Here is a 43,331-nt window from a genome sequence, read left to right as displayed (position 1 = left end):
ATGTCGCGCTCGAAGTAGGGCTCGACGATGTGGTGGGCGAGGAGGGACTCGAACCCTCACGGGGGTGAACCCAATAGATCCTAAGTCTATCTTGTCTACCAGTTCCAACACTCGCCCTTCGTGTCGATGCGGGAGACGGAAGGCGAGCAATGGACAGAGCCGTCTCCCCTGCGCGTTCTGCCCAGCATGGTAGCAAATCCCCGATGGCGGGACAACCGAATGTGCCGAAACCAGCCACGGTGCGGCTTTTCCGGGCTGATCGTCCCTCAGAACCGAACGCGCACCAGCGGCACGGAGACGCCCTCGCCCGTCGCCTGGCTCATCGCGAAGGCGGAGACAACGTCGCCCGGCGACGCGAACGTCACGCGCCGGTCGTTCGCCGACGCGGGCATGTCGCCGAGAGCTCTCGTGAACCCGAGCTCCGCCGCCGTTGGGAACGGAACCCACGGTCCGTCGGCGCGCGCGACCACGCGCTCCGCTGTCCGAGTCACGCGATGCACGATCGCGAACGCCGCCGCCCCGCCAGCCGTTGCCGCGAGCAGATAAGGACGACTGTCGTCACTCTCGGTGAGGACGTAGACCATCCCTGCCCCGAACAAGCCGCCGGCGACGGTCCCGGTCCAGAGCAGCGCCGCCCGCTGGAGGGAGTACTCCTCGCGGTCCGTCAACCGATACACGATGGCGAGTCCAGCCGGGAATCCCAGCAGGCTCGCCCACACATACGGCTTGCCGTTCTCGCGAACCGCGTCCCCGTCGGCGAGCCGTACGGCGGTGATGCCGCTGAACGCCCCCATCGCCCCGCCCAAGGCGAGCGACCACACCCTCCCCTGCGTGACCGACTCGTTCTGAGCGAGCCGATGCCCCAGCCATCCACCGACGGGGATCAACGCGGCACTGCTCGCGAGGTACATCCGCCGCTCTTTGTCGCCGGAGTTGTCGCTGGCTCCCGCGAGATAGGCTCCGGCAACCCCGTACGCCGCCCCGACGGCGCTCCCCAGCAACGTACCGTCGCCCTCGGCGCTCGTTACATCGCCGTCCTTGGTCAGGAAGTGCATCGCCGCTACGCCCGCCGGGAGTCCCACCATCATACCGACCGAGCGCGTCCGATCGGGACCCTCGGGGTCTTCGAGAAACTCCACGCCCTCCTCCGTCACCGACCGGATGCGTTCGTCCGTCCACAGCGACGGGATGAGTCCGTAGTAGAGCCCGATGTAAGAGCCGGTCGTCAGCATCGTGGCGTAGCCGTTGCCCCGGTCATACCCCTGCGTGCCGTACATCCCGCCCGCGAACCCAGCCCCGCTGCCGAGCATGAACAAGCCGATCCTCGTGCGCGTCTCGTCAACGCCCAGAAGCTCCGAAAGCTCTGTGCCGTAGACGAACAAGCCGTAGATCGTACTGTGGAGAACCAGGCTGAGACGACCATCGGAGCCGCCGACGCCCGACCGCGACTGCCCGGTCGTCACCAGGGCGCGGCGCATCCGCTCCAAGTCCTCCGATGCGATCCGCACGCGCTCCAGCCACCGCTGACCGGATCGCTCGTAGACGACGTTCAGGACGTAGCCGTCGGGCGACTGCGTGACGAACGCGCGAATGAACCCCTCGACGTCCTTGAACGCGTTGAACCGCAGCCGCTCTTCGGCATCCAGCTCGTGCCCGACGACGGGGTTGAGCGGGATGATCTCCTGAGCCTCCTGGCTCCAGAGCATGCTTTGCGCCGACACCCAACCCAACCACACGAGAGCGCAGATCACGCGTCGCATGGAACCACTCTCATTCCGGCGTTCGATTCGCCTTTGGTGTCGATCCGGTGCCATTCACCCACGTACGCAACTCGGCATGGCTCGGCTTGAGGGCGAGCGCGCTCCGAGCGAGCGCCTGCGCCTCCTCCGGGTAGCGCGGCGTCGCGCTGCGCGATGCCTGGAGTGCGCAGTCCTGAACGACTTGGATCGTCATCGGATCGTTCGGAGTCGATGCGACCATCTCGACGAAGCGAGAGACATCCGCCTTGCGCGGACGCTTCGCGATCTTCGCCGTAAGATCGTAGACCTCCGCGCGGAAGGCGGCGCGTTCCATCTCCGGCGACGGTCGCTCCTTCGCCGCCTTGTTGAGCCGCTTCACCGCGAGATCGAAGTTGCTCTGGGTCGAACGCTCATCGGCGTTCAGAAGCAACGCCTTTCCGAGCGTATCGACCGCCTGAACGGGTTTCTCCGTCGCAAGATACAGATAGCCGATCATCCCATAGACCGCACCGGTACGCGCACTGTCCGGGACCAGCTCGAACTGCTCCAGCGCCTTGGCGAACTGCCCCTTCTGGAGCGCTTCGTTACCCGCGGTCAGGTACAGGTTCACCAGAGCGCTCTGTGCCCAGGCGTCCGACGGATTGCGCTTGAGGACCTCCCCGTACGCTCGCGCGGCGTCGTCGGTTCGTTTGCCGCGCGCATAGGTCTGCCCGAGACTGCGGTAGAGGTCGAGGTGGTCCGCATCGAGAGCCAACCCCTTCTGGAACTGATCGACCGCTGCCGTGACGTTTCCCGTTTTATCCAGCTCGACACCGTACTGGTGATGCGTCACCAGCAGGTTCTTCCGAATGACCGCGTCGTCTGGGTCGATCTGTCGGGCGCGCCGGAACGCTTCGATGGCGGCTGGGTAGTCGCCTCGCCGCGAATGCAGCACGCCGATGCGTACTTCCGTCGCCGCTGAACGCTCCAGCCGCGCGTGCTTCTCCAACAGCGCCAGCGCGCGATTCGGGTCCGAGCCCTCCACGGCGTTCGCCCATTGGAGGATCGCCGCGCCGTAGTTCCTCTTGGCGGTCTCCAGAGCCGGGTCGTAGCGCAAGGCTGCCTCGAAGTGTCCGGCAGCCTGCTCCCATCGCTCGCGAGCCGCCTCCGAGACCCCCAGGTTGTTGTAGGTTCTTCCAAGTCCGGCTCGGACGTCTGCGTTTCCCGGCTGCTGAGCGAGCAGCGCCTCCAAGATGCGCACCGCCTCGGCGTCCTTGCCCAGGTGGTTCAGGACAACACTCAGCCGGAGCGTCGAGCCGACGTCGCGCGGATCGAGCTCGACGGCGCGGCGCAGCAGGGCTTCGGCGCCTGCGTACTCGCCGACCTCCGCCAATCGGTCCGATTCGGCAACGCACAGGCGGATCAGGTTCCTTCGAGCCACCTCGAACGTCGGGTCCAGCCGCAGCGACCGTTCCAGCGCAGAGATCGCCTCGTGGACCTCGCCGCGCTCGTAGAATACGCGCGCCGCGTTGTTGTAGGCTTCGGGCGACTGGACCCCCGCCTGCTCGACGCTCTGGATCGCCTCGTCGGCTCTGCCGGCATCCAGATAGGCACGAACCAGGCGCTCCGCGGCGTCCTGATGAGTGGCATCCAGCTCGAGTGTCTGCAGAAACTGGTCGATCGCCGCGTCGTGGTTGCCGCGATCCAGCAACAGGTTCCCCAGCAGGAAGTGCGTCTCGACATCCGCCGGTTCCCGCGCCAAACGGTCTTTCAGCACGCCGATCGCTGCGTCGTGAAGCGAAGAGCCCGGCGGCAGTGCGTAGAGACGGCGTAGCGTCTCGACATCGCGTCGAGTGGGCGCTTGCGCATCTGTGGACGGCGACATGACATCCTCGGGGGCTCCGCTGTGACCCCACAGCCCGAACGCATGTCCCAACTCATGCAGGCAGACGGAGAGCATCTTCTCGCGCGTGAGACGCCTGCCCGTGGAAGCGTCTGTGACGCCGATCTCCATCTCGACGCGGAACGTGTCCGCCGTGGGGCGGATGAGCGTCGTCTTGCCGAGATGGGCTTCCTGCGCGCGTCCCCGTATCCGCGTGACCCATGTGACCGGCAAATCCACGGATGTGCTGGAGTTGTCGACAAAGACGCATCGCACGAGCCCATCTGATTCCTTCGTCCAGAGCTCAACCGCCTGGCGGAATACGTCGTCATATCCGGAGTCGCGCAGTCCTTCGGGCAAGGTGGCGAGCCGGATGGCGACGGGCATCCGGTCGAAGCGCGTCACACGACCGTCCGAGTAGACGACGCTCACCGCGAGGTAGTCATCGGATGCCGACAGAGCCGCCGTCCCAAGGAACGCCCACAGCAACGCGGAGACCCCGATGGAGGCCCTGATCAGGCGCCGCAACGACGACATACTGTATCCTTTTGCACAAGCACAGACAGAAGAATCAGACGTCCGCGATACGCATCCTGGTGTGACAGAGCGTGACAGAGCCTGCTCGAACGCTGCTGTGAGCTGAACGCACGGGCAACGACGCTACCTGGTTCCATCACGTCGCTGCTTGGGCACGACTGTTGCGTTGCTTGGGCACGACTGTTGCGTATTGACAGTTACGTATGGTTGTGCACGTTCGCTGCGACAAGTTCGGTGGTATAGTATCGACGGTGCTGCGGCGCTATCAGCTTATGGAGCAACCCGAATATGGCTGAAGAGACCATCGACGGCATTACATACCTCAGCCTCAAGGACGTGGCTCGCGTCCTGAGCAAGCAAGAGGCAGCCCTCCGCGCGCGCATCAAGCGAGGCAGCCTCGCCGCGGTTCAGAGACCGATGGCGACAGGGCAAGGGAAGTCCAAGCGATTCCGCTACATGATTCCCTTCGAATCCGTCAAGGAAGAGCTCGCTTCCGACGTGCGGAAGGACCCCGTTCTCCAAAAGCCCCTCGCGGAAGGAGACGAGCCGAACCTCTACCAGATGCTGTGGGCGATTCTCGCTCAGCATCGGGATGGGCTCGCGATCAGCGAACTCCAGTGGCAGCTCGAGCGGTACCATGGACTGAGCTTCAGCGTGGAGAGCATCGGCGAGTTCCTCGCGGCGTTCGCAGAGTTCTCCGAAACCAACGGTCTGTGCCGCCTGCGCCATACCGCTTCCTACGACGCGGCGTCTGCGAAGCCGACGCCCATCGTCCGGGAGCATGTCCGAAGTTCTGACGCGTCTGAAGCCATGATTCGCCAGTTCGAGACACGCCTCAACACGCTCGAATCGAAGATCGAACTGCTCATCCAGTTGTTGAGCAAGCGTCTCACCTAGACCGCCGAAGCCCGCTGCGTTCCCCGAGCAGCTCCTGCGCGAGCAACTCCGCATCCGTGGACACGCGTAGGCAACTCTCCTGATCGATCAGGCTCCACAGCAGGGGGTCTCCCCGCAACAGTCGCGCGCTCCCCAGCAAGATGCACTTCGCTTTTGCGCGAGTCACGCTCACGTTCAGGCGGTTCGGGTTCGTCAGGAAGTCGGTCAGCCGATCCCTCCGCGCCGTCGACAGGATGATGACGGATTTCTCTCTCCCCTGGAACGCATCGACCGTCCCGCATTCGAACGTCGGCAGGTCGGCGAGCTCCCGCTGCAGCAGCGCCAACTGGTTCCGATACGGCGTGATACAGCCGACGCTCTCGATGCCGAGCTGCGACAGCCCTCGCGCCAGCACGGCGGCTACGCGAGCCTCTGCCGCTGACGCATTGGGAACCGAGTCCCCTCCCGACTCGACGTCCAAGAATACGAACGCGTAACGAGGGTCCAGGATCCTACGTAGTTGGTCCCATCCCGGCTGATCCTGCGCGCGACCCAGTTCCGGGAGCCCTGCGTAGGTCGTCGACGACGCGTCCAGGCGGTTGCCGTAGAACTGCTTGGACGCCCATGCGCCGATGTCGGGATGCATGCGGTACTGCTGTGTCAGCAGCGCGAGACAGTCATCGTCCCCGCGTTCGCGCAACAGCCGGTTCAGGCGCTCGAACAGGGACGTGCCCAGCCCCCCGACGCCCAACGCATGCAGCGGCTCCGGGATTTCCGCGTCAGTATCGGGCGCATCGGCGGCAATCGGGCTCAACTGCTTCTCGTCCCCGACTAGAATCCCCTTCCTGCCCAGCGTCAGCAGCGCCGCCGCGAACGGCTCCGTGAGCTGCGTCGCCTCGTCGATCAGCACGACGTCGAACAGGGGCTCGTCCGTCTCCTCGGCGATCCACGGCGAGCGCAGCAGCGAGTGCGCCGTCCCGACGAACACCGGAACCGATTCGACGTGCTCCCGCAGCGCTTCGATATCCGTGAACGCCTCTCCGAGCGTGTGCGCGAAGCAGCGTCGCGGGTCGAACCCGTGTCTGCGGATCGATTCAAACATCCGCTCGCACGCGCCCGGAGGGTTCCCCAGCCGGAGGAAGGGGATCATCGTGTCCGAGCCCTCTCCGATGAGGCGCTCGACGACGTTGTCGATGGCGTTGTTCGTGAATCCCGCCACCAACACGCGGCAGCCCTGCCGCACGAACGCATCGACAATGGCGTGGATGGTCGCTGTCTTGCCGGTTCCCGGAGGTCCCGTGATCGACAGGAATCCCGCGTCGTCGAACGCTGCCACCAGCGCGCGTGTCTGCTGGGCGTTCAGGCGATGACCCGCAGCCACTGGCTTGGGCTCGCCCGTCGGCTCCGCGAAGAGCCGTCCCTGGCGGCGAGGAATGGAACCCCCCAGCACGATCCCCTTCATCGCCCCGTTCTTGGAGCGAATGAACAGGTTCAGCGCCCGTTGCAGCGCGTCGGTGCTTCTCAGGCTAGGAAGCGGGTCGATGTGCCAGACCGTGCCGATCTGCTGAACCAGGTGCTTGCCGCGCGACCGGACGTTTCCTTCCACAACGATCTCGTCGCGGTTCATCTCGACGACCGAGCCGCGGACGATCTCGCTCACGCGCCGGATGTCGCCGTGATGGATCAGCACGTCGCTTCCCGCCGAGAACTCCGCGACGCTCGCCTCGAACCGGAAGCGGAGCACGTCGCCGTCCACGCTGCAGAGCTCGGCGTTCTCAATGCGATGTTCGGCTCGAATGCCGTACGCCGTCGCGTCGGCGCCCTCCTCGCGCAGCGCCGTCTCGAGCAGCGGCGCGAAGTACGCCTGCTGCATCGCCCGCTGCTCGCGCAAGATCATCCTCGTCCAGTGCTGGTAATACTGGGTTTCCAGCGAGGAGAGCGGTTCCCCTTCCAGGTCGCGGCGCTCGCCGTGCCGCGCGGTCGTCGTCCGACACTCCCCGTGGAGGTACGGCTCTGCCTGACGGCACTGGCGGCACTTGGCGGTCTGATACCCGAAGTAGGGGTACTCCTCCGGCAGGGGTTCGCCGGGGGCGCGCGGAGCGATCAGAGCATCCTTGAGTCGCAGCAGTTCGTTTCGGATGCTCGTCAGGTGGGCGTAGCCTGTGGCGGGGTCGGGTCGCTGGAACCTCCCCGTCGCGCCGACGATCAGTTGGGCGTCGATCTCGTCAGCCCCGACCTCGCCCTGAGCGCCGCGTCGCTCTTCGCTCAGGATGGCTGCGTAGGCTTGAAGCTGAAGCAGATCGCCGGGACGAACGTGACCCGTCTTCAGCTCGTACGCCGCCAGCCGATCGGACTCGGACGTGAAAAGCGCGTCCACCCTTCCGGAGAGCCCCAGCTCATACGACCAGCGCGAGGATTCCAGCTCCCGTCCCGGTCGTGACAGCATCCCTTCTCGCGCGACGGCGCGGCGGATCCGCTCGAAGGTCTTGCCGACATCGGCTCGGAACCCGTCATACTCCGCGTTTGTCGGCAGGAGGAAGGCGAACGACAGACAGGATTCGCGCCAGTGCCGCTCCCACAGCTCTTCGAACGACGTCTCCGGGTGAGCCAGGTGCTCGCCGAACAACTGGTGCAGAACGGTTCCACGGAGCATCGGAAGCGAGAGAACCCCCTGCGAGTAGACGATCCGGTGGAGATACGCCCGCGAGCAATGATGGCTGCTGCTCACGTGCGTCACGTCCACCAGCTCGAACGGACGCACGACCATGTAGCTGCGGAAATCCGCCTCGAACGACTGCGACCCGATGTCTCGCGCCAGCACGCCGTAGATGGACGCCATGGGAACCGCATCCAGCGACCGCAGCGAAGTCAATGACGAGAACATCGACCGGTTCGTCTTCTCGCCGACCCGCACATGGAAGGCGCTCTCCGTCGCCCCGACGAACGAAGCCACCGCGACGTTCTCCCGCCTCTCGGCGTCCCACGTTTCCGCGACCTCCAGCAGCCGCGCGTACTGCATCTGGTAGCGCGCCTCCGGTCCCGGCGCGTGGGCGAATCGGTACGGCATCAGTGTCCCGCGGCGACCGCGCTCGAAGGCGTTCCACAGATCGATGATTCCCTGCGCCGTCGGGCGGTGGGACGGTTCCGGCGACAGGCACATCCGCAGGAGCGCGGGAAGGAACGGCGGGAGGCGGAGCGACCGCCAGTCGCATCGCTCTAGCCACTCGTCCATGGCGCTGTGGACGCGTTCCAGCGCTTTCGGCGGGGCTTGCGTCTCGCTGAGCGATTCCAGGACGTTCTCAGTCAGGAGGCTGCGGACCGAACGCCCGGTCGCCGTCTCCAACAGGAGCACGCCGAACGCGTAGATGTCTGCTCGGTCGGTCAGCGGCTGGGAGCTCGCGCGGTACGCCTCGGGAGGGATGTACGGAACGGTTCCCTGGAACCGCCTCTCGCCGATCAGCGTCCGCAGACCGAAGTCGGCGAGCAGATACCGGACCGAATCCTCTTCCGCCTCGGTGACGAGGACGTTCTCCGGCTTCAGATCGCCGTGGACGAACCCGCCACGGTGCAGGTGATCCAGCCCGCGCGCCAGCGAGAAGACGATCTCGCGCAGTTCGGCTTCGGAAGGGATCGAGCCGTCGTAGAAGTCGCGCAGGTCTCCTTCGGTCGCCAGTTCGGTCACGAGGTAAGCGCCGCTCTCGTCGGCGAACGCATAGTAGAGCCGAAGAACGGCTTCGTGAACCAATCCGGCGAGTGCGCGCGCCTCTTCGACGATCCGCGAACGATCCGCTTCGTGGCGAACGGGAGGCAGGCACTTCACGGCGACGGTGCGCAGAGGCACGGCTTCGCGGTCCAGCCCGAAGAGCTCCGTCGCGCGCCACACCGTGCCGAACCCGCCCTTGCCCAGAGCGGCTTCCAGGCGCAGCCGTCCGCCGTCCAGAAGGTCTCCGACCTGGTGTTCCACGGCGTCACTCTCCGCGCCGAGGCGGCTCTAGTGCGAGCGGTCCCCGTCGCGGAGCCCGCAATGCGTGCACGCCACCGGCATCACGAGATCGCTCATGCAGCAAGGCACAAAGACGGCGACCACCAGCACCGCCACGAGTGCCGGCGCATGCGACCATCCGAACCACGCGATCGACGTGTGCGTCAGCAGGTACATCAGCGATGCAAAGGAGGAGACGAAGACGTGGAGGGAATGCGAGTAGATCGAAAGGTGACGCAGCCGAACGAACCCGACCAGCGATCCGCCGAGCGCCATGCCGAGCACGAGCAGGGGCGATTCGACCAGTTCCAGACCGAACGACACCGGCAACCCGAACAGGCGCCCGCCGAGGAACGGGAGCACGATGTCGCTCAGCGTGCAGAAGATCACGGAGCCCGCGGCGCCCGTCCCGACCGCCAGGAGCGCATTGCGCTGGTAACGCCAAAAGACCGCCGTCGTCGCGATGGCGCTGGCGAAGAGATGGACGTAGTGCAGGAACTCGAACCGCGATTCCTGCCACGGTTCCGTGCGCCCCTGGGACACCAAGCCGAGAACCAGAACGGTCGTCAGCACAGCCAGCGCCGTGAACGGCAGATGGTGTGCGAGCTCCTGCCGGATGGTCTTGGTGAGCCCGACGACCGGTCGCCCTTCTCGATCGTGGAAGCGCGTCATCGCTTCCCAGCGGCTGGTTCCGTGCACAGGGACCTGATCGCAGGAATCCCGGTGGCGATGGGCGTTCTGGGCGGCGGAACGGGTCCTCATGTGCGCCTCTCAGCAAACTTCCCAGACGTCTCGTGGAATCCGATGATACAATCTCGATGGCGGTTGAGCAAGGCATGGCGCGGGATTGCGGCGCCTCGCAGCAAACATGGCGTTCTAGGAGATGCCGTCGGATGAATGCGGTCCGTCTGGGTGTTGTGGGTGTGGGCGACGAGTACACGGGGCTGCATCGACCCGTGATCGATGCGCAGCCCGACCACTACCAGGCCGTCGCCATGTACGACCCGGACCCGTCCCGAATGCTGAACGCCGCCACGCGCACGAATGCCGCCGCCTACGAGAGCCTCGACGACCTGCTGAAGAACCCGCAGGTCGAAGCCGTACTCATCACGACATCCGTTTCCAGCCGATTCGATATGGCGCAACGCGCCCTCAACGCCGGCAAGCACACGATCGTCGAACGTCCGATGGCGGGTTCTGCAGTCCAATGCGACCAGCTTCTAGCGCTGGCGCGACGGCGCGGGCTCTTGCTGACATCGACGCACTTCCGCCGTTGGGACCATCTGTTCGTACACGCTCGCACTCGGATTCAGGGCGGCGAAGTCGGCGACCCGGTTCTCATCAAGCTGGCGGCGGCGGTGCCCGCCGGTACCGACGCGCTCTTCGGAGACGGGTTCGACCTGCTCGACTACGCTTTGATCCTCAACGACAGTCCCCTGATCGAGGTCTCGGCTGTGCCGAACCTGAGCCGATCCGGCGCGACCGACACGCTTGCGGCGGTCTGCCGATTCGAGAAGAACCCCGCCGTCGAGATCACCTTCGCGGTCGCGGCGCCGAACGCGCTGTTCCCGCTGCCTCGCCTCGTCGTGATTGGGACTCGATCCGCCTTCGCGGATACTTCGATGCTCAACAATCCCGACCCGCAGCCGTTCTACGACGGTCTGTGGCGAGCGATCCGAGAGCGCGGGGCTCCCCCGGTCGTCGCCGCCTCTTCGCGGAACACCGTCTACCTAGCGGAATCCCTTCTCGGCTCGATGCGTTCAGGCGGAGCCGTCCGCACGGAGCGCCTGCTGAAAGCCGTCGAGTAGCCGCTTCGCGCGGCATCTCCCCTTGCCGTTCCCATATTTAGGCAGTAGCATTCCAGTTGCCTCGACGGGACTTGCAGTGCTATCAAGACCTTACTGGAAGCAAGACGCGTTTTGCTTCGGCGCTCCTTGCGGTTCACGCGCCAATGAGAGGCAGAAATGCTTACGTTCGCAGAGTTCCTCGCCAAACGTCGCGCCGCGTTGGGCATGAGCATGACCGAGCTGGCGGGTCGCCTGTCCGTCACGCCCCAGTACATCAGCCTGCTCGAGGGTGGGCGATGCAACCCCTCGAGAAAACTCCAAGACCGCTGCGCGCGGTTCTTCGGTGAGGACCCGGAGTTCATCCGCTTCCTCTCCCAGTCGATGCCTCGCGTCCAGAAGGAAGTCCTGCTCAGAACGCCCTCGGCGCTTCCGTTCCGAGTGCGACAGGGCAGGGACCCGCAGGTGGAGTCGGAATCCAGTTGGGACTCGACGCAATCCGACAGCGAAGATCGCCTCCTCCAGGCGCTCTTCCAGCCCATTGAGGACGGTGAAGCCACGGGCGAACGGGAGGGGTTCTTCGGAGGGCTCATCCGCGAGATCCAGCAGCGACCGGATCGGTTCTCAGCCAAGGCGGTCGCATGGGCGGACTACTACGCGGCACGGTTGCTCGCTGAACGCAGCGGCATACGCGAGGCGGCATCCGGCTTCCAGTCGCTGGCGGATCGACTGGCGGCAGGCGACGATGCTCCCTACCCAGGTTCCCTGCGGATGCTCGTGAACGTGCGACTGGCAGATGCCCGACTGGAATCCGGCGAACTCGACGCGGCGGGATCGGCGTTCGAGCGAGCGGCGCAGGAGGCGCGCCGCATCGAGGACGGCGCGACGGTCCTGGACGCCTATGCAAAGGCGTCTGCGGCGTTTCGTCGCGTCGGCAAGCTGGACCGTATCCTGTCCATGCTCGACGAGGCGGTGTCCTCCGAGGCGATTCCCGCCGCTGCGAAGGCGAAGCTCTACGTGCAGCGGGCTCAGCTCGCCTATGACCTCGGAGACAGCCGAGGCGCGCTGGAACCCGTGACGCAGGCAGTTCGCATCTGGCGGCTTCGGTCGCTCGACATTCCCGACAAGACGGCGCGGCTGGTTTCGACCCAGATGCTGGGACTGCACCTGTTGGTCGATCTCGACGAATCGGACGAAGCCCGGCAGTGGTTGGGTAGAATCCGGTCGACGCTCGCCCGCGTTACCGAAGAGGATATGACCGCCGCGCAGCACGCGCGGTTCGTCGCCGAGAGCGACCTCGAGTCAGCCGCGCTGATGGTCGACCAGGGGCGCTGGAACCACGCGCGAAAGAACCTGACCGACGTCGCCCACCGCGAGGCGGCTGATGGACTCCACTTCGCCGATCAGGACGACCGGACGCTGTTTGCCGACCGTATCGTCGTCCTGCTGGCTCAGGTCGCCATCGCCCAAGAGCAGATCGGAGAAGCCGCCGAGCTTCTCAACGGCTTCCTCAAGAAGTCCCCCCTGACCGATCCGGTACGCGAGAAGGGACGTCGCAACTTGCTGCGCGACGCCGCCCTCTCGATGCTGGAGTCGATCACCGATGGGACCGAGATCGCCGAGACACGGCGCGCCATCGCCGAATCACTCGACCCCGAGAAGCAGAGCGACGAGGCGCTCCGGGCCCTGTGCGGTTCGGAGCCGATCCGCGCCATTCGGAGTCGCCTCGCTCGGTCCTAGAAGCGGGTCCGCGGGCGGGCAGTGGGCTCGCCCGCCCTCCCTGCGCGGCAGTCGCCTACATCCAGCTATAGACGCTCGTCCTCGTGAACAGACTCACGAGGGGCCACATCCCCCCGCCCAGAGCCTCGCCGAGGATGAGGCCCATGAAGAAGGGGATCGTCCGGCGGTAGGTCGCGAAGCCCGCCAGGCGGAGGATCGACCACTTGGCGACCAACGCGATGAGCAGAGGAAACCACAAGATGTCCGTCGTGCCCGGCGCGACGCCGATCACGTAGCCCGCCGGATGCAGCGGGCACCAGAAGAACCGACTCCGCATCCCGAAGATTCCCAGGTTCACGACGAACGTCAAGCTGAGAACCATCACGGCGAGCCAGTTGGGCGGACGCGGAGAGTGCAGCCAACCCGCCAGGAACGTGTAAGCCTCCCAGCCGCCCGCGTGGATCTGCTCGGCGGCTCCCGGAACGCCTTCCTTGTAGAGCAGCGTCGGATAGAGGATCAGGCTCCCGACGACGCCAGCCACGCCCGCCACCATCAGCGCGAACAGCATCGACCGGTTCCCAATCCTGCCTCGATCCGCCAGTTTGAACGCCTCCATCTGGTGCGGCATCGGGTGCGTGCGGAACGAGGCGTAAGACGCTCCGCTCAGCCAGTTGAGCATGGAGAGCATCGTCAGGTTCCCCGTTCCGAAGCGCCGCGTCCCGAACGCGGTGATGAGCAGATGCTGGGGCGTCGCGTAGCCGATGGCGTGGATCGGCGGGCCCAGCTCCGTCCGCATGCGCGTGAGCCCGGTGACGATGGAGAGATAGACGCCCAGGAAGAGCCACGCGCCCCAGATCGTCATGCCGGACGCTACGAAGATGACCGTCAGCGCCGCCACCGCAATGCCGAGCCCGACCACCGCCGTGCGGTAGGTGACCGCCTCTCGATGCGCCGCCTCCCGCAGCGGATGGCGTACCCGAATCAGGATGCGCGCCAGGTGACGTCTCCCTGACCACGACGACACGACGACCAGTGCCAGAAGCGCCCCAGCCCCTTGCTCGCCCAGGAACGGATAGCCGGGAACCGTCACGCCGAACGCGCTCCCGAAGACGTGCTGCAGCTTGCGGCAGGCGTAGAAGAACGCCACGGAGAACGACAGGTCCAGCGGCAGCAGGAACGCCAAGCCGATGAGCAGCGGATGGAGACGCATGGGTGTCGAGCCGATGGCGTTCCACGGGCGATCCGTCACGTACTGGATCAGGTCGTAGCGCTTGATCGGGATTTCCGGCAGCGCGGGACGGAAGTACTGGATGCCGTTCCACAGGTTGATGCCGAAGGCGATCCCGACGCCGACCCACAGGTTCGTGTGACGGAAGAGCGAGGCGTCGTCCGTCGTCAGCTCATACGACACCTGGATCAGCGGGTAAGCGAGCCGTTCCCGGTTCACCCACTGCTCGCGCAGCAGAACCGAGATACAGAGGAAGCAGACCATCAGGAGGAGCACGACGCACGTCCACGCCAGGAGCGGAGCCACCCACGCGCGGTAGTGCCCTTCCGAGAAGAACCGCGCTCCGCCCTTGTAGAACGCCTGGACTGCGTCCGTGTCCATGACGACGAGCCGCTTCGGCAGATCGCGGAAGAAGAGCCCCTCCCAGTCGTTCTCCGTCGTGGCGTAGCGCGCCGCGTGAGGGATCAGTCCCATCAGGCGGGGCATGAAGTCGTGCCCGGCGAAGGCGCTCCCCGTCGCCAGCATCGCGTAGACGACCAGCAGATCGCTCTGACCCAGCGCGAGCCGAGGCGCCGCGCTACGCACGACCGTGTTCGCCCAGGTGAGCACGATGAGCAGGAAGAGGACGTTCACCGGCACGGCGACGATGGTGAGATGAGCCGTGTGCCAGATCATCTCGACGTAGCCGAGCCAGTAGCTGTTCGCAAGGATCAGCAGAACGCCGATCAGGGCGGCGCGGATGCGTACCCGATGGAGTTGAGGTTCCACGGGCTCGGCTCCCTACCCGTGCGCTCTATGCAGGTCGCGGCGGCTTTCGTCGGAAGTCGGCGAAGCGATCATGGCTGGCGAGCTCGGCGAGGGCGACGCGCTCTCCGCCGAGATGATCCGAGACGTTCGCGCCAATGACCGCGTCGAGGCTGTTCATGCTCGCGGAGAACGGGCTCCGGAGTTGGTCGGGGTTCCGCGTCGAGACGGCGTGGAGGAACGCGCGATGGGCTCCCTCGGTGGCCTCGATACCTCGCGGGACGGGGACGACGTGCCGGACCGCGGCGCGGTCAGGCGTCTGCTCCGGCGGGTAGGGCCCGTCGTAGTAGTAGGCGGCGAGCTCAGCGCCCTCGAACCGCAGGTGACCGTGCGTCCACAGAACACTCTGATGGCCGTCACCGAAGTAGACGCGGCGCAGGCGCGAAAGGATCAAGCTCCCGACCGCCCCGTTGGCGAACCCGAACGTCGCCGCGTAGGCGTAGGGGTTGTCCGCGCCGTCCACGATGTCGTCAGCGTCTCGGTGGACGTACCGGGCGCTCACCCACTCGATATCGCCGCACCAGTAACGCATCAGATCGACCTGGTGGATGCCCGCCTCGACGACGGTGGAACCCGACCACTGCGCGTTCGCCGTCCAGACGCGGTTGCCGGGCCCGCCGAGCCGTTCCGTCGCCGTGTGTTTGACGGAATGGCTTTCCAGCGAACTGTGCGATGCCATCGTGAGCAGGACGATCCGCTTGTCCGCCAGGAAGCCACGAACCGCCTCGTTCCGGGCATCGTAGCGGTGCTGGAACCCCACCGCCGCGATGACGCCACTCTTGCGGATGGCGGCGTCCATCGGCGCCGCCTCGTCGAGATAGAGGCTGACGGGCTTCTCGATGAACAGGTGGACGCCGGCTTCCGCCCCGGCGATGACCTCTCCGCCGTGCAATCCCGGCGGCAGCGCGATGTAGAGGGCGTCCAGCGACGCGCCCAGTGCGTCGGCGAAGTCGGTCGAGAGCCGGATGCCGTCGACCCGGAACCCGGGCACGTAGGAGGCGATCTTGGCGGCGGCGAGGTTCTCAGGAAAGACGTCCACGAGCGCGGCGACGCGGACGAGCCCTTCGGACTGGAGCCGCCAGAGTACGCTCAGATGCTGGAGCCCACGCTGACCCAGCCCGACGACGCCGACTCGCAACGCCATGGCGACCCTCCACCTACCCGCATGATGGAGGCTGCCAGCCCGAAGCGCAAGCGCCACGCGCATCTAGGACGTGTGCGGAGCAGTCCAGTGAACGGAACGAGCCCTCAACCCAACCCTCTCTCTGAAGGGAGAAGGCAGTGGACAGCTCTGGTTCCTCTCCCGTCAGGGAGAGCTGAGCGGGGTAGGTTTTCTACGTCACATATCGTGCGCCGACCGTTGTGATGGGCTTCGGCGTCCTATCGGACCTATGCCCGTTGGTTAAGGTCATGTTCAGTTCTCCCAGACGGTTCAGTTCTCCCAGACGGACGACGCCATGCATCAACCACGCGATCACGACGGCGCGACCCCAACGGAACCCCAACGGACTCGATTCATGCGACGGCGTCCGTCCTGGGTCAAACGCGGCGCGTTGGGCAACTCCGGGCGCGACGCGACGGGCGTCGTGTCGCCCAGCGTCAGCGTCCACAGCGTCGCCAACGACAGAGCCATCCACAGCCTTTCGATACGAGCCGGGTCGGTCATGCGTGTCCGTTCGACGTTCCATTGCCCCGACTGGAGGACGCGGAAGCCCTCTTCGATCCACATTCGGCGACCCTACCATGCCGGATCGACCGCTCCGGGCGGCAAGTCGGTCAGCAGGAACCACGGCTCTTGGGCGTCTTCTTTCCAGTAGGCGATCAGCGTCGCCCGCACGCGAGCCGTGGCTTTCTTGAAAGCGTCTCCTTCTCCCTTCCATTGGCTCCCTTCCATTGGCAACCTGGTCGAAGTGCGAACGAGGCGATGGAACGCCATGTGTCGGTTTGGTGGAATCGGAACGGACCCGTCCGTTTGATGCGGATGAGCGGATGCCACCGATAGCGAACGATTTCGCGGAACAGCCATGCGCCCGTCAGTCCGCGATCCGCCAAGACGACGACAGGGATGTCGCACGCAAGTCCGTAAGCCACCGCTCCGATCAAGGTCTTCCAGTAGGGGTTCCACTCGCCCGGCACATTGCCCGACAACGCTTTCCACGCAACGGGGACCGCCGTGCCGCCGCAGAGGACGGAGATCACCAACACCGTCACACGGTTGCCCAAGGTGGTCGGGTCCATCGCCAAGAGGAGGGGGAGTGTCGCGACGCTGCGTCGCGCAGACGAATGACCCATCGGATCAGGTAGGGAAAACAGGGCAACACCTCGAATTCCCGCCGCTGTTTCCCGGCTTTGTCCGCGACCGACCACAGTCCTTCGCGAAGGCGTTGGCGCAAGGCGTCGAAGGAGCCACCCACATAGGGGAGCGATGCGGCGGCGACGGCAGTCTGCGCACATGAGGATGCCAACACGATGCCGAAACTCCAAAGAGCCAAGAGGACCGCTTGCGGTCGGCTCAGTCGCGGAAAGATGGTTGTGACGAGGTGCGTCCATTGCGACAATTCCGTTCGGCGAGACATGGCGACGATTCATTCCGGTTTGTTGGACACCGAGAGGATCGTCAAACCGAGAGGATCGTCAAGATGTCTCGCCATCGCAATCACTCACGTATACCCAAAAACCTACCCCTCTCAGCTTCAGGGAGAGGCTAGGTGAGGGCGCTGCCCTGCGGACGACCGGCTACTCCCGCCGGCGGAGCTTCCAGAAGAGGAATGACGACGGGCCCGACTTCCCGTCCTCGCGGCTGGGGTTGAAGCAATCCGACGCGATGTAGACGCCATCCGGCGACGCGAGCGAGCCCTGAAACGGATTCGGCGTGAAGACATACGCCGACGCTCGATAGCCCAGCGCGAGCAGGTCCGCGCCGACGAGGGGCGTCGGCGTCGCGCCGGGCGACTCCAGCACGTCCTCGCCCCAGACGTGGAGCTTGCCCATCGACGGGTTGTTGATGAACGCCGAGCTCCCATCCGCGAAGCGTACCCACTTCCCCGCGTTCGAGAAGCTGTACTCCGACGGGATGGATCGCAGCAGGCGCGTGGATCGGCGCTGGACGTCGTACTCCCAGAACTCGTGCGCGTTGTCCGAGTGGTCCTTCGACTGGCGGTTGTAGTAGATCACGAGGCGGTTCGGCTGATCCGGCGAGATGGGCTTCATATCGAACGAGAGGAACGTCCCGTCGGAACCGTGCGGCAGGTCCTCCTCGTGGAGCGCGTTCCCATCCCAGTCGATGTGGAGGATTCGCGTGATGGGGCGCTCGTAGTTGTCCCACACCTCGCCGACGAGGACGATGCCGTCGTCGAGCGCCGCGACCTGCGGGTAGAAGAATCCCATCGGACGCGCATAGACGACCGGCCTGCGGAACACGTAGTCCGCGCCTTGCCGCTCGCCGACGAACAGCACGGGCGTGTTGAACGGCACGCTGCCGTCCGGCGAGATGGCGAGGATGACGAGGACGATCCGGGAGCCGTCGGGGCTGATCGCCGCGTTCATGCGGAGGTGGAAGTCGACGAACGGCTCCAGCGGGATACGAGCCGTCTTGTCGACCAGCGTCGAAACGTCCTCCGGGCGTTCGCTGCGGTAGTAGTGGATGCGCCCGTAGTTGTACTTCGGGTCGTCGGTCGTGTACGTGACGCCGACGAAGATGTGAAGATGCCCGTCCGAGGCGCACACCATCTGCGGCTGGTTGTTGCCCTTGACGTTCGGCGCGGTGAACGCGAGCCGCGTCACGGCGGGAGTCGTCGAGGAGCCCGGCAGCGGATGCTGGCCCACGAGCGCTGTCGGAGGTCCACCGGGGCTGTGGAGCGTCGCCGCCCAGAAGAGCGCGTCGCGCCCCTGGACGAGATACCCGAACGTGTGCCCGCCCCACTGATCCGAGATGCTCCCGTGGAGAACCACGGGCCCCTCGGCGACGATCGGCGCAGCGGTCGTGTTCCCCATGGAAGTGGTCACCATCAAGAAGGACGCGATCCAGAGCGCTCGGCGAGCCCGGCTACAGGCTCCACCAGAACGTGAGTTTCGCCAGGGCGGTCGTCTCGATGACTTCGGTGCCGTCGGATGTGTCATAGGTTTGGTTTACGACGAAGTAGAGGTCGCTGCCCGGAGCGTAGATCCAGTTGAGGAGCAGGTTCGCCGCGAGGATGTCACGGTCGTCCGACCACTGCGTGAACAGCCGCGCGTACATCGTCGGCGAGTGGGAGTAGGTGATCCGCCCGATCAGCAGGTTCGCGGTGACATCGCCGTCCGGCAGCGAGATGCGGTTGTGCTCGAACATCGGCTCGAAGCCCAGCCGCGTGTTCGGACGGATGGAACCGCGCAGGCGCGCTCCGACGCGCGATCCGTTGTAGAAGTCGCCGAAATCGACGCCGAAGCCGCCCGTGACCGCATGCGCCGAGCTGGAATCGAACGTCACGCCGCCGGTCAGGCTGTCATAGGTGCCCTGGGGAATCGTCGCGCCGAACAGCGGGAAGTCCCTCTCGATGTTCTCCGTGACCGCGTTGGCTCGCATCCCGACGGAATGCCCCGACTCCAGTTCGACGCGCGCTCCGCCGCCGACCGAGCGCGACGAGACCGAGTTGTCGTCCCGCAGAAGCACCGTGTTCAGGCTGGGACCCACCGTGATCGTGCGGATGCCGTACTTCCGGGGCCATGGCGTGTAGTCGATGCCCGCGTTCACCTGGCGTATCCCCTTCCGCCAGACGAACCCCATGGAGGGATCGAACGCGTCGCCGATGTCGGCATACGAAGCGCGCGCGTTCAAGAGGGTCGTCCGCCATTCGCCTCCCGCATAGTAGGCGTCGCGCGAATCCTCCGTGTCGTCCATCTCGAATGTCCGCGCCCACAAGCCGCGCAGGTCGACGTTGCCGCGCGGCCGCAGGGCAAAGTTGACGCCCGCAGCGCGCTGGTACGTCTCCGCGTCCTGCTTGTTGACCGCGATCATGCCGACGGACGAGTTGCGCAAGACGTTTCGGCTCAAGCGGAGAACCGAGTAGCCGGTTCGTTCGACGTCGACTCCACCTTCGTGGAGCTCGTCGGTTGCGACGGCGAGCAGTCCGATGCCGTAGGGGCCCGCCTGGCCTGTGACCTTCCCTCCGGCAAGGATGGGAACCGCGCGGTCTCCGGCGAGACCGATACGGCGGCTGTAGAAGAGCAACATGGGCGGCGGGGCGTCGAAGCTGAACCGGGGCGTCCCGAACTCGAACTGCGCTGCGCCTTCCATAAAGAACGGGCGCTTCTCCGGGAAGAAGAGGCTGAACCGCGTCAGGTTCACCTGCTGCTGGTCCGCCTCGACCTGGGCGAAGTCCGTGTTGAACGTCAGGTCGGCGGTCAGGTTCGACGTGATCCCGTGCTTCAGGTCGAGTCCGGCTTCGAACACGCCGTCATTGACGTCCTTGACTCGGCTGAACCCCGGCGAGATGAACGGCAGCACCTCCAGATGGCGTGAGGGCGCGACGCCCCGGATGTCCGTCAGTTCGCCGAAGTAGGCGGGACGGTACTTGCCGAGGGGCCCGTAGCCGCCTGGCGCGGGGCTCCACGTTGATATCTCGCGCTTCCGCGTGATGTCCCGCCCGACGTTCATACCCCACGTCATCGAGTCGGCCTGGCGGAACCGAAGCTGGCTGAACGGAATGGCGAGCTCCGCCGTCCAGCGGTCCGACTCGATCTGCCCTGACGATTCCCAGACCGCGTCCCAGCTCTCGTTGAGCGTGTTGCCGCCGTCCGAGACGATCGTGTCTTCCATGCCGCCGACGGCGTTGAATCGGAAGAACGTCGCGCCGTTCCGGTCGTTGTAGGCGTCGAGGAACACGAATGCGTGGTCGCCCGACCGGACGCCGGGCGAGTCGCGGCGCATCTCCTTGATGACGGCTCTTGGCATCTCCGAGTCGTAGCAGGTGAAGCCGAAGTAGAGCTTGTCGTCGTCGTACAGGATGCGGACCTCGGTACGCTCGGAAGCGGGCTTGCCTGTGTCGGGGATCATCTGGACGAAGTCGCGGATCACGTTGGCGGTCTGCCACGCGGGTTCGTCCAGCCTGCCGTCGATGGCGATCTTCGCCTCGGTCCGCACCGGTGTTACCGAAATCCCGGCACGGGCCGCCAGTGGCATCACGAGTAGAAACACGAAAGCCGCACACCATGCCACAGGATACCGAATGGACATCGCTGAGCTCCTGAGAGGGTCACAGCGCCATGATGCTCCCTGACGCGGCCCGTTGCCGGGAGTTAAATGATTCTTATAAGGCGCTCGGAAGCGTCTGGCCATCCAAATGGGAGTAGCGATGACCACGCGCATCAAGATCCGTGCGGTCGGAGGTGCGGTCGGAGGCGCGCTCGGGGCGATCCTCCCCAAGAGCCTTCTCGAAGAGCTCCATGTCGGGGAGGGTGACGAGCTTCACGCCGTCCGGACCGCGGACGGAATCCTCCTGACCGCGTACGATCCTGAGTTCGCCAAGACGATGGAGTCGTTCGAAGTCATCCGCCGACAGTACGGCACTGCGCTCCGAGAGCTCGCCAAGTGACGGAGCCGGTCTGGCTGTCTCGCTAGTGCTCGTGCTCCTCGCCCTCCTCGTGCGTGTGCTCCCCGCCGCCCAGCGTGGCGTTGGCGGCCAGCGCCCACTCGCACAGCGCGTCGATGTCCGCTTGGGAGAGCTTAGCCTGCGGGTGCATGGGGAGGTAGGCGGGAAGCGGCATCTTGTGCTCGCGCACCTCCTCGCAGATCTCGTCGAGCAGCCCGGCGGCGTCCTCCTGGGAGTACTGCGCCCAGTCGGACATGTTGAGGTGCTTGCGCCCGAAATTTACGTGATTGCGGACCGACCACATCACCGGCGCGACGTCGGCGTACCAGGGCCACTTCGTGTCGTTCGAGTGGCAATCGCGGCACGCGCGGTCGAGGATCGCCGTGACATTCGGAGGAACCGTCATCTGAGCCTGGAGAGTGCGTGACGGGTCCGTCGGCGGGTTCGTCTTGAGGGGCCGGTAGAGCTGCGCCCCGAGCGCGAGAACGATCAGGCCCAGTACGACGCGCACCACGATCTTCATCGCGGACCCTCCCACTCGCGACGGGGACAGGCGCGCTGAGGCGCCTGTCCCCCGATGCCCGATGGGCTGTGGGATTCCTAGAACATCCCGTGCCAGTAAGCGGCTTCGGCGATGAGCGTCTTCACGTCGGCGCGGCTGTACCCCTCCGCCTCGATGAGCACGTCGCAGTCCACCGTGTTCTTGGCTTCGGGTCCCCGTCCGGCTTCCAGGATCGAGTTGGTCAGCCAGCTCGTGCGGATGCCGTTGATCCCCGACGTCCAGTTCTTCGAGTACTCGCCCTTGACGAGTCCGACGACCTGATCGACCTTGCCTGTCGGGTAGTTGTCCGGCTTGGAAGCGGGAACGTCCTGCGCCTGTCCGCCGTTGGGGATGAAGCGCATGCCGTCCTTGATCTCAAGGGTCCCCTCCGTGCCTTCGAGGATGACCCACTCCGCGAACCCGATCGTCGTGTTCCCGATGATCGTGATGGTTCCCTCGGCGCCGCCCTCCATGACGACATCCGAGTAGGAGTTGATCTCGACCTGCTTGGGAATCACCTTCCCGCCGTCCTCGAAGATCATGTCCGTCGTGCCGTAGACGGACTGAGGCAGGAAGCCGGTCATCCACATGAAGATGTCTTGCAGGTGGCTGCCGGAGTCGTTCGGCTGGCCCCCGCCGCTGAACCGTGGGTCGCCGCGCCACCCGCCCGCGCCCCATCGCTGCGCCAGGTAGACCTCGAAGCGCTTCAGCTCGCCGAGACCGCCGCCCTGGATGAACTGCCGCGCGTGGACGTAGCGGTCCTCGTAGTGCCGCTGGTAGCCGCCGACGAGGTGGAGTCCTCGCGCTACGGCGAGCTTGTGGATGTAGACCGCATCGCCGACGAGGTTCGCCATCGGCTTCTCGACGATCACCGAGCAGCCTCGGCGCAACGCGTACGCGACGTGAATGTGGTGGAGCGAGTGCGGCGAGAAGACGCCGACGATATCGAGGTCCTCTTTGTTGAGCATCTCGATGAACTCGTGCTCGCCCACGTACTGCTTGAGGGAGCCCGCCTTGTAGCCCTCGACGCGTTCCTGGAGCCCTTTCTCGAGCGCTTCCAGGCTTCCCGGCGCGACATCGGCCGCCGCCACGACGACGCAGTCCGACCGCGTCGCGAAGCCCATCGTGTTCCCGCGTCCCGCCCCTCCGGGCCCGATGACGCCAACTCGAAGCTTGTCCGCCATGATCCCATCTTCCGTGGTAGGTGTATCTGCGCGACCAAGCGGTACCATGCCGCAAACCGGGTCGAGTATAGGAAGGGCGCGGATTGGTGTCAACGAGCCGGGCCGTCCCATCGGCGATGGCCGCCGAGTGTGCATCCGAACCCGCGTCCATTCAGGGCGACCGTTTCGCGTACGGCTCCGCCCGGCTCCAACGACATGGGGAGGTACCCGATTGCCATACGCCCGTCCATCCGCCCGCCTGATCCCTGTCCTCCGCGAAGGCAGTTGCCGGTGAGGAAGTGGGACGCCCGGTTCGTCTACTTCCTCATCGTCGCCGTGTGGAGCTTCGCCGGCAGCCTCTGCTGGTCGGTCATGGGGGTCTACCGCATCCAGACGGTCGGCATGAGCCCCCTGACGCTCGTGCTCGCGGGAACCGCCCTCGAAGTCGCCTGCTTTCTGTTCGAGATCCCGACGGGCATCGTCGCCGACTCATACAGTCGCCGACTCTCGGTGATCATCGCGTTCGTGCTCCTGGGGGCGAGCATCCTCGTGCAGGGGCTCTTGCCGTACGTCGCCGTCGTGCTGGCGATGGAGGCGGTCTCCGGCATCGGTTACACGTTTGTCAGCGGCGCGTTCGACGCGTGGATTACGGACGAGACCGGCGAAGATCGCGTTGCCCGCCTGTTCCTGCGCGGCGGACAGGTCGACCACGTCGCCGACATCGCCGCGACGCTCTGCGGCGTCCTACTCGCCAGCGCGTTCGCGCTGAGCGTTCCCATCGTCGCGAGCGGCGCGATCCTCTTGATCCTGGCAGGTCTGCTGGCGCTGGCGATGCCGGAGCACGGGTTCACGTCCCTGCCGGCGTCGGAACGGAGCTCGTGGCGCGCGATGGCGGCGACGTGGCGCGAGGCATTCCGCTTCGTGCGGGCGCGTCACGCGGGTTGGGCGATCCTGGGCATTGGCGTCGTCTTTGGTCTCTACAGCGAGGGGGTCGATCGGCTGTGGGAAGCGCACTTCCTGAGCAACTTCACGTTCCCCGGACTCGGCGAGCTGGAACCGATCGTGTGGTTCGGGATACTGCGCGTGGGCGCGGCGATTCTGAGCATCGCTGCCGCCGAGGCGCTCGTCCGGCGGATCGAGGCGAAGCGTCGGCTCGCTCCGGTGCTCCTTGTTCTGACAGGGTTCCTAGCGTTCGGGCTGATCGCGTTCGCGGGGGCGAGCGGCTTCTGGTGGGCGGTTGCGGCGTACTGGCTCATCAGCGCGACGCGCTCGATGATGTACCCGCTCTACCGGGCATGGCTGAACCGCAGCGTGCCGTCGCCGGTGCGGGCGACGGTGCTGTCTGTCAGCAGCCAGATGGACGCGCTGGGGCAGTTCGCCGGGGGTCCCGCCATCGGGTTCGTCGGGAACCTGCGCGGTCTGCGCGCGGCGATCTACACGGCGGCAGCGCTTCTGTCGCCCGCGCTGCCGTTGTTCGGGTCGGTTCTGCGCAGGCGGGAACCGAGTCTCCCGCTCGCCGAACAAACCGCTGACGATTGACGCGCACAGGACGAATCGCCGGCGGAGCACAACAACCCGACGGCGATTTGCATCGCTCTTCGCGGAGTGATCCGATGGTCGGGTGCTCGATGCCGGTGGACTCGTGGTCCTTATTCATCGCCGTTGGCCGCGTGTTTGCCGAACGCCTGACGGATCAGAAACATCGCGTAATCCAACTGATTCAGCGTCGCCAAACCGACCTCGACATCGCCGTTTCCCCAGCGTCCGATGTCCGTGACGTCCCTGCACCACCCTTGCGGATCGTTGATCTCGTCGAACCGGAGATTCAGCGACAGGCGCAAACGGCTCTTCTGCGGCACGACATCGACGAAGTTCGTCGTCGTCTTATACGCGATATACAACTTCAGAATCTCCTCCGTGACCGCTGCGTCCAGATTCAGCACGCGCTGGCGCAACTGCTCGAAGAGCGTTCGCATGTCGCCCGTGAGGTACTGGAAATCGTCCAGAGAGTAGGTCCGCTCCTGTCCCCTTCGTTGTCGTCCGCGGTAGGCAGTGAGCGTTTCCTCTTCCAGTCGCGGTGCGGTCCACACAACGACCGCCTTGTTCGCCAGCGTTTCGGCTCGCGCATTGATCGCCTCGGCGTTCCAGCGCTCGACGTGTCGCAGGAAGTCGTTCAGGCGGAGCGGACTGTCGCGGAACCCGCCCGCCATCTCGCGCTTCTCCCCAAACGGACGGTCGCGGAGTTCCGGATTGTATCTCGTCAGCGTCAGATTGCCGAGCGTATGCAGATACCGCGCGTGAACCTGACGCCAGTCGTCGCCGAGTTCCGACCTCCATTCCGGCGACAGATTCTCGTTCTGCGGCATGACGTGTTCGATGGTGTACTCGTCGACGTTGACGCGCTCCCTGCGTTCGTGGTTCTCCAAGCGCCGGAGCCAGTAGTTGCGACTGCGGAAGTTGTAGAGGTCCTTCGCGGCGAGCTCCCGCTTGAACTCCTCGTCATCGGGGAATCGACGGTAGGAATCCTTCAACAACAGCGCCGCCTTGAAACTCTCGACGTATCGCTCCTTGTCGAGCTCCCGCGCGAGCGTCGCGAAGGTCTTGTTCAACGAGTTCGTCGGGATGCCGCAAACCGCGCGGCGGAACACATAACTCTCGGTAAGCCGCAGGATTTCGAGGACGCCATCCCGTTCGATCCGCCCTTGTTCCCAGTCGTCAAAGAGCTCAAGGAGAAACGGGTAGGCGACATCGACTTTGAGCGTGTTCACATCGTTGAGCGCCTCGAGGATCGCGCCGTCCGGTTCTCGTTCCAGGGCGAAACGCACGAAGAATTGCGAGAACCGGTAGATGTCCGCGACGATTTCGTGGATCGACGCGCTCGGCAGGCTTTGGACGTACGCCTTGAACTCCTCGTAGACGGCGCGGATGTTCGGGATCGTGCCGGTCTTCACGGTCAGGTAGTCGCGCATGAACCGGTCGAACTGCGCCGCGTAATCCGCGTGTCCGAAGCTCTGCTCCATGGGAAACCAGTAGTCCGAGTAGAGTTCGTTCTGCTCCTTCGGTTCCAGCCCCATCAGGACGTAGTTTCGGATTAGATCGGCTTGGCTCAGTTCCAGCCCGGTCGAGTTCAGGCTTTCGAAGATCAGTTGCGGGTTGTCGTGCCCGCGGTCGAGCGAGATGTCCACGACGATGAGTTTCGAGATGCCTTCGTACAGCGCGCGCAGGTCGACGCCGGACTTCGCGATCCGATCCGTGAAGAAGGCGTGATTCTCGACGATTCGTCGGGAATGCGGCTGCGGAAGGCTTTTGTGCGTCAGCAGGCGGCAGAGCGTCGGCTTGTCGTTCTGCGTCAGTAGCAGTTTGAAACGAAGATCGTCTTCCTCTTCTGCGTTGAACAGATAGTAGTTGCGGAGTCTGCGCGGATTGATGAGCGATTCCGTCCGTTGTTGTTCGATGGCGCGCGCGAGCGCCTCCAACAGCAGCGAAATCGTCGTCAGGCGTTGCTGACCGTCGATGACGAGCAGATGCGGCACGGAGGAAGTGTGATACAAGCCGCGTTCGATATAAACGATGGAGCCGATGAAGTGTCCCGGACTGAACGGGTCCTGCGTGCGGCGGATGTCGTTCCACAGTTGCTCGCATTGCTTCTGCGTCCAACTGTACGTGCGCTGATAGATCGGGATGATGAACTGCTTCGGACCTTGCAGAAAGTCGAGCAGTTTTGTTTCGGTGGCTTTCATAGGTCGTTCGTCTCTCCGTCGATGCCAAGTTCCGACACGTCAACCTCGTCAGAAACCAGTTTCGGGCGAAGCGGGGGCCCCCTCCAAACGAGCAAGACGGTAGAGCCTCCAACCGTCCCGTTTTCTGGCGAAGGCGATGATGTGCTCCGGCGGGAGCTCATAGAGGTTGCCGAACGTTTGACGCTCCTTGCACGACGATTCTCCGCCGGAGCACAGCAGCTCCGACGGCGATTCGGATCGCTCAGCGCAGCGTCAGCGCCTTGCCTTCATCTGGCTCCAGATCGCCGCGAGCTTGCCCTTGGGCGCGATGCCCTGCGCCATCGGCGGGGTCTTGTAGAGCTGCGCGACCTCGGCTTCCGACAGCGCTCGGTTGTAGACGGCGACTTCGTCGATGACGCCAACCCAGAAGCGTCCCGCCAGATTGTAGTTGTGTCCGATGCCCAGGTTCTCGCCCGGAGCGGGGTCGATCTTCGCAGGCTTGGCTCCGGCGGAACCGGCTCCATCGTCCAGCTTGCCGTCGTAGTAGATGTGGAGACCGTTCTTCAGGTCGCAGACAGCGACGATGTGGTGGAACTTCGCCTTCTCCAGCGGCTCGACGGTGCGAAGCCACACCCACGCGCCGGCGAGGTAGAGCCCGATCTCAGCGCACGAAGCCCCGCCGGTCCACTTGGCGCCGTTGATAGTGCCTTTGGCGTTGTTGCCCGACAGGTCGGCGGCGGTGTTGTCGGCTCCCTCATCGAACGGCAGGTAGAGAATCCGCCCGTCGGCGAGCGTAGCGTGCGATGTCGATGCCATGATCGCCAGCGCGAACGCTGCCAGGACTCCTACGAGCGTGCTCTTGTTTCGCATCCTCTCTCCTCCGTGTGCGGGCGGTTCGCGTGCTGTGTTGCCGGAAGTCACGGGCGAATCCCGACTGCTGTCTATCTATTGCCATATCGCGCCGCCTTGTCAATGCGCCGCCGCACAGATGGCTCTTCGGTTCTCAATGACGACCGCTCGAACCTGAGACAGGCGCTGTACAGGTCGGGGTGCCGAGGCAGAGCAGCCGTGCGGTTGGTTGAGGCGTTGCCGCGTCACGACGGCTGGGATAACCTTCGGGCGAGATCCGCTCACTGGCAGGCGCGCCGATGTTCGTCGACAACGACCTGGACAAGGACGATCTGTGTCGCAGGCTCAGCGATGCCTACGGAGTCGGGCTGACGACCCTCACCTTCATACCGGTCGGCGAGTCCGGATACAGCTACCTCGGCGAGTGCCCGCCCGACGCGCCGGTTTGGGTCAAGCTGCACCGACCGGAGCACTCCTCGGCACTCCGGCGGTGCATCGATCTCATCTGCGAGCTGCGAAGCGCTGAGGGATTCCAACATGCCTTGACCCCTCTTCCTGCGACGAACGGAGAGACGGTCTTCAACCTGCACGGCTTCCCGGCGTGCGTCTTTCCCTACGTGGACGGCGGCGACCTGTGCGACGACCCGGCGACGCTCCCGGAGTTGGAGGTCATCGGGCGGATCGTCGGCGAACTCCACGCCTGCGAAACCGGCGCGGCGATCCCCGTCGAGACGTTCCCGATCCGGTATGGCGATGTCGTCGAACGCCTGCTCGCCGATCCTCCGAGCCAAGATCGAGTCTCCGGCGACTACAAGAAGCGCGTCGCACAAGCGTTCCTGGATCACGGGCAGGGCATCCGGGAAGCGCTGGATCGCCTGCGCCAGCTTCGGGAGCACGCGCAGATGAGGAGCCATGCGGCTCTCGTCACGCACGGCGACCCGACGTGCGGCAACGTCCTGCGCGATGGACGCGGCGGGTTCGTGCTGATCGACTGGGACGGCGCGGCGCACGGACCCGCCGAGCGAGACATCGTCCACTTCACCGAAGGCGCAGACCGGTTCGAGGCGTTCCTGGACGGCTATTCTGAGATTGGTGAGCCCAAACGACTCGACGCCGAAGTCTTTGCGTTCTACATATATCAGTGGTGCATCGGCGAGATCGGCGAGTACGCCCAGAGCATCCTGCGTGGGAACCGTGACGAGCGGCAGGACGCTCACGACTGGGCGGAGTTCGAGAAGTACGTGCCGATCTCCCGCGAGGAAATGGAGACCGGCATCGACGTGATCCGGCGTGTGCTGTCGGATCGAGGGCTTTCAGCGGAGTCAAGCGAGTGATCATCCGTCAGCGCGCCTACGCGCGGGTTGGGCTGGTGGGGAACCCATCGGACGGGTTCTTCGGCAAGACGATTGCGTCAGCGATCCGCAACTTCGCCGCCGACGTGACGCTCTGGGAGAGCCCGGAGCTCCAGCTCGTGCCGCACGCGACGCACGATTCGACCGCCTTCCTGAGCCTGACGGACCTCGCCGACCAGATGCGCATCGAAGGTTACTACGGCGGGCTCAGACTGCTCTTCGCGGCGTGTTGCCGGTTCCAGAGCTTCTGTGAGCAGCGCGGCATCCCGCTGGACGACCGCAACTTCACGATCTCCTACGACACCACGATTCCTCGGCAGATCGGTCTGGGCGGCTCCAGCGCCATCATCACGGCGACCATCCGCGCGCTGATGGCGTTCTTCGGCATCCGCGAGGGTATCGACATCCCCAAGGCGGAGCTCCCGAGCCTGATCCTCAGCGTCGAGGTGGACGAGCTGGGAATCGCCGCTGGTCTCCAGGACCGCGTCGTGCAGGTCTACGGCGGAACCGTCTTCATGGACTTCGCCGAAGAGCGCATGCGCGCCCAGGGCTACGGCGACTACACGCCGCTCGATTCAGCGCTGCTGCCGCCTCTGTTCCTCGCGTACATGCCGCGCGGAACGGAGTCCGGCAAGGTGCACAGCAGCATCCGGTATCGGTTCGACGACGGCGATCCAGAGGTCCGGGCGGCGATGCGCCAGTTCGCGCAGTACGCCGTCGAGGCGAAGAGCGCCATCCTCGCGCGCGACTCCGAGACGCTCGGATCGCTCTTCAGCCGCAACTTCGACCTGAGACGCCGAATCTACGGCGACGCCGCGCTCGGAGCCGCGAATCTGGAGATGATCGAGATCGGCAGGAACCTGGGGAGCCCGACGAAGTTCAGCGGCTCCGGCGGGGCGGTCGTCGGCATCTACCGCGACGCCGCGCACCTGTCCGCGCTCGAAGACGCCTACATGAGACGCGGGTACGCGTTCACGCCGCTCGAAGTCGACGATCAGACGGACGGGTGAATCAGTCGGCGGACGACGCCGGAGCCGTGTCGTTCGACACTTCGGCGATATCCGGGACAGGAAGGTTCCGCTGCTGGAGCCATGCCTTAAGCGTTGTCAGGTCGGGGGCATCGAACTCGTAGGCGAGATGCATACCGCGTGCCGTTCGCCCTCTGGTGCCAGCGTCCTTGGCGCCTGCTGCCGTCTGGGTTGGGAACACGCATCGAAATCGTGGCACGTCACGTCTCCTCATCGCACGTCGTGTGGCACTGTCGGCGAGGATGAAGCAAGACTCGTGCCACCTCCGGGACGCGCGAAAGGGCGTGTTCATGCGGACTGTGCGGCGATGCCTGCGCAAGAACCTCGCAGGCAATCGGGATGGAGTGCTCAGAAATCGAGCAGCGCGCATATCAGTTCGCTGAAACCGCCTTGGGTTTCTCCGGAACCGGCTCAGCGATGAGCCTCAGCAGGCGGCGCTCGATCTCCGGCTCGATCGGGGTTCCCTTGGGCGAACCGACCATCCAGAACGCGACCTTGCCCTGTCGGTTCACGACGAACTTCGTGGGAATGCCGGACAGCGACTTGCCCATCATGATCGGTTTGAACTCGTTCACCAGCGTCCGGTCGCCGAGGATCATCGGGTAGTTGACCTGCTTACCGCTGATGAAGCTCTCCACTTCTGCGAGGTCGGCGGGATCGTCCACCGAGATGCCTACGTAGCTGAACTTCTCGTCCTTGTGCTTCTTCTGGAACTCGATGAAGTCGGGTATCTCCTTGACGCAGGGCCCGCACCACGTCGCCCACAGATCGACGACGAGGACGTGTCCGTAGAGGTCGTCCATCGAGAAGGGCTTGCCGTTGGTCAGGTTCGCCCGGCGGAAGTCGAACCCGACGCGCAACTTGTCGCGCTGGCTCCGCCGAGGCTCCGTGAGCTGTACGTAGACCGCGTTCTCGCCAGTGACCGCCACATAGTCCTTGTCGCGGGTCAGCGGCGCGTTGTTGACCCAGACGGTGATCGTCTCCGGCAGGATCGTCATCGACGGGTTCGCGGGAACCTCATAGGAGCGGACGTTCGCCTTCGTCTCGAGCTCGATGGTGGAGGAGCCTTTGCCGAGCGCGGGGATGTCGAGCAGCTCCGACACTTCCATGAGCTGCGCCGAGGCGGCGACCGTGGCGGCGAGAAAGATCGTCGCGGCGATGAAGCTCTTGAGACGGGGCATGACCACCTCCTCGGCGGGACTGTCGCGGGCGTGTCGTGTTGTCTACGATATCGCCAGCGCGAATGTCAAGGCGACAGAGCGCTGACCCAGGGCTGTTGCATGAACGAGTCTCGCCGCTTGCTGCGCAGGTCCAACACTACCTGTCATTCCCGCGAAGGCGGGGCTCGGGGGAGCGACGGCGATACAGGGTCAGCGCGTCGACGGATGCCGCAGCGCGCGGGCATCAGCCGGTTGCCTGTGGTGCAGAAGCGCGAGGCAAGGTGTGCGCATGAAACAGCCCTGCACCGCCGCTCTGCCGTTTGACGCCCGGGCTCCCGGTCGCGTACCATGGAAGGACGACAGGGGTGCCGGACGCGCGCCGTCCGGCTGAGATCAGACCCTCCGAACCTGACCTGGGTAATGCCAGCGTAGGGAGACCTTCCATGGACACTCGCCGATGGGCGTGCGTTCGCCGATTTGCCGCCGCTTCATCTGATACGAGACGCAGACCATGAAGCGACTCCGCGTCGCCGTGGTCGGGGCGGGCGTGTGCGGCGTCGGAATCGGGTGGCAGCTCGCCAAGTCAGGGGCAGAAGTCGTCGTCTATGACGCCGGGGAGCCCATGCGCGAGGCGACCTGGGCGTCGGGCGGCATGCTCGCCGCTCAGATGGAGCTTCGCCCCGAAGAAGACCACCTGACCGTGCTCGGGCGCGAGAGCCAGCGTCGATGGCGCGCCTTCGCCGCCGAACTCGAATCCGACTCCGGCATATCGGTCGATTACCGCGACGAAGGCACGCTTTTCGTCGCGCTGGATCGCGACGCCGCGTCTCAGCTTCGGTTCCTCCACGAGCATCAGCGTCAGCTCTCGCTGCCCGTCGAGTCCGTCACGGGGGACGAAGCGCGAGAACTGGAACCGTACCTGTCTCGCGCCGTGACGATGGGTCTGCTTTCGCGGCAGGACCATCAAGTCGACGCCCGCCGAGTCGCCGAGGCGCTACTCGTCGCCCTCTCTCGCGCTGGCGGCTTCGTGCGCGCCCACGCGCCTGTCGACGAGATCGTGATCGAAGGGAACCAGGCAACGGGCGTCGTCGTCCGTGGCGGATTCGAGCTGGCGGATGCGGTTCTGCTGGCGGCTGGGGCGTGGTCGGCAGGGATCGCCGGACTGCCGGAAGGCAGCGTTCCGCCGGTGCGTCCGATCCGAGGGCAGGTGATCGCCGTCCGACAGCCGGACCCGCCTGTGCTCGACCGCGTCCTGTGGGCGATGAACGCCCGGCATTTCGTCTATCTGGCTCCCAAGAGCGCAGGGACCATCCTGATCGGCGCCACGGTCGAGGAGGCGGGCTTCGACAAGAGCGTCACAGCGGGTGGCGTGCTCGACTTGCTGCGCCCCGCCTGGGAGGCGCTGCCCATCCTTCACGAGCTGTCGGTTGTCGAGACTTGGTCGGGTCTGCGCCCCAGCTCCCGGGACAACGCGCCTATCCTCGGGGCAACCGACATCGACGCGCTCTTCATGGCGACGGGTCACTATCGGAACGGCATCCTCTATGCCCCTGTCACGGCGCAGGACGTATCGCGAGCGATCCTGACCGGGGAGATGTCGGACGTCATCGAACCGTACCGCCTCGACCGGTTCAGGAGCGCCAGGGCATGACCATCACGGTGAACGGTCGCGCCACGGAGCTCCGGGACTCAACGACCGTCGAGTCGCTCGTGGCGGCAACCGTCGAGAGCGTGCCGGAACGCGGCATCGCCGTCGCCGTCAACGGAGCCGTCGTCCGTCGAGCCGAGTGGCACGGGCTGCTCCTGCGCGAGGGCGACTGCGTCGAGATCATCCGGGCTGTGCAGGGAGGTATCTAGGTGGACGAGGGACTTCGGATCGGCGGCAAGACCTTCGGGTCGAGGCTCTTGGTCGGTTCGTCGGGTTACCCGAATGCGCAGGTGATGCTCGACGCCATCGAAGCGAGCGGCGCGGCAGTCGTCACCGTCGCGATTCGGCGCATCGATCTGTCGGACCGATGCGGCGAAAGCCTCTTGGCACTCCTGGAACGAGCCGGTCGCATGGTGCTCCCCAACACCGCCGGTTGCTACACGGCGAAGGACGCCGTCTTGACCGCGCAGCTCGCTCGGGAAGCGCTGGGAACCGACCTGGTGAAGCTCGAGGTGATCGGCGACGAGCGGACGCTCTTCCCGGATGTCGAACACCTGCTTCGAGCGGCGTCGGAGCTCGTTCGCGACGGGTTCCAGGTGCTTCCCTACACCAACGACGACCCCGTCACGGCGAAGAAGCTCGAAGACGCCGGGTGTGTCGCCGTCATGCCGCTCGGCGCTCCTATTGGCTCCGGGATGGGCATACGGAACCCGCACAACATCGTCATTCTGCGCGAGTCGGTATCGGTTCCCGTGATCGTCGACGCGGGCGTGGGAACCGCGTCCGATGCCGCCGTCGCCATGGAGCTCGGCTGCGACGGCGTCCTGATGAACACGGCGATCGCCGGAGCCCGCCATCCCGTGGCGATGGCGCGAGCGATGCGATTCGCCGTCGAAGCGGGTCGGCTGGCGCATCTTGCCGGGCGCATCCCGCGAAAGCTCTACGCCACGGCGTCCAGCCCCACGGACGGACTCATCGACTCGTGAAGCTGGGCGATGATGACCGGCTCTACCTGATCGTCGGCTCCGACCGGTCGTCGCGCCGTGTCGCGGACGTCGTCGCGCAGGCGAGCGTCGGCGGCGCACGGCTGATCCAAATCCGTGAGAAGAGCCTTCCCCACGACCCGTACGTCAGTCTGGTGAAGCAATGTCGCGACGCCACGCAGTCTGTACCCGGCGTCAGACTCCTTGTGAACCGGCATGCGGACATCGCGCTGGCGAGCGGCGCGGACGGCGTTCATCTGCCCGGTGACGCGTCGATCGCCTCGGCGCGAAGGGCTCTCGGCGATGGCTGTCTGATCGGCTACTCGGCGCACGATGTTGACGGCGTGCTGCGCGCGGAGGCGGAGGGCGCGGACCTCGTCACGCTGAGCCCGATCTTCCCGACGCGCAGCAAGCCCGGGGTTCCGCCCATCGGCGTCGACGCGATCCGTCAGTGCGCTTCGCAGACCCAGGTTCCCATCCTCGCCCTGGGCGGCATCGGTACGGGCAGGATCGCGGAGTGTATGCGGGCAGGCGCGTTCGGCGTCGCGGTGATGGGAGCCGTCCTGGACAGCGATGACGTCGCTGGCGCCGTGGCGCAGTGTTTCCTGGCGCTCCGATCCTCCCTACAATGTGGCGACTCCCGCATCCCACAGTGAGGAACTCAAATGACTGCCGATCTGGACGCCCGTGCGAAGCTGCTGAAGGACCTGACCGAAGCTCCGGGCTTACCGGGATACGAAGATCGAGTCCGCGCGATCTTCCTGCGCGCACTGGAGGGCATCGGAACCGTCGAGCGGGACCGCATCGGCTCGGTCGCCTGCAAGAAGGTCGGATCCGCCGCGTCGCCGTCGATCATGCTCGCGGGACACATGGACGAGGTCGGCTGGGTCGTCCGGCACATCACCGACGAGGGATACATCCGGTTCTCGCCGTTGGGCGGCTGGTGGACGCAGGTGATGCTCGCGCAGCGGGTGATCGTCTACACGTCGAAGGGCGAGTTCCTCGGAGTCATCGGGTCGAAGCCGCCTCACGTCCTGCCTCCCGACGAACGGAACAAGGTCGTCGAGATGAAGGACATGTACATCGATCTCGGCGTGACCGACGGCGCGACGGTGCGCGAGCAGATGGGCGTTCGGATCGGCGACCCCATCGTGCCGCTCAGCGAGTTCGTCCCGATGAACGGCGGCAAGGTCTACCTCGGCAAGGCGTTCGACAACCGCGCTGCCGTCGCGACCGTCATCGAGACGGTGCGCGCGTTGAACGGCGTCGATCACCCGAACACCGTCTACGGCGTCGGAACCGTCCAGGAGGAGGTCGGTCTGCGAGGGGCGCGGACGAGCTCGTGGATCGCCAACCCCGACATCGCGTTCTCGCTGGATGTGGGCATCGCCGGCGACGTGCCCGGCATCGAGAAGCACCAGGCGACGGAGAAGCTGGGCGGCGGACCCGCGCTCATCTGCTACGACAACTCGCTCATCCCGCATCTGCGCCTGCGTGATTTCGTGATCGACACAGCGCAGGCGGAGGACATCCCCCTCCAGCTCGACATGGTGATGGGCGGAACCGACGGCGGGGCGATCCACGTCCACCGCGACGGCGTTCCCACGGTGACGCTCTGCGTGCCGTCGCGCCACATCCACAGCCACACGAGCATGATCCATCGAGACGACTTCGACCAGCTCGTGGCGCTGCTCGTCGTCTTGATCCGTCGGCTCGACGAGTCCACGGTACGCGACGTGACCTACGGCTGAGCCATCGCTTCGTGAAGTGACTTCGTGAGGTGACAAGGAGACGCGACGTTGTCCACCGACCAGACCACGGCATCTCAGAGCTTCAGGAACTACGAAGGCGCACGCGACAGCGTTCGTGAGTTCTACCGAACGAACCACCGGCTCCAGACCTTGGACTTCGTCCAGGGCAAGAAGGCGCAGTACGCTCGGAAAGACCGGGCGCGGATGGGCGCGTGGGAAGCCATCGAGAGGCTCGATGCCCTTGTCGACGACAGCGATCCCGACACGGAGCTTTCACAGCTCGCGCACAACCTGCAGTCGGCGGAGGCGTGTCGTCGCGACGGACAGCCCGACTGGTTCATCCTGGCGGCGCTGATCCACGACCTGGGCAAGGCGCTCGCGCTGTTCGGCGAGCCGCAGTGGGCGGTCGTCGGCGACACGTTCCCGGTCGGATGCGCCTTCTCGGACCGGATCATCTACCCGGAGTACTTCGCTGAGAACCCGGACAGCGAGCATCCGGTCTACTCGACGCGGTTGGGCATCTACGAGGAGGGCTGCGGCCTCGATTCCGTGCATGTCTCGTGGGGGCATGACGAGTACCTCTACCAGGTGGTCCGCGACTATCTGCCGGACGAGGCGCTCGCGATGATCCGGTACCATTCGTTCTATGCCGCGCACACGGAGAACCAATACACCTACTTGATGAACGACCGCGACCGCGAGCTGATGGAGTGGGTCCGGCGGTTCAATCCGTACGACCTCTACTCGAAGGCTGACGAGCCGCCGGACGTGGACGCGCTGCGACCGTACTATCAGGACCTGATCGGGCAGTACCTGCCCGCCGAGTTGTCCTGGTAGGTTCGTCGCAGGAGCCTCTCGACACGCTGAGGAGACACGGCGATGCGATCTACGGCTTGGACGCTTCTGTATGCTGCGTACCTCGTGTTCGCCGTCTCGACGGCACACGCCAAGATCACTCCTGACAGCCTCGTCGGGCTGTGGTACTTCGACGAGGGCAAAGGCGACACGACAGCCGACTCCTCACCGAACGCCTTCCAGGGAGCGATCAAGGGAGCCAGGTGGGAGGACGGCAAGCTGGGCAAGGCGCTCAACTTCGCCAAGGGCGACACGGTGACGTTCACGCTGGGCAAGGGAACGCTCCGAACTTCCTGGAGCGTCGCCATGTGGATCAAGTTCACCGACTTGGCGGGGCAGCAGAACTACTTCTCGGTGTGGGATCAGTCCGACAACCGCTCTGTACCTTACAAGACGGACGGCAACGAGCTTCGTTTCTGGAGCAATCTCTGGAACGTCGGGAGCTCTTTCAACGTGTCGTCAAAGACGTGGTACCACGTCGCCAACGTCTATGACGGCAAGAACGCCGCGATCTACATCGACGGCGCGCAGAAGGTCTCGCAGGCGGTGGCGGCGTTCATACTGCAGGATCAGAACCAGACGGCGTGGGTCGCGACGGACAAGGGAATCGGGTTCCTGACCGCGTGCGTGGTCGACGAAGTGGGGCTCTTCAAGGTCGGGCTCGAAGCTGGCGATGTGAAGTCGATCATGGAGTCCGGTCTCGGCAGAGCGACCGGGCTCGAACCGGTCGAGCCGCGCGGCAAACTGGCACGCACCTGGGGCATCATCAAGGTGGAGGCTAGTGGTCTGTCAGGTTGATGCTTTGGAGAACCGACCCTCACCCTAACCCTCCCCATTCAAGGAGGGGCGATAAGGCATCCTCCCCCCGCCCCGGCGAAGCGTGGGGGGCTCCCGAATCCTCATCGTGACAGACCACTAGGTGAGCTTTCGCACCTCGCCGATGCGTCGGCTGTGCTCCGGCGACCGGTAGGGCGCGACGAGCCGCGAACTCCGAAGCGGCGTGTCGATGGGGCGTTTGAGCGTCTTGAAGTAGTCGAACCGCGTGAGCGTCTTTGGGATGCCGGTCGGACAGGCGGCGAAGAGCCCCACTTGCACCGGGTCTCCCATGCTGACGAAGGTCGAGCCGCAGGCGACCCAGTCGACGCCGTTCGAGCTCGCAAAGCCGCTGAATAGGTTCGCCGAACGCTCGACGCGCAGGTACACCTGCGGCGCGGTCGAGAGCCCGAAGCCCCTGCCCACGAGCGTGTCTTCGCGCCCCGGCGTATGGTCCTCGAACCGGATGTCGCCGTTGAACAGGTAGTCGGACGGCGATTTGTCGAGCCGGATGTAGGCGTTCTCGTTGAACCAGATGAGAATGCCGCCGTAGGGATGCGTCTCGTCGCTGATCCGCAGACGGGTCTCGACCGCGAAGTCGCCGCTCTCCGGTCGGAGGATCCTCGGCGCGTCGAAGTTCGCGCCTCGCCACAGGAAGGTGCCCGGTTCCGCCGACATCTGGAGCCACCCGAGCCGCTCCTGCCAGTGTCCGCCCTCTTTCGGATCGATCCACTCCCACAGGTCGCGCAGTTTCACGCCATCGAACTCGTCCTGGAAGACGACTTGCGTGAACTCGGTCGATGCCGCCCATCCCTCGATCTTCACGGAGCCGATGCTCGTCGGAAGCCTCTGTGGTAACAGCTCCACGTTCGGGTACTCGCGCACGGAGTCTCGGCGCGTGAGTTCCAGCGGGAACGCCGTTCCCTCGAAGAAGGGCTGCTCGAAGAGCTGGATGCGGCTCCCGATGGTCGGGCAGTTGGGTCCCTTGTAAAGCCGGATCGAGCGCACGGTCGTCGACACGCGGGCATCGAGGCGCGGCTCGTCTCGGACGATAGTGACGCGATTGCCGCCGTAGTTCGGTTCATCGAACAGATCGACGACAACCGGCACGGTGCCCCACACGGGTCCGTCCACATAGCTTTCGGAACCGAACGAGATCGACGAGATCCGGTTCCCGAAGTTGTACGAGAACTGGTGCAGCGAGTGGTAGTACCCGGGTCCGAGCACGAGCCGCTGCCCACGGAAGTGCGCGTCTTGCCAGAAGATCGCCTTCACGTTCGAGCCCGCGCTGTAGGCAGGACCCTTGTAGATGCGGATCGCCGAGATGTTGTTCTCGAACCCGATGGCGCGCGTCTCGGGCACCGGCTCAATGACGGTGCCGCGCCGACCACGATACCACTCGTGCTGAAACACCTCGACGACGAGCCGTGGGATCGTATGGAGCATCACGCGGGACCTTCGAGCCGACGAAGTCCGACCGCCACCGGCTGAGTATAGCACCCCGCGTCGTCGGCGTCGAAGCCGACGGGCGGGAAGCCATCGGGACGCCTCACGCCTTTCAGGCTGTTTCATGAACGAGTCTCGCCGCCTGCTGCGCAGGTCCAACACTACCTGTCATTCCCGCGAGCCCCGCCTTCGCGGGGCCAGGAAGCGGGAATCCAGGATTCTGGGCTCCCGCTTTCGCGGGAGCGACGGAGCGGAAACGGTGGCTCCATGGACGGATGGTGTCCGTCGGAGCAGCGGGCGTTCGTCTGGACCCCGCCGTGCGGGGACCGAGTGGCTTCATGGAACAGCCCTGCACGCCTTGCCCGGACCTTGCCGACCTCCATCGGCGCGGCTCGCTGCCGTCACCTCTCCGTCGCCGTCAGGGCAGAAGAGCGCCTAGTGTTTGCGAAGGGCTGACTGGACGTGCTTGCGAACGAGGTGGACTGGGGGCCAGGATGCCCGTTCTGAGTCGTTGTAGATGCCGATCTCAGATTCGGGGATCTGCTGGAAGCCCAATCCGAACGCCGGCGAATGCGGGTTCAGCTCGAACGTGCTCGGCGGCGCGCCGACGAACTCAGGATCGACGTCGACCAGGTTGTCCTCGAACCGGACGCGGTCGCGCACGTTGTCGTAGATCTCGTCCCACTTGCCGCCGACGGAGATGTTGAGCCGGACGACGTTGCCGTTCGGCGCGGCGGGTTCCTGGTCGAGGATGTTCACGAGCTCCGGGTATCGGCTCGACCACAGCGCGTTCTTGTAGGGTATGTCGTTGAGACGGTCGGTCATCGTCGTGCCGACGTGGTAGCTTGCCCAGCCCATCGCCCTGCCATCGATGTGGAGCGACGGCGAGCAGTCGACGAAGATGTTGTTCTCGACGGTGCAATCCCTGCCGCCGCCGATGAACGCCGCGCGCGTAACGCGGTAGAACAGGTTCCCGCTGATCTCGGTTCCGCAGAACATGTCGTCGAGGTAGACGCCGACACAGCCCTTGCCCTCGAACCCCGTGATGTCGTGCAGGTAGTTGTGACGGATCACGGTTCCGCGCATCGTCCAGTCGCGTCCGCTGTAGATGGCTCCGGCGTCGTTGGACTCATAGCAGACGCTGTGGATCTCGTTGTACTCGATGGCGTGATCGTTGCCTGAGAACATGATCGCCATGTGTGGCGCGTTGTGGATCAGGTTGTGATCGGCGCGGTTGCCGACGCCGCTGATGGCGATTGCCGGCTGGTACATCCGGTTCCAGCGGCTGTAGTGGTGGATGTGGTTGTTGCGCGCGACGTGATTCGCCGGAGTCAGCGTCGGGCGGTCGCCGCCGCTCAACGAGACGCCTCCATTGCCGGTCTGGTAGATGTCACAGCCCGCGACCACGTGCCGTTCGCCGTCGCGCACGGTGACCGCCCAACTGCCGAGGTTCCTCAGCGTGCATCCCGAAACGCGAACGTCGCTGCCGCCGAAGATCGTGATCGCCGTGCCTCGCGCCGCTTCGAAGGTGAGTCGCGAGAGCGTCACGTGGGACACGTCGGTCATCGTGACCAAAGCGTCGATGACGGAAACGACCGCCGTACCGGACTCGACCGGCGACGGGGCCCAGAAGTAGAGGATGCCCTCCTCGCGGTCGACGTACCACTCGCCAGGACTGTCGAGTTCCGACAGCAGATTCAGTCCGTAGAACCACTGCCCTTTGCGATACCCGTAGCCATGGTACGGGGGCTTGACCGAGATGATGCGTCCCTCTGGGTCGATGGAAGCGACCGCGTGGCGTTGATCCGACCAGTCCCAGAACCAGTAGCCGTGAACCCATGGGTCGTTCTCGCCGATCCACGAGCTGGGTCGGTCGCCTTCGTACATGAAGTCGCCGTGCAGGTCGCCTTTCGTGCCTCGCACATCGACGGGGTGTCCGCCAACGAGATCGGCGATACGCACGAACCCCTCGTTGGGCCACCGAGCCAGGGTCATCGGCTCATCATTCCAGAACAGCTCGAGCCCGCTGCCCGATACGACGCCGTAGTCCGTGACCCCGATAGCTCGCAGATCTGCCTGAACGACGTGTTCCCGTGCCTGTGGACTCAGTCGGTCCAGCGCGTGGGCGCTGTTGGCGGGCTGGAACGACGCCACGCGCCGCCCTCCAGATACGCGCACGGTCTCGCCGTCCTTGGCTCGGTAGACGATGGGCGCATCCGGCGTGCCGGAGTCCTCTGGCGTGAGTTCCAGCGGCCGATCCAGCTCGTACGTACCGCCGGCGATCTCCACCGAGACGCCGCCCATCGGAACCTGTCCCGACTGTCGCAACCGCCGGACTTCGTCTCGTGCGCGCTCGAACGTCGCGAACGGCGCGGCGGACTTCCCCGTGCCGGCATCGTTGCCTCGAGGTGACACGTGTAGCGTCAGGCTCGACGTGCTTGCCATGGCGAATGCCTCCAAGGCGGCGAGCGCCGCGCAGACCAGTATCACAGCGTTGCGTCGGTTCTGTTCAGGCTTCATTTCGTACCTGCGCAGTCTTTGCTGGCGTTGATCCCTGTCCTGTGTGTCCGGCTCAGAATAGTCCGGGTCGGGGGCGTTATCAACCGCGTTGGGGAGACCGATCTTGGGTCAGGCAGTATCGTGCAGATGCCTCAACGCGTCTCGACCCTCGGCAGCGAAGCCGAGAAACGCGTTCTCGGCTCCCCATACGACGGCACCGACCGCATACAACACGCGTGCGACCCAGAGCTGGTCCTCCGGTATGGGCAGACCGTAGCCCTCGAGCAAGGCATCGACTCGGTCGGGGCGATGGATCCACTCCCAATCGGGATAACGGGCGAACTCCGATGCGCGGACGTCTCCGCACGCGAACTCGAAGTCGATCACGCCGGACCAGGTTCCGTCTTCGAGCACGAGCCAGTTGGCGGGGCAGAAGTCGCGGTGGCACGGCACAGCGGACTCGCCAGCGAAGATGGGAGCCATCTCGCGGGCTTCGTGCACGACGGTGAGCTCCCGTCCGCTGAGCAGACTCCGTTGGTGGGCATTCCGCGCGAGTCGGCTCAACTCCGACGCAATGTAGTCCACCTCATCGACATACGTCTCGGCAGAGCCGCTCGACGGACCGAAGCGCTCGGCCGGCGACAGCGCATGGAGGGCTACGAGGGCGGAACCGGCATCCCGCCAGACAGCGCGCGCCTGTCTGTCGGAGAGCTCGACCTCGCCCATCGATCTGCCAGCGAGCTCGGATATCAGGGTTGCACAGGGGTCGCCTTCACGAACGGCGACCAATCGGGGAGCGTGCGAACTGAACGCGGGAGCCCATTCCGCCAAGGCGCGCGACTCGACCGCCCACGTCGACCGATCCCGGTAGACCTTGAGGTAGTAGGCAGTCGATCCAGCCACGACTCGCGCGACGCCGGTTCTCCCGTGGTACCGCTCGTGCGTATCAAACAGGACGCACGGTCCCACTACCGACGAGCACCAAGCGATCAGCTCATCGCCGATGATGGACTCGGAATCCATGTCCTACCCGAACGTGGCAACCCGCAGAACGCTCATCGCGTTCTTTCCATTGAGCGATGCGACCGGAGGTCCGAACTGTGGACGAGACGCTCCGTCTTCCCACCGACACGATCCTGTGCGGCGATGCGTATGCGCTCATCCGAGACCTGCCCGACGAGAGCGTCGATCTGGCCATCACCTCGCCGCCGTACTACAAGCAACGAGACTATGGGGCGGGCATCGGCGATGAGCCCGACGTCCAAGGCTACGTCGATCAGCTCGTGAAGCTGTTCCAGCAGTGCGTACGGGTCATCAAGCCCGAAGGCAACATCGTCTTCAACGTCGGTGACAAGTACGAAGACGCCAGTCTGCTGCTGGTTCCCTACCGGTTCGCCCAAGCGGCGCTGGCAACCGGAATCGCCCGGCTGGTCAACCAGATCACGTGGGTCAAGCAGAACCCGACGCCGCGCCAGTTCAAGCGCCGCCTGGTCAGCAGTACGGAGCCCTTCTTCCACTTCGCTAAGGCGGACGACTACTACTACGATAGCGCGGCGTTCCAGTCGCGACGGTCCAAGCACCCCCCGAAGCGCTCCGGCAGTCGAGTGGGCGAAAGCTACTTCGCACTGATCGACCGATCCGAGTTGACGCCGGAGCAGAAGGCTCGTGCGCGCGCCGCCCTCGCCGAAGCCATCCAGGAGGTCCACGACGGCCGGATCGTCGATCTCCGCATGAAGATCCGCGGCATTCACGCCGAGGCGTTCGGAGGACAGAGCGGCGGCAGACAGATGCACATGGAGCGCGATGGTTTCACCATCATCCGACTGCGCGGCGAGGCGCTCAAGCGCGACGTAATCGTCAGCCCTGTGGAGAACATCAAGGGCGCAAACCATCCCGCGATCTATCCGGTCCAAGTGATCGTCGAGTTCGTGAGACTCCTGTCGCCAGCGGGCGGCATCGTATTGGACCCATTCATGGGCTTCGGTTCGACGGCGATGGCGTGCGTCATGACGAACCGCCGCTACATCGGCTTTGAACTGAATCCGGAATACTGCGCAGCAGCGTCACATCGTCTCGCGGAAGCTCCCGCCGCCCTGTTCTGACTCGCCAGCCAACGCTCCGCCCAGCCGTCCGGTCCGCCTAGGGCGTCGCGTCGACGTCGCGCTCGGTTGGGAAGCTCAACGCGTTCTGAGAATCCGTTCCGGCATCCGCCTCTTCGGCGTCGGACCAGCCGTCTCCATCGTCGTCCAGGTCGGCGTTGTCACCGATGCCATCGCCGTCCGCGTCGCGCCACTCTTTCGGGTCATTCGGGAATGCATCCCAGGGAACCGCCTCGGCGCGCTTGACCCCGTCTCCGTCGAAGTCGCGCTCCTCGTGGTCCGGCGCTCCGTTCTCGTTGTGATCGTCTCCGACGCCGTCGCCATCGTCG

Annotated in this window: 34 protein-coding genes, 1 tRNA gene, 1 pseudogene and 1 riboswitch; of the genes and pseudogenes, 15 read left to right on the top strand and 21 right to left on the bottom strand. The window is 65.1% G+C overall.

Translation table 11 applies throughout. From position 1 onward, the window contains the following. Window positions 1-30 precede the first annotated feature (30 nt). The 3 genes from FJZ36_03915 to FJZ36_03905 all read right to left on the bottom strand — a co-directional run bounded on the left by FJZ36_03915 (window position 31) and on the right by FJZ36_03905 (window position 4,137). Window positions 31-117 (bottom strand) — tRNA-Leu (locus FJZ36_03915). Window positions 118-266: 149 nt separating this feature from the next. After that, on the bottom strand, window positions 267-1,760 hold the full coding sequence (locus tag FJZ36_03910) for a hypothetical protein (protein ID MBM3214044.1): 1,494 nt from the start codon (window positions 1,758-1,760) through the stop codon (window positions 267-269). A 10-nt stretch (window positions 1,761-1,770) separates the two neighbouring features. Next, entirely contained in the window at window positions 1,771-4,137 is a 2,367-nt protein-coding gene (locus FJZ36_03905) for a tetratricopeptide repeat protein (protein MBM3214043.1), read from the bottom strand. Between the two features lie 288 nt (window positions 4,138-4,425). Here FJZ36_03905 and FJZ36_03900 point away from each other — a divergent pair, with 288 nt between their 5' ends. Then, the gene (locus FJZ36_03900; protein MBM3214042.1) at window positions 4,426-5,034 is read left to right on the top strand and encodes a hypothetical protein; all 609 of its coding nucleotides are present in this window, start codon (window positions 4,426-4,428) and stop codon (window positions 5,032-5,034) included. Here the strand turns inward: FJZ36_03900 and FJZ36_03895 are convergent. Next, complete coding sequence (locus FJZ36_03895; GenBank protein MBM3214041.1) at window positions 5,027-8,977, bottom strand: hypothetical protein; 3,951 nt, start codon at window positions 8,975-8,977, stop codon at window positions 5,027-5,029. The genes FJZ36_03900 and FJZ36_03895 overlap by 8 nt on opposite strands. 27 nt (window positions 8,978-9,004) lie before the next feature. Further along, a complete protein-coding gene (locus FJZ36_03890) occupies window positions 9,005-9,757 on the bottom strand; it encodes a hypothetical protein (GenBank protein MBM3214040.1) in 753 nt (250 codons plus the stop codon). Window positions 9,758-9,813: 56 nt separating this feature from the next. Here FJZ36_03890 and FJZ36_03885 point away from each other — a divergent pair, with 56 nt between their 5' ends. Both FJZ36_03885 and FJZ36_03880 read left to right on the top strand, forming a co-directional pair. Beyond that, window positions 9,814-10,803 (top strand): Gfo/Idh/MocA family oxidoreductase, encoded by a 990-nt coding sequence (locus FJZ36_03885; GenBank protein MBM3214039.1) that lies wholly within the window; start codon window positions 9,814-9,816, stop codon window positions 10,801-10,803. A 156-nt stretch (window positions 10,804-10,959) separates the two neighbouring features. After that, window positions 10,960-11,145, top strand: a pseudogene (locus tag FJZ36_03880) (helix-turn-helix transcriptional regulator). Window positions 11,146-12,574: 1,429 nt separating this feature from the next. Here the strand turns inward: FJZ36_03880 and FJZ36_03875 are convergent. From FJZ36_03875 to FJZ36_03850, 6 genes are all read right to left on the bottom strand, one after another. Next, entirely contained in the window at window positions 12,575-14,494 is a 1,920-nt protein-coding gene (locus tag FJZ36_03875; GenBank protein MBM3214038.1) for a hypothetical protein, read from the bottom strand. Between the two features lie 25 nt (window positions 14,495-14,519). Beyond that, window positions 14,520-15,737 carry a Gfo/Idh/MocA family oxidoreductase gene (locus FJZ36_03870; GenBank protein ID MBM3214037.1) on the bottom strand — a complete coding sequence of 406 codons (1,218 nt, stop codon included), beginning with the start codon at window positions 15,735-15,737 and terminating at the stop codon, window positions 14,520-14,522. A 267-nt stretch (window positions 15,738-16,004) separates the two neighbouring features. Further along, window positions 16,005-16,259 (bottom strand): hypothetical protein, encoded by a 255-nt coding sequence (locus tag FJZ36_03865; GenBank protein MBM3214036.1) that lies wholly within the window; start codon window positions 16,257-16,259, stop codon window positions 16,005-16,007. A gap of 92 nt (window positions 16,260-16,351) precedes the next feature. After that, complete coding sequence (locus tag FJZ36_03860) at window positions 16,352-16,753, bottom strand: hypothetical protein (protein ID MBM3214035.1); 402 nt, start codon at window positions 16,751-16,753, stop codon at window positions 16,352-16,354. A 513-nt stretch (window positions 16,754-17,266) separates the two neighbouring features. Next, window positions 17,267-18,523 carry a hypothetical protein gene (locus tag FJZ36_03855; protein ID MBM3214034.1) on the bottom strand — a complete coding sequence of 419 codons (1,257 nt, stop codon included), beginning with the start codon at window positions 18,521-18,523 and terminating at the stop codon, window positions 17,267-17,269. A 52-nt stretch (window positions 18,524-18,575) separates the two neighbouring features. Beyond that, window positions 18,576-20,873 (bottom strand): carbohydrate binding family 9 domain-containing protein, encoded by a 2,298-nt coding sequence (locus FJZ36_03850; GenBank protein ID MBM3214033.1) that lies wholly within the window; start codon window positions 20,871-20,873, stop codon window positions 18,576-18,578. On the opposite strand from FJZ36_03850, the gene FJZ36_03845 reads away from it, so the two are divergent. Beyond that, entirely contained in the window at window positions 20,860-21,099 is a 240-nt protein-coding gene (locus FJZ36_03845) for an AbrB/MazE/SpoVT family DNA-binding domain-containing protein (GenBank protein MBM3214032.1), read from the top strand. The two genes, FJZ36_03850 and FJZ36_03845, sit on opposite strands and share 14 nt — an antisense overlap. Window positions 21,100-21,121: 22 nt before the next feature. Here FJZ36_03845 and FJZ36_03840 read toward each other — a convergent pair whose 3' ends face one another. Beyond that, entirely contained in the window at window positions 21,122-21,619 is a 498-nt protein-coding gene (locus FJZ36_03840; GenBank protein MBM3214031.1) for a cytochrome C, read from the bottom strand. Window positions 21,620-21,696: 77 nt separating this feature from the next. After that, window positions 21,697-22,956 (bottom strand): Gfo/Idh/MocA family oxidoreductase, encoded by a 1,260-nt coding sequence (locus FJZ36_03835; GenBank protein MBM3214030.1) that lies wholly within the window; start codon window positions 22,954-22,956, stop codon window positions 21,697-21,699. A gap of 135 nt (window positions 22,957-23,091) precedes the next feature. Here FJZ36_03835 and FJZ36_03830 point away from each other — a divergent pair, with 135 nt between their 5' ends. Then, complete coding sequence (locus FJZ36_03830; protein ID MBM3214029.1) at window positions 23,092-24,339, top strand: MFS transporter; 1,248 nt, start codon at window positions 23,092-23,094, stop codon at window positions 24,337-24,339. Between the two features lie 110 nt (window positions 24,340-24,449). On the opposite strand, the gene FJZ36_03825 is transcribed toward FJZ36_03830, so the two are convergent. Together FJZ36_03825 and FJZ36_03820 are read right to left on the bottom strand one after the other, a co-directional pair. Next, complete coding sequence (locus FJZ36_03825; GenBank protein MBM3214028.1) at window positions 24,450-26,540, bottom strand: DUF262 domain-containing protein; 2,091 nt, start codon at window positions 26,538-26,540, stop codon at window positions 24,450-24,452. A gap of 252 nt (window positions 26,541-26,792) precedes the next feature. Further along, a complete protein-coding gene (locus FJZ36_03820; GenBank protein MBM3214027.1) occupies window positions 26,793-27,389 on the bottom strand; it encodes a LamG domain-containing protein in 597 nt (198 codons plus the stop codon). Between the two features lie 278 nt (window positions 27,390-27,667). On the opposite strand from FJZ36_03820, the gene FJZ36_03815 reads away from it, so the two are divergent. Both FJZ36_03815 and FJZ36_03810 read left to right on the top strand, forming a co-directional pair. Continuing rightward, entirely contained in the window at window positions 27,668-28,702 is a 1,035-nt protein-coding gene (locus tag FJZ36_03815) for a hypothetical protein (protein ID MBM3214026.1), read from the top strand. Further along, the gene (locus FJZ36_03810; protein MBM3214025.1) at window positions 28,699-29,730 is read left to right on the top strand and encodes a hypothetical protein; all 1,032 of its coding nucleotides are present in this window, start codon (window positions 28,699-28,701) and stop codon (window positions 29,728-29,730) included. Before FJZ36_03815 ends, FJZ36_03810 begins: the two co-directional genes overlap by 4 nt. 1 nt (window position 29,731) lies before the next feature. Here the strand turns inward: FJZ36_03810 and FJZ36_03805 are convergent, their stop codons facing one another. Then, window positions 29,732-29,947 carry a hypothetical protein gene (locus tag FJZ36_03805; GenBank protein MBM3214024.1) on the bottom strand — a complete coding sequence of 72 codons (216 nt, stop codon included), beginning with the start codon at window positions 29,945-29,947 and terminating at the stop codon, window positions 29,732-29,734. A 172-nt stretch (window positions 29,948-30,119) separates the two neighbouring features. Continuing rightward, complete coding sequence (locus FJZ36_03800) at window positions 30,120-30,929, bottom strand: TlpA family protein disulfide reductase (protein ID MBM3214023.1); 810 nt, start codon at window positions 30,927-30,929, stop codon at window positions 30,120-30,122. A gap of 330 nt (window positions 30,930-31,259) precedes the next feature. Next, window positions 31,260-31,360: riboswitch (TPP riboswitch) on the top strand. Between the two features lie 59 nt (window positions 31,361-31,419). Here FJZ36_03800 and thiO point away from each other — a divergent pair. From thiO to FJZ36_03765, 7 genes are read left to right on the top strand one after another with little or no spacing between them, the layout of a single operon-like run. Then, the gene (thiO, locus tag FJZ36_03795) at window positions 31,420-32,559 is read left to right on the top strand and encodes a glycine oxidase ThiO (protein ID MBM3214022.1); all 1,140 of its coding nucleotides are present in this window, start codon (window positions 31,420-31,422) and stop codon (window positions 32,557-32,559) included. Then, on the top strand, window positions 32,556-32,765 hold the full coding sequence (gene thiS, locus FJZ36_03790) for a sulfur carrier protein ThiS (protein ID MBM3214021.1): 210 nt from the start codon (window positions 32,556-32,558) through the stop codon (window positions 32,763-32,765). Before thiO ends, thiS begins: the two co-directional genes overlap by 4 nt. Next, complete coding sequence (locus FJZ36_03785; protein MBM3214020.1) at window positions 32,766-33,542, top strand: thiazole synthase; 777 nt, start codon at window positions 32,766-32,768, stop codon at window positions 33,540-33,542. It abuts the gene before it with no gap. Next, window positions 33,209-34,195 (top strand): thiamine phosphate synthase, encoded by a 987-nt coding sequence (locus FJZ36_03780; GenBank protein ID MBM3214019.1) that lies wholly within the window; start codon window positions 33,209-33,211, stop codon window positions 34,193-34,195. The genes FJZ36_03785 and FJZ36_03780 overlap by 334 nt, the downstream gene beginning before the upstream one ends. A gap of 9 nt (window positions 34,196-34,204) precedes the next feature. Further along, window positions 34,205-35,290, top strand: a complete 1,086-nt coding sequence (locus FJZ36_03775; protein ID MBM3214018.1) for a M42 family metallopeptidase — start codon at window positions 34,205-34,207, stop codon at window positions 35,288-35,290. 48 nt (window positions 35,291-35,338) lie between these two features. Next, window positions 35,339-36,127, top strand: coding sequence for an inositol oxygenase (locus tag FJZ36_03770; GenBank protein ID MBM3214017.1), 789 nt, complete (start codon window positions 35,339-35,341; stop codon window positions 36,125-36,127). Window positions 36,128-36,169: 42 nt separating this feature from the next. Next, a complete protein-coding gene (locus tag FJZ36_03765; protein MBM3214016.1) occupies window positions 36,170-36,943 on the top strand; it encodes a LamG domain-containing protein in 774 nt (257 codons plus the stop codon). Window positions 36,944-37,060: 117 nt separating this feature from the next. Here the strand turns inward: FJZ36_03765 and FJZ36_03760 are convergent, their stop codons facing one another. From FJZ36_03760 to FJZ36_03750, 3 genes are all read right to left on the bottom strand, one after another. Further along, a complete protein-coding gene (locus tag FJZ36_03760; protein ID MBM3214015.1) occupies window positions 37,061-38,530 on the bottom strand; it encodes a hypothetical protein in 1,470 nt (489 codons plus the stop codon). Window positions 38,531-38,839: 309 nt separating this feature from the next. After that, entirely contained in the window at window positions 38,840-40,924 is a 2,085-nt protein-coding gene (locus tag FJZ36_03755) for a right-handed parallel beta-helix repeat-containing protein (protein MBM3214014.1), read from the bottom strand. 108 nt (window positions 40,925-41,032) lie between these two features. Continuing rightward, a complete protein-coding gene (locus FJZ36_03750) occupies window positions 41,033-41,926 on the bottom strand; it encodes an aminoglycoside phosphotransferase family protein (protein ID MBM3214013.1) in 894 nt (297 codons plus the stop codon). Between the two features lie 56 nt (window positions 41,927-41,982). On the opposite strand from FJZ36_03750, the gene FJZ36_03745 reads away from it, so the two are divergent. After that, window positions 41,983-43,005: a site-specific DNA-methyltransferase gene (locus FJZ36_03745; GenBank protein MBM3214012.1), complete on the top strand. Its 1,023-nt coding sequence runs from the start codon at window positions 41,983-41,985 to the stop codon at window positions 43,003-43,005. 37 nt (window positions 43,006-43,042) lie between these two features. On the opposite strand, the gene FJZ36_03740 is transcribed toward FJZ36_03745, so the two are convergent. Further along, the coding region (locus FJZ36_03740) for a hypothetical protein (GenBank protein ID MBM3214011.1) at window positions 43,043-43,331 on the bottom strand (289 nt) is incomplete at its 5' end.

This window comes from Candidatus Poribacteria bacterium (genome assembly GCA_016866785.1).
Classification (GTDB): domain Bacteria; phylum Poribacteria; class WGA-4E.
The sequence above is the reverse complement of the archived record's forward strand: the minus strand, read 5'-3'. Positions and strand labels throughout refer to the sequence as shown.

Bases quoted from the DNA above. Each gene is read 5' to 3' on its own strand.
- FJZ36_03910 (MBM3214044.1), bottom strand. From the start codon at position 1,760: ATGCGACGCGTGATCTGCGCTCTCGTGTGGTTGGGTTGGGTGTCGGCG.
- FJZ36_03905 (MBM3214043.1), bottom strand. From the start codon at position 4,137: ATGTCGTCGTTGCGGCGCCTGATCAGGGCCTCCATCGGGGTCTCCGCG.
- FJZ36_03900 (MBM3214042.1), top strand. From the start codon at position 4,426: ATGGCTGAAGAGACCATCGACGGCATTACATACCTCAGCCTCAAGGAC.
- FJZ36_03890 (MBM3214040.1), bottom strand. From the start codon at position 9,757: ATGAGGACCCGTTCCGCCGCCCAGAACGCCCATCGCCACCGGGATTCC.
- FJZ36_03885 (MBM3214039.1), top strand. From the start codon at position 9,814: ATGGCGGTTGAGCAAGGCATGGCGCGGGATTGCGGCGCCTCGCAGCAA.
- FJZ36_03870 (MBM3214037.1), bottom strand. From the start codon at position 15,737: ATGCGCGTGGCGCTTGCGCTTCGGGCTGGCAGCCTCCATCATGCGGGT.
- FJZ36_03865 (MBM3214036.1), bottom strand. From the start codon at position 16,259: ATGTGGATCGAAGAGGGCTTCCGCGTCCTCCAGTCGGGGCAATGGAAC.
- FJZ36_03855 (MBM3214034.1), bottom strand. From the start codon at position 18,523: ATGGGGAACACGACCGCTGCGCCGATCGTCGCCGAGGGGCCCGTGGTT.
- FJZ36_03845 (MBM3214032.1), top strand. From the start codon at position 20,860: ATGACCACGCGCATCAAGATCCGTGCGGTCGGAGGTGCGGTCGGAGGC.
- FJZ36_03850 (MBM3214033.1), bottom strand. From the start codon at position 20,873: ATGCGCGTGGTCATCGCTACTCCCATTTGGATGGCCAGACGCTTCCGA.
- FJZ36_03840 (MBM3214031.1), bottom strand. From the start codon at position 21,619: ATGAAGATCGTGGTGCGCGTCGTACTGGGCCTGATCGTTCTCGCGCTC.
- FJZ36_03835 (MBM3214030.1), bottom strand. From the start codon at position 22,956: ATGCACACTCGGCGGCCATCGCCGATGGGACGGCCCGGCTCGTTGACA.
- FJZ36_03825 (MBM3214028.1), bottom strand. From the start codon at position 26,540: ATGAAAGCCACCGAAACAAAACTGCTCGACTTTCTGCAAGGTCCGAAG.
- FJZ36_03820 (MBM3214027.1), bottom strand. From the start codon at position 27,389: ATGCGAAACAAGAGCACGCTCGTAGGAGTCCTGGCAGCGTTCGCGCTG.
- FJZ36_03815 (MBM3214026.1), top strand. From the start codon at position 27,668: ATGTTCGTCGACAACGACCTGGACAAGGACGATCTGTGTCGCAGGCTC.
- FJZ36_03800 (MBM3214023.1), bottom strand. From the start codon at position 30,929: ATGCCCCGTCTCAAGAGCTTCATCGCCGCGACGATCTTTCTCGCCGCC.
- thiO (MBM3214022.1), top strand. From the start codon at position 31,420: ATGAAGCGACTCCGCGTCGCCGTGGTCGGGGCGGGCGTGTGCGGCGTC.
- thiS (MBM3214021.1), top strand. From the start codon at position 32,556: ATGACCATCACGGTGAACGGTCGCGCCACGGAGCTCCGGGACTCAACG.
- FJZ36_03775 (MBM3214018.1), top strand. From the start codon at position 34,205: ATGACTGCCGATCTGGACGCCCGTGCGAAGCTGCTGAAGGACCTGACC.
- FJZ36_03765 (MBM3214016.1), top strand. From the start codon at position 36,170: ATGCGATCTACGGCTTGGACGCTTCTGTATGCTGCGTACCTCGTGTTC.
- FJZ36_03760 (MBM3214015.1), bottom strand. From the start codon at position 38,530: ATGAAACAGCCTGAAAGGCGTGAGGCGTCCCGATGGCTTCCCGCCCGT.
- FJZ36_03755 (MBM3214014.1), bottom strand. From the start codon at position 40,924: ATGAAGCCTGAACAGAACCGACGCAACGCTGTGATACTGGTCTGCGCG.
- FJZ36_03750 (MBM3214013.1), bottom strand. From the start codon at position 41,926: ATGGATTCCGAGTCCATCATCGGCGATGAGCTGATCGCTTGGTGCTCG.
- FJZ36_03745 (MBM3214012.1), top strand. From the start codon at position 41,983: ATGCGACCGGAGGTCCGAACTGTGGACGAGACGCTCCGTCTTCCCACC.